The organism is Pseudomonas sp. 14P_8.1_Bac3 (genome assembly GCF_025466085.1).
In the GTDB taxonomy this organism is placed as follows: Bacteria; Pseudomonadota; Gammaproteobacteria; order Pseudomonadales; family Pseudomonadaceae; genus Aquipseudomonas.
Genome location: NZ_JANLOD010000069.1, coordinates 1 through 57671 on the forward strand (window position 1 = coordinate 1; position 57671 = coordinate 57671).

The 57671-nt window shown below is 61.0% G+C and carries 48 protein-coding genes and 1 pseudogene (1 of these 49 running past the window's edge); 26 read left to right on the plus strand and 23 right to left on the minus strand.

Annotation, left to right across the window (positions count from 1 at the left end):
- Positions 1 to 31: 31 nt before the first annotated feature.
- The 4 genes from NTD84_RS24005 (at position 32) to NTD84_RS24020 (ending at position 4611) form a co-directional block, all read left to right on the plus strand.
- Positions 32 to 1036 (plus strand): asparaginase, encoded by a 1005-nt coding sequence (locus NTD84_RS24005; RefSeq protein ID WP_262170778.1) that lies wholly within the window; start codon positions 32 to 34, stop codon positions 1034 to 1036.
- 169 nt (positions 1037 to 1205) lie between these two features.
- A complete protein-coding gene (locus NTD84_RS24010; protein ID WP_262170780.1) occupies positions 1206 to 2201 on the plus strand; it encodes an AraC family transcriptional regulator in 996 nt (331 codons plus the stop codon).
- Positions 2202 to 2465: 264 nt separating this feature from the next.
- Positions 2466 to 3497, plus strand: a complete 1032-nt coding sequence (locus NTD84_RS24015; RefSeq protein ID WP_262170782.1) for a histone deacetylase family protein — start codon at positions 2466 to 2468, stop codon at positions 3495 to 3497.
- Between the two features lie 13 nt (positions 3498 to 3510).
- Positions 3511 to 4611, plus strand: a complete 1101-nt coding sequence (locus tag NTD84_RS24020; RefSeq protein ID WP_262170784.1) for a polyamine ABC transporter substrate-binding protein — start codon at positions 3511 to 3513, stop codon at positions 4609 to 4611.
- A 108-nt stretch (positions 4612 to 4719) separates the two neighbouring features.
- Here the strand turns inward: NTD84_RS24020 and NTD84_RS24025 are convergent, their stop codons facing one another.
- Positions 4720 to 6267, minus strand: coding sequence for a PLP-dependent aminotransferase family protein (locus NTD84_RS24025; RefSeq protein ID WP_262170786.1), 1548 nt, complete (start codon positions 6265 to 6267; stop codon positions 4720 to 4722).
- Between the two features lie 90 nt (positions 6268 to 6357).
- Between NTD84_RS24025 and NTD84_RS24030 the strand changes: the two genes are divergently transcribed.
- From NTD84_RS24030 to NTD84_RS24040, 3 genes are read left to right on the plus strand one after another with little or no spacing between them, the layout of a single operon-like run.
- A complete protein-coding gene (locus NTD84_RS24030) occupies positions 6358 to 6981 on the plus strand; it encodes an FMN-binding negative transcriptional regulator (RefSeq protein ID WP_262170787.1) in 624 nt (207 codons plus the stop codon).
- 9 nt (positions 6982 to 6990) lie between these two features.
- Positions 6991 to 7437 carry a GNAT family N-acetyltransferase gene (locus tag NTD84_RS24035; protein ID WP_262170789.1) on the plus strand — a complete coding sequence of 149 codons (447 nt, stop codon included), beginning with the start codon at positions 6991 to 6993 and terminating at the stop codon, positions 7435 to 7437.
- 18 nt (positions 7438 to 7455) lie between these two features.
- Positions 7456 to 8127: a GNAT family N-acetyltransferase gene (locus NTD84_RS24040; protein ID WP_262170791.1), complete on the plus strand. Its 672-nt coding sequence runs from the start codon at positions 7456 to 7458 to the stop codon at positions 8125 to 8127.
- Between the two features lie 123 nt (positions 8128 to 8250).
- On the opposite strand, the gene NTD84_RS24045 is transcribed toward NTD84_RS24040, so the two are convergent.
- On the minus strand, positions 8251 to 8493 hold the full coding sequence (locus NTD84_RS24045; protein WP_262170793.1) for a transcriptional regulator: 243 nt from the start codon (positions 8491 to 8493) through the stop codon (positions 8251 to 8253).
- A 2-nt stretch (positions 8494 to 8495) separates the two neighbouring features.
- On the opposite strand from NTD84_RS24045, the pseudogene NTD84_RS24050 reads away from it, so the two are divergent.
- A pseudogene (locus NTD84_RS24050) lies at positions 8496 to 11348 on the plus strand (autotransporter domain-containing protein); the annotation flags it as partial.
- 201 nt (positions 11349 to 11549) lie between these two features.
- Positions 11550 to 13751: an autotransporter domain-containing protein gene (locus NTD84_RS24055; RefSeq protein ID WP_262170795.1), complete on the plus strand. Its 2202-nt coding sequence runs from the start codon at positions 11550 to 11552 to the stop codon at positions 13749 to 13751.
- A gap of 213 nt (positions 13752 to 13964) precedes the next feature.
- Here NTD84_RS24055 and oadA read toward each other — a convergent pair whose 3' ends face one another.
- Positions 13965 to 15773: a sodium-extruding oxaloacetate decarboxylase subunit alpha gene (gene oadA / locus NTD84_RS24060; protein ID WP_262170796.1), complete on the minus strand. Its 1809-nt coding sequence runs from the start codon at positions 15771 to 15773 to the stop codon at positions 13965 to 13967.
- Between the two features lie 11 nt (positions 15774 to 15784).
- Complete coding sequence (locus tag NTD84_RS24065) at positions 15785 to 17200, minus strand: acetyl-CoA carboxylase biotin carboxylase subunit (RefSeq protein WP_262170797.1); 1416 nt, start codon at positions 17198 to 17200, stop codon at positions 15785 to 15787.
- A gap of 190 nt (positions 17201 to 17390) precedes the next feature.
- Here NTD84_RS24065 and NTD84_RS24070 point away from each other — a divergent pair, with 190 nt between their 5' ends.
- Positions 17391 to 18353 (plus strand): LysR family transcriptional regulator, encoded by a 963-nt coding sequence (locus tag NTD84_RS24070; protein ID WP_262170799.1) that lies wholly within the window; start codon positions 17391 to 17393, stop codon positions 18351 to 18353.
- Here NTD84_RS24070 and NTD84_RS24075 read toward each other — a convergent pair.
- Positions 18295 to 18504 (minus strand): PA3496 family putative envelope integrity protein, encoded by a 210-nt coding sequence (locus tag NTD84_RS24075; protein WP_262170801.1) that lies wholly within the window; start codon positions 18502 to 18504, stop codon positions 18295 to 18297. The two genes, NTD84_RS24070 and NTD84_RS24075, sit on opposite strands and share 59 nt — an antisense overlap.
- A 210-nt stretch (positions 18505 to 18714) precedes the next feature.
- Entirely contained in the window at positions 18715 to 19581 is an 867-nt protein-coding gene (gene hexR / locus NTD84_RS24080; protein ID WP_008027445.1) for a transcriptional regulator HexR, read from the minus strand.
- A 329-nt stretch (positions 19582 to 19910) separates the two neighbouring features.
- Here hexR and NTD84_RS24085 point away from each other — a divergent pair, with 329 nt between their 5' ends.
- Entirely contained in the window at positions 19911 to 20225 is a 315-nt protein-coding gene (locus NTD84_RS24085) for a hypothetical protein (protein ID WP_262170803.1), read from the plus strand.
- Positions 20226 to 20287: 62 nt separating this feature from the next.
- Here NTD84_RS24085 and NTD84_RS24090 read toward each other — a convergent pair whose 3' ends face one another.
- Complete coding sequence (locus NTD84_RS24090) at positions 20288 to 23149, minus strand: EAL domain-containing protein (RefSeq protein ID WP_262170805.1); 2862 nt, start codon at positions 23147 to 23149, stop codon at positions 20288 to 20290.
- 258 nt (positions 23150 to 23407) lie between these two features.
- Between NTD84_RS24090 and uvrD the strand changes: the two genes are divergently transcribed.
- From uvrD to NTD84_RS24110, 4 genes are all read left to right on the plus strand, one after another.
- Complete coding sequence (gene uvrD / locus NTD84_RS24095) at positions 23408 to 25591, plus strand: DNA helicase II (RefSeq protein WP_262170807.1); 2184 nt, start codon at positions 23408 to 23410, stop codon at positions 25589 to 25591.
- Between the two features lie 83 nt (positions 25592 to 25674).
- A complete protein-coding gene (locus NTD84_RS24100; RefSeq protein ID WP_262170809.1) occupies positions 25675 to 26115 on the plus strand; it encodes an EamA family transporter in 441 nt (146 codons plus the stop codon).
- Positions 26116 to 26293: 178 nt separating this feature from the next.
- Positions 26294 to 27166 (plus strand): Tim44 domain-containing protein, encoded by an 873-nt coding sequence (locus NTD84_RS24105; RefSeq protein ID WP_262170811.1) that lies wholly within the window; start codon positions 26294 to 26296, stop codon positions 27164 to 27166.
- Between the two features lie 148 nt (positions 27167 to 27314).
- Positions 27315 to 27722: an SMI1/KNR4 family protein gene (locus NTD84_RS24110; protein WP_007943369.1), complete on the plus strand. Its 408-nt coding sequence runs from the start codon at positions 27315 to 27317 to the stop codon at positions 27720 to 27722.
- Positions 27723 to 27744: 22 nt separating this feature from the next.
- Here the strand turns inward: NTD84_RS24110 and NTD84_RS24115 are convergent, their stop codons facing one another.
- Positions 27745 to 29508 (minus strand): cation:proton antiporter, encoded by a 1764-nt coding sequence (locus NTD84_RS24115; protein WP_262170813.1) that lies wholly within the window; start codon positions 29506 to 29508, stop codon positions 27745 to 27747.
- A gap of 283 nt (positions 29509 to 29791) precedes the next feature.
- On the opposite strand from NTD84_RS24115, the gene NTD84_RS24120 reads away from it, so the two are divergent.
- Entirely contained in the window at positions 29792 to 30274 is a 483-nt protein-coding gene (locus NTD84_RS24120) for an acyl-CoA thioesterase (protein WP_262170816.1), read from the plus strand.
- 95 nt (positions 30275 to 30369) lie between these two features.
- Here NTD84_RS24120 and pdxY read toward each other — a convergent pair whose 3' ends face one another.
- Positions 30370 to 31242, minus strand: a complete 873-nt coding sequence (gene pdxY, locus NTD84_RS24125; RefSeq protein ID WP_262170818.1) for a pyridoxal kinase PdxY — start codon at positions 31240 to 31242, stop codon at positions 30370 to 30372.
- A gap of 118 nt (positions 31243 to 31360) precedes the next feature.
- Between pdxY and NTD84_RS24130 the strand changes: the two genes are divergently transcribed.
- A complete protein-coding gene (locus tag NTD84_RS24130; RefSeq protein WP_262170820.1) occupies positions 31361 to 31774 on the plus strand; it encodes a DUF3301 domain-containing protein in 414 nt (137 codons plus the stop codon).
- Here the strand turns inward: NTD84_RS24130 and NTD84_RS24135 are convergent.
- The gene (locus NTD84_RS24135; RefSeq protein WP_262170821.1) at positions 31771 to 32736 is read right to left on the minus strand and encodes a CobW family GTP-binding protein; all 966 of its coding nucleotides are present in this window, start codon (positions 32734 to 32736) and stop codon (positions 31771 to 31773) included. The two genes, NTD84_RS24130 and NTD84_RS24135, sit on opposite strands and share 4 nt — an antisense overlap.
- 27 nt (positions 32737 to 32763) lie before the next feature.
- Here NTD84_RS24135 and NTD84_RS24140 point away from each other — a divergent pair, with 27 nt between their 5' ends.
- Positions 32764 to 33120, plus strand: a complete 357-nt coding sequence (locus tag NTD84_RS24140; protein WP_262170822.1) for an NADH:ubiquinone oxidoreductase — start codon at positions 32764 to 32766, stop codon at positions 33118 to 33120.
- 4 nt (positions 33121 to 33124) lie between these two features.
- Here the strand turns inward: NTD84_RS24140 and NTD84_RS24145 are convergent, their stop codons facing one another.
- On the minus strand, positions 33125 to 33775 hold the full coding sequence (locus NTD84_RS24145; RefSeq protein WP_262170824.1) for a DUF1826 domain-containing protein: 651 nt from the start codon (positions 33773 to 33775) through the stop codon (positions 33125 to 33127).
- On the minus strand, positions 33775 to 34983 hold the full coding sequence (gene zigA / locus NTD84_RS24150; protein ID WP_262170827.1) for a zinc metallochaperone GTPase ZigA: 1209 nt from the start codon (positions 34981 to 34983) through the stop codon (positions 33775 to 33777). The genes NTD84_RS24145 and zigA overlap by 1 nt, the downstream gene beginning before the upstream one ends.
- 155 nt (positions 34984 to 35138) lie before the next feature.
- Between zigA and folE2 the strand changes: the two genes are divergently transcribed.
- The 5 genes from folE2 to NTD84_RS24175 all read left to right on the plus strand — a co-directional run bounded on the left by folE2 (position 35139) and on the right by NTD84_RS24175 (position 39494).
- Positions 35139 to 36035, plus strand: a complete 897-nt coding sequence (gene folE2 / locus NTD84_RS24155) for a GTP cyclohydrolase FolE2 (protein WP_262170830.1) — start codon at positions 35139 to 35141, stop codon at positions 36033 to 36035.
- On the plus strand, positions 36032 to 36700 hold the full coding sequence (locus NTD84_RS24160; protein WP_262170833.1) for a metal ABC transporter ATP-binding protein: 669 nt from the start codon (positions 36032 to 36034) through the stop codon (positions 36698 to 36700). The genes folE2 and NTD84_RS24160 overlap by 4 nt, the downstream gene beginning before the upstream one ends.
- Positions 36700 to 37566 (plus strand): metal ABC transporter permease, encoded by an 867-nt coding sequence (locus tag NTD84_RS24165; RefSeq protein WP_262170836.1) that lies wholly within the window; start codon positions 36700 to 36702, stop codon positions 37564 to 37566. The genes NTD84_RS24160 and NTD84_RS24165 overlap by 1 nt, the downstream gene beginning before the upstream one ends.
- Before the next feature lie 11 nt (positions 37567 to 37577).
- Positions 37578 to 38453, plus strand: a complete 876-nt coding sequence (locus NTD84_RS24170; protein ID WP_262170837.1) for a metal ABC transporter substrate-binding protein — start codon at positions 37578 to 37580, stop codon at positions 38451 to 38453.
- A gap of 135 nt (positions 38454 to 38588) precedes the next feature.
- On the plus strand, positions 38589 to 39494 hold the full coding sequence (locus NTD84_RS24175; protein WP_262170840.1) for a His/Gly/Thr/Pro-type tRNA ligase C-terminal domain-containing protein: 906 nt from the start codon (positions 38589 to 38591) through the stop codon (positions 39492 to 39494).
- Positions 39495 to 39560: 66 nt separating this feature from the next.
- Here NTD84_RS24175 and NTD84_RS24180 read toward each other — a convergent pair whose 3' ends face one another.
- The gene (locus NTD84_RS24180) at positions 39561 to 40082 is read right to left on the minus strand and encodes a DUF3617 domain-containing protein (RefSeq protein WP_262170843.1); all 522 of its coding nucleotides are present in this window, start codon (positions 40080 to 40082) and stop codon (positions 39561 to 39563) included.
- Positions 40083 to 40213: 131 nt separating this feature from the next.
- Between NTD84_RS24180 and cls the strand changes: the two genes are divergently transcribed.
- Positions 40214 to 41653, plus strand: coding sequence for a cardiolipin synthase (gene cls / locus NTD84_RS24185; protein WP_262170846.1), 1440 nt, complete (start codon positions 40214 to 40216; stop codon positions 41651 to 41653).
- Here cls and cfaB read toward each other — a convergent pair.
- From cfaB to hflK (NTD84_RS24210), 5 genes are all read right to left on the minus strand, one after another.
- Positions 41650 to 42837 (minus strand): C17 cyclopropane fatty acid synthase CfaB, encoded by a 1188-nt coding sequence (cfaB, locus tag NTD84_RS24190; protein ID WP_262170849.1) that lies wholly within the window; start codon positions 42835 to 42837, stop codon positions 41650 to 41652. The genes cls and cfaB overlap by 4 nt on opposite strands.
- Positions 42838 to 43026: 189 nt before the next feature.
- A complete protein-coding gene (locus NTD84_RS24195) occupies positions 43027 to 44937 on the minus strand; it encodes a heavy metal translocating P-type ATPase (protein ID WP_262170852.1) in 1911 nt (636 codons plus the stop codon).
- Complete coding sequence (gene hflK, locus NTD84_RS24200; RefSeq protein WP_262170855.1) at positions 44934 to 45992, minus strand: protease modulator HflK; 1059 nt, start codon at positions 45990 to 45992, stop codon at positions 44934 to 44936. Before hflK (NTD84_RS24200) ends, NTD84_RS24195 begins: the two co-directional genes overlap by 4 nt.
- A complete protein-coding gene (hflC, locus tag NTD84_RS24205; protein ID WP_262170857.1) occupies positions 45989 to 47020 on the minus strand; it encodes a protease modulator HflC in 1032 nt (343 codons plus the stop codon). Before hflC ends, hflK (NTD84_RS24200) begins: the two co-directional genes overlap by 4 nt.
- Positions 47017 to 48975, minus strand: a complete 1959-nt coding sequence (hflK, locus tag NTD84_RS24210; RefSeq protein ID WP_262170860.1) for a protease modulator HflK — start codon at positions 48973 to 48975, stop codon at positions 47017 to 47019. Before hflK (NTD84_RS24210) ends, hflC begins: the two co-directional genes overlap by 4 nt.
- A gap of 216 nt (positions 48976 to 49191) precedes the next feature.
- Between hflK (NTD84_RS24210) and lpdA the strand changes: the two genes are divergently transcribed.
- Positions 49192 to 50592, plus strand: coding sequence for a dihydrolipoyl dehydrogenase (gene lpdA, locus NTD84_RS24215; RefSeq protein ID WP_262170861.1), 1401 nt, complete (start codon positions 49192 to 49194; stop codon positions 50590 to 50592).
- An 86-nt stretch (positions 50593 to 50678) separates the two neighbouring features.
- Here lpdA and NTD84_RS24220 read toward each other — a convergent pair whose 3' ends face one another.
- Complete coding sequence (locus NTD84_RS24220; RefSeq protein ID WP_262170864.1) at positions 50679 to 51152, minus strand: Lrp/AsnC family transcriptional regulator; 474 nt, start codon at positions 51150 to 51152, stop codon at positions 50679 to 50681.
- Positions 51153 to 51295: 143 nt separating this feature from the next.
- On the opposite strand from NTD84_RS24220, the gene NTD84_RS24225 reads away from it, so the two are divergent.
- On the plus strand, positions 51296 to 51925 hold the full coding sequence (locus tag NTD84_RS24225) for a LysE family translocator (protein ID WP_262170866.1): 630 nt from the start codon (positions 51296 to 51298) through the stop codon (positions 51923 to 51925).
- Here NTD84_RS24225 and NTD84_RS24230 read toward each other — a convergent pair whose 3' ends face one another.
- The 4 genes from NTD84_RS24230 to NTD84_RS24245 all read right to left on the minus strand — a co-directional run.
- Positions 51926 to 54049: a hypothetical protein gene (locus tag NTD84_RS24230; RefSeq protein WP_262170867.1), complete on the minus strand. Its 2124-nt coding sequence runs from the start codon at positions 54047 to 54049 to the stop codon at positions 51926 to 51928.
- Positions 54036 to 55232, minus strand: a complete 1197-nt coding sequence (locus NTD84_RS24235) for a DUF3142 domain-containing protein (RefSeq protein ID WP_262170870.1) — start codon at positions 55230 to 55232, stop codon at positions 54036 to 54038. Before NTD84_RS24235 ends, NTD84_RS24230 begins: the two co-directional genes overlap by 14 nt.
- Before the next feature lie 42 nt (positions 55233 to 55274).
- Entirely contained in the window at positions 55275 to 57308 is a 2034-nt protein-coding gene (locus tag NTD84_RS24240; RefSeq protein ID WP_262170873.1) for a pyridoxamine 5'-phosphate oxidase family protein, read from the minus strand.
- Positions 57309 to 57369: 61 nt separating this feature from the next.
- Positions 57370 to 57671, minus strand: the 3' portion of a protein-coding gene (locus NTD84_RS24245; protein ID WP_262170876.1) for a glutathione S-transferase family protein. It continues 325 nt past the right edge of the window; 302 of the gene's 627 nt are visible here — the last part of the coding sequence; the start codon falls outside the window, past its right edge — the gene reads right to left on this strand; its stop codon occupies positions 57370 to 57372.

Genomic DNA, 57671 nt, shown 5'->3' on the forward strand with positions numbered 1-57671 from the left:
CACGGGAACCCATCGTTCTCGGAGCAGCTCCATGAATTCCTCGACCTACCCTGCCGCCCAGCACGTCATGGTGCTCTACACCGGCGGCACCATCGGCATGCAAGCCAGCGCCAACGGCCTGGCTCCGGCATCCGGTTTCGAAGCGCGGATGCGCGATTACCTGCACAGCCAGCCTGAGCTGCTGGTGCCGCAGTGGCGCTTTCGCGAGATGTCGCCGCTGATCGACAGCGCCAACATGTCCCCGGCGTATTGGCAGCAATTGCGCGAGGCGGTGGTCGACGCGGTGGACGTGCAGGGCTGCGACAGCGTGCTGATCCTCCACGGCACCGACACCCTGGCTTACAGCGCCGCGGCCATGAGTTTTCAATTGCTCGGCCTGCAGGCCCGCGTGTGCTTTACCGGTTCGATGCTACCGGCCGGCGTGACCGACAGCGATGCCTGGGAGAACCTCGGCGGTGCGTTGGTCGCGTTGGGCCAAGGCCTGGCACCGGGGGTTCATCTGTACTTCCACGGCGAGCTGCTGGACCCGACCCATTGCGCGAAGGTGCGCAGTTTCGGTCGCCACCCGTTCAAGCGTCTGGAACGCCAGGGCGGTGGTGCGAAGGCGCCTTCGCTGCCGGCCGCGTTGAACTACAACCAGCGCAAGCAACTGGCGAACGTCGCCGTGTTGCCGTTGTTCCCCGGCATTGGCGCCGAGCAGCTCGATGGCGTACTGAACAGCGGCATTCAGGGCCTGGTGCTGGAATGCTACGGCAGCGGCACCGGACCTGGCGACAACCCCGAGTTCCTCGCCGCGCTGGCGCGGGCACGGGACAACGGCGTGGTGGTGGTTGCGGTGACACAGTGCCATGAAGGTGGCGTCGAGCTGGATGTGTACGAAGCTGGCAGCCGGTTGCGCGGGGTTGGCGTGCTCTCCGGTGGCGGCATGACCCGGGAAGCGGCGTTCGGCAAGTTGCATGGCTTGCTGGGAGCGGGGCTCGATACGGCTGAAGTGCGGCGCCTCGTCGAACTCGACCTCTGCGGCGAACTCATCTGATACCACACAAAACACCTGTGGGAGCGAGCCTGCTCGCGATGGACGAAAGTTCGCGGCGGGGGTCAGGCTGCCAGCGTTATCGTTCGCGACCATCGCCAGCAAGCTGGCTCCTACAAGTGACCGGCACACAATTTGCTGTCTCCAGCCATCCCAAGGCTGGAAGCCACTCATGCTCCACTCCCACCTCACCACCCTCAATGCCGTTTCTCTGGTACTCGATGCCTTCAAGGCCGAAGGCTTGTCCAGCGACGCGTTACTCGCGGGCAGCGGCATCAGTGCGGCGGACCTGAGCCGGGCCGACACGCGCATCACCACCAATCAGGAGATGCAGGTCTGCGCCAACGCGGTCGCGCTCAAGCGTGATATCGGCCTGGAGCTGGGTCGGCGGATGCACGTTTCTTCCTACGGCATGCTCGGTTATGCGCTGCTCACCAGTGCCACCTTCGGTGACGCTTTGCGTCTGGCGATGCGCTATCCGGCGCTATTGGGAACAGTTTTCGAGCTGAGCCTGGAAGAAGACGGCGAGCGCGTGTGGTTCGTGGCCGCCGATTACCGGGAGACCCCGGCACTCGCGGTGTTCAACGCCGAATTCTGCCTGGTGTCATTGAAAGTCATCTGCGACGACCTGCTCGGTCATTCGTTGCCGCTGCTGGCGGCCCGCTTCGAACACGCTGCCCCCGACTACAAAGCGGCCTATGCCGAACCCTTCAATTGCCCGCTGACGTTCGCCTCTCGGGACAATGCCTTTGCCTTTGACAAACGCTGGCTCGACCAACCCCTGCCGCTCGCCGACGTCATCACCCACCAGGCGATGGCCGAGCGCTGCCGCAAACAGAACACCGAGTTCACCGGACGGCAGGCGTGGCTAGGGCGAATTCGCCAGCTGCTCAGCGCGCAACTCAATGCCGCACCCGGGCTCGAAGGCCTGGCCGAACAGATGAATTGTTCGGCGCGGACGTTGCGTCGGCACCTCAAGGATCTGGGGTGTAGCTATCAGGAGCTGCTGGATGAGCTGCGCTTCGAACAGGCCAAACACATGCTGTGTGAAGACCAGATGCCGATCTACCGGATCGCCGAGGTGCTGGGGTTCAGCGAGACCGCGAGTTTCCGCCATGCGTTTGTGCGCTGGAGCGGTGTGGCGCCGAGTCAGTTCAGGCCCCACTGACAATCCCTGTGGGAGCGGGCTTGCTCGCGAAAGCGGAGTGTCAGTCACTGCATCTTTGACTGAGAGAGCGACTTCGCGAGCAAGCCCGCTCCCACAGTGTCCGTATTCCATGCCAAACGCTGGCGCATCGTCGCGCCAACAAGGGGCGAATTTCGGTCAATTATTTTGGCCACATAAATCCCCTTTTGGCCTTTCCTGCCGTTCTCCGAATCGTCGTGCGCCGCAAGACTGTAGCCAACCGAATCAGCCTGCGGAGAACAAGAAATGCTGACGATCTACTCGGATGATCACCACCTGCACCACGGCCGTTGTGAATTGATCGATGGGCAACTCAAGCCCTGCTTCGAAATGCCTTCACGTGCCGACCACGTGTTGGCCAGGGTGCAAAAGCAGAACCTCGGCCCGGTTGAAGTGCCGCAGGATTTCGGCCTCGACCCGATCGCGCGAATCCACAGCCGCGACTACCTCGACTTCTTCAAAGGCGCCTGGGCGCGCTGGACCGAATTCAATACCGACGGCGACTTGCTGCCCTACACCTGGCCGGCCCGCACCTTGCGCCGCATCAAGCCGACCAGCCTGCACGGCGAGCTGGGTTACTACAGCTTCGACGGTGGCGCCCCGATTACCGCCGGCACCTGGCAAGCAGCCTACAGCGCGGCGCAAGTCGCGTTGACCGCTCAGGCCGAAATCCAGCGCGGCGCGCGCAGTGCTTTCGCCCTGTGCCGTCCACCGGGACATCACGCCGCCAGCGATTTGATGGGCGGTTATTGCTACCTCAACAACGCCGCCATCGCCGCCCAGGCCTTCCTCGACCAGGGCCACAAAAAAGTCGCGATCCTCGACGTCGATTACCACCACGGCAACGGCACGCAATCGATTTTCTACGAGCGCAGCGACGTGCTCTTCACCTCGATCCACGGCCACCCGGAAGCCGAGTTTCCATTTTTCCTCGGTTACGACGATGAGCTGGGCGAAGGCGCGGGCGAAGGCTTCAACTTCAACTACCCATTGCCCGCCGGCAGCGCTTGGGACACCTGGAGCGCGGCGCTGGAACAGGCCTGCAAAGAGATCGAGAAATACGGCGCCGATGTCGTGGTGGTATCCCTGGGCGTCGACACGTTCAAGGACGATCCGATCTCCCAATTCAAGCTCGACAGCCCGGACTACCTGGCGATGGGCGAACGCATCGCCAGGCTCGGCGTGCCGACGCTGTTCGTGATGGAAGGCGGTTACGCGGTCGAGGAAATCGGCATCAACGCCGTGAACGTGCTTGAAGGTTTTGAAAGCGCTCAATGAGGAAACAATAATAATGAACAGACTCAAGCGGTTTATCGCACCCGCCCTGTGCGCCTCGGTGCTCAGCGTTGCTGCCCACGCTGAAGAGCGAACGTTGCGCGTCTACAACTGGTTCGACTACATCACCCCCAAAGCGCTGGAAGACTTCAAGGCGCAAAACACCCAGACCAAACTGGTCTACGACATCTTCGACACCAATGAAGCACTGGAAGCCAAGTTGCTGACCGGCAACTCCGGCTACGACGTGGTGGTGCCGTCCAACGTGTTCCTCGCCAAGCAGATCGAGGCCGGGGTTTTCCAGCCGCTGGATCGCAGCAAACTGCCGAACTGGAACCACCTCGATCCCAAGCTGATGAAGCTGATCGAGGCCAACGATCCGGGCAACAAGTTTGCCGTGCCGTACATGTACGGCACCATCCTGATCGGCTTCAACCCGGCCAAGATCAAGGCCGCGCTGGGTGACAACGCACCGGTGGACAGCTGGGACCTGATTTTCAAGGAAGAGAACATCAGCAAGCTCAAGCAGTGCGGCGTCGCCCTGCTCGACTCGCCATCGGAGATCCTGCCGCTGGCCCTGCAACACCTTGGCCTCGACCCCAACAGCAAGAAGCCGGCGGACTACGACAAGGCTGAAGCGCTGCTGATGAAGATCCGGCCTTACGTCACCTACTTCCATTCTTCGAAGTACATGGCCGACATTGCCAACGGCGACATCTGTGTCGCGGTCGGTTATTCCGGCAGCTTCTCCCAGGCCGCCAACCGCGCCAAGGAAGCCAAGAACGGCGTGATCGTCGACATGCGCCTGCCGAAAGAAGGTGCGCCTATCTGGTTCGACATGCTCGCCATTCCGAAGGGCGCGAAGAACACGGAAGACGCCTACACCTTCATCAACTACTTGCTGCAGCCGCAGGTGATCGCGCCGGTCAGTGACTTTGTCGGCTACCCGAACCCGAACAAGGACGCCACGGAACTGGTCGACCCGGCCATCCGCAACAACCCGAACCTGTACCCGACCGAAGCGGCGATGGGCACGCTCTACACCCTGCAACCGTTGCCGCGTGATGCCGAACGTGCGCGGACGCGGGCCTGGACCAAGATCAAGTCCGGGACCTGATCACCGCCTGCCTCTGTAGGAGCGAGCTTGCTCGCGATGGTCGTTAACGATAACGGTGTTTCCCGGTTAAACGCTTCGTTCTCGAGTCCATCGCGAGCAGGCTCGCTCCTACAGGAAGGCATTACGCAGGCGGACCAGCGCCGCCTTGATATCCGCCTCCGGCACAGCGGCAAATCCCAGCACCAATCCGGCACGCTCATCCACCGGCCGGGTCGAATCCGGCAGCCAATAGCTGCTCAGGGCATTGATCTCGACACCTGCCGCCTCGGCCTGGGCCACCAACTCACGTTCGCGGGCCACACTCTCGACTGAAACCGTCAAATGCAGCCCCGCGGCGACACCGGGCAGGCTGCCGACGCCGGGAATACCTTTAGGCCAGTGGGCCAGCAGGGTATTGCGCCGACTCAAGGCGGCCCGACGCATGCGCCGTATGTGCCGCTGGAAATGCCCCGCAGCGATGAACTCGGCCATCACCGCCTGGGTGCTGACTTCGGAATGCCGCACATCCACCGCCCGCCGACGGGAGAATGCATTCACCAGCGCAGGCGGCAATACCAGGTAACCCAGGCGCAGCGCCGGGAACGCGACCTTGCCGAAGGTTCCGACGTATAACACCCGCCCCTGCCGATCGAGCGCGGCCAACGGTGCCAAAGGCGCGCCGCTGTAGCGGTACTCGCCGTCGTAATCGTCCTCGACGATCCAGCCTTGGGTCCGCTCGGCCCAGGCCAGCAACTCGAGGCGTCGCGCCAGGCTCATGATCACGCCGGTCGGGTACTGATGCGACGGGGTGACGTACGCCAGCCGGCAATCGCTCAGCGTCTCCATTTCCGCGCAATTGATCCCTTCGCTGTCCACCGATACGCCGTGCAATCGCCCCCCCGCCACCGCGAACGCATGCGCCGCAGCCCGATACCCAGGATTCTCGATCGCAACGCCATCCCCAGGCTCCACCAGCAGCTGTGCACAAAGGCTGATTCCCTGCTGCGCGCCACTGGTGATCACTATTTGTTCAGCGGTGCACTGCATTCCCCGCGAACTGCGCAAGTAAGCGGCAATCAGGCCGCGCAGTCGGGCGTCGCCCGCCGGATCGCCGTAACACAGCTGCTGCAAATCCGGTTTTCGCCAGAAAGCCGCATTCAGCTTGGCCCACACCTCGAACGGGAACAGATCGAACGCCGGAACGCCCACCCGAAATGCCCGTGGCGGGCCACTGGGTGGCAGGGCCAAATGGTTGTTTTCTACCCGCGCCAGCGCCCCGCTGTGGATAACTTTACTGGATGAAACCACAGGTAAATCCAGCCAATTTGTGGATAAAGCTGTGGGTAAGCTTGTTGAAAACCCTGTGGATACTTTTGTGGATAGTTTTTTTACCGGCAGCGCCGTTTCAGGCAACTGGGCGACATAGGTGCCATCGCCCACCCGCCCTTCGATGAATCCCTCGGCATACAGCTGATCGTAGGCTCGGACCACGCTGTTGCGGGAAATCGCCAACGCAGCGGCCAGGTCCCGGCTGGCCGGCAATCGCGTGCCGCTGGCCAGTCGACCGTCGAGCACCCGCACGCGCAACGCCTGGTAGAGCTGACGGCTCAGGCCCTGACGGCGATCGAGCTCGATGCCCGCGGGGTTGAACGATAAGGAAAGCGGCGCATCGGTCATGGCAATGGACCTATGAAATTGGTCAGTAATGGCTCTTACAACAGACCAATAGCCTGCCTACGATGCAGGCATTCGCCAAGGAAAATCTCCATGTACCTGCCACGCCATTTTGCCATCGACGATTTGCCTGAACTGCAGCAGCAGATACTCGACACCCGCCTCGCCATGATCGTGACCCACGGCGAGCAAGGCTTGCAGGCCAGTCATCTGCCGCTGCTGCTGCGTCCGGAAGAAGGCCCGAACGGCACTCTCTACGGCCACTTCGCCCGCGCCAATCCACAATGGAAAGAGCTGCAGAATGGCGCCGAAGCGCTGGTGATCTTTGCCGGAGCCGACGCGTACGTCAGCCCGGGCTTTTATCCGAGCAAAGCCGAGCACGGCAAAGTCGTGCCGACCTGGAACTACGTCGCCGTGCACGCCTACGGCACGGCCGAGGTGTTCACCGATGCCGAGCGCCTGCTCGACCTGGTCAGCGGGCTGACCGATCGCCACGAAGCCGGCCGCGCGCAGCCGTGGAAAGTCGCCGACGCACCCGCCGACTACATCGACGGCATGCTCAAGGCCATCGTCGGTTTTGCCTTGCCGATCCAGCGTCTGGAAGGCAAACGCAAACTCAGCCAGAACCGCAACACCGCAGACATCGCCGGCGTGCGTGAAGGGCTTGCCGCCAGCCCGGATGTGCAGGACCAGGCCATCGCCCACTTGATGCGTTAAGGAACGAACATGAGCCAGATTGAAATCCGTCAGGTCACCGCCGACGACCGCGCCGCATGGCTGCCGTTGTGGCAAACCTACCTGCGTTTCTACAAGACCGAATTGCCCGAGGCCGTCACCGACAGCTCATGGCAGCGCATGCTCGACCCGAACGAACCGACCCACGCCGCACTGGCCTGGGCCGATGGCAAGGCGGTGGGCATGGTGCATTTCATCTACCATCGCTCCAACTGGGCGATCGAAAATTCCTGCTACCTGCAAGACTTGCTGGTGGCGCCCGAGACCCGCGGCACCGGCGTCGGGCGCAAGCTGATCGAATTCGTCTACGCCACCGCCAAAGCTGACGGTTGCAACAAGGTCCACTGGCTGACTCACGAAACCAACGCCACCGCGATCCAGCTCTACGAGCGCATCGCCGAACGCCCCGGTTTCATCCAGTTTCGCAAAGCCCTTTAAGGTTCAAGGAGAACAAGCATGTCGACTTCACTCGCGGACTGGAAAGGCGTCCCGGCCCCTACCGTGCAAATCATCGAAGGACGCTTCATTCGTCTGGAGAAACTCGACCCGGCGCGCCATGGCGACGATTTGTGGAAAGCCCTGCAAGGCCCCGGCGCCGACCCGAAACTCTGGGACTATCTGCCTTACGGTCCTCTTCCGGAACGCAGCGCGTTCAACGATTGGCTGAACAATCACGCCGCCAACAGCGACCCGTATTTCTTCAGCGTGATCGATCGCGCCAGCGGTGAAGTGCAAGGCATCCTCAGCCTAATGTCGATTGTCCCGTCCCAAGGTCGCATCGAAATCGGCCACGTCACTTTCGGCGCGCCCATGCAACGCTCACCGAAGAGCACCGAAGCGGTTTACCTGCTGGCCAAGGAATCGTTCGCGCTGGGCTATCGCCGTCTGGAGTGGAAGTGCAACAACGGCAACGCCCGCTCCAAGTACGCGGCAGAGCGGTTGGGCTTCAGTTTTGAAGGGGTGTTCCGTCAGCACATGGTGGTGAAGGGGCAGAATCGGGATACGGCGTGGTACTCGATTCTGGATTCGGAGTGGCCGTCGGTAGGAGCCGGGTTTGAGAAGTGGCTCAGCGATGAAAACCAGACGGATTCCGGCCAGCTGAAAACATTGGTGGAGTGCCGCGGGTAAACCAGCGGCGAACGTACCGACGCCTTTTTTCGCGGGCAAGCCTCGCTCCTGCAGACCTCACGGTATCTGTGGGAGCGTGGCTTGCCCGCGATGCTGTTTGATCCATCGCCAGCGCTTCGCCGCCTAACTGATGTCCCGCCGAATCCGCACCACGCCCATCTTCAACCCAAACGGTCTGAACACGGCATTCAACGATTTAAGCGTCTGGTTACCTTCGCCATGCTCGATATGCACCAGCGTGCGCACCAAACCGGTGACTTCCACCCGCAAGCGTCGGACCGCTTCACCGATTTCAAGCGTGCCTTGGGCCAGCCCCTCTTGAATGCTTTCGATCAACAGCGCTCGGGCGTCAATGGTGATGGTCATTTCAAACCTTGAGTGGTGCCGATACGCTGACGATCTCCGCGCCGGGCAGCATTACCAATGCCGGCAAGACCGTCAGCCTCAAGGACAGCACGACCGGCGCCGGTGTGGTGATTGATAACTCCGGGCAGATCGTTTCTACCGGAGGCCGGGCGATCGACAGCAGTGGCGACCTGACCCAGGCGCGTCAATACAGCATCTACAACCGTGCCGGCGGGCAGATTCTGGGGTTCAACGATGCGTTGCGCATCGACAGCAATTTCGTCAGTGGCAGTCTGTTGATCGACAACAGCGGCATCATCCGCTCCACCACCGGCCAGGGCCTGGACCTGGATGCGTTGCGCAGCGCCGGGGTCACGACCACCATCATCAACCGCGCGGGCGGGCTGATTCGTGGGGACGCCAGTGATGGCATGAAGACCGGCGCTAACGCGACCATCACCAACTACGGTGAGATTTCCACCGGCGATTCGCACAATGCCGACGAGAAATTCGACGGTGTCGATATCGACTCGGCCACCGGCGTGACGGTAACCAACTACGGGACCATCACGGGCGGACGCCACGGCATCACCACCGACCTCGGTGCGACGCTGACCAACTACGGGCAAATCACCGGGCGTAACGGCTCCGGTTTCGGCTCCGATGGCAATGGCACCGTGATCAACCACGGCACCATCACCGGTGCCTATTCCGGATTGCAACCCAATGGCGACGGGGATGGCGTGGACATCGACCAACTCGCGCATATCGAAAACTACGGCACCATTCAGGGCGTCGGTGCCGGTGGCGAGGACAAAAATGGCTTCGCCAATGGCAGTGAAGGGATTGCGCTGGGTGGCGGCTACATTTTCAACGCCAGGGGTGCGCTGATCAGCGGCGCCAACAGTGCGATTTTGGTGGACGACGGCAGCGGCGGTTCCGGCATGGCGGCGACCACACTGGAAAACTTTGGCACCATTCAGGGCCTCGATGGTTTCGGGGTGAAATTTGTCGGCGAGTTCGCTGACAGTGTCGTCAACGGCGGCACCATCAGCGGCAGCGATGGCCTCGCGCTGGACCTCGGCGGTGGCAACGACAGCCTGACCTTGCGCGATGGCAGCCGCTTCGTCGGCGTCGTCGATGGAGGAACCGGTCGTGACCAGGTGGTGATGGACGACGCGGCGGGTGGCAGTTTCGGCGCCAGTCGCAATTTCGAGTGGCTGGAGGTCAAGCAAGGGGCTTGGACGCTGACCGGCAGCGGCGATTTCAGTGATGGCGGCGCGGTGCGCAGTGGCGCGACGCTGATCAATCAGGGCGGCATTGCCGGTGGCCTGACGGTCGACGCGGGCGGGGTGTATGCCGGCGGTGGTTCAGTGGGCAGTCTTCTGGTCAATGGCACGTTGCGCACCAACACCCAGCTCGGTACCGCGACCATCGGCCGCGATCTGACCTTCGGCAGCGGCGGCACGCTCGCCTATGGCGTCAATGCCGATGGCAGCAGCGCCCCGGTGATCGTCGGCGGCAGCGCCAACCTGAATGGCGCCACCCTCGCGGTGAACCCCGGCAGCGGCACCTACCCGTGGCAAAGCCATTACACGGTGCTGCAAGCCGCGAGCATCAACGGCACGTTTGGCAAGGTCACCAGCGACTACGCTTTCATCACACCGACCCTCGCCTACACCCCGACCCAGGTCGATCTGACCTATACCCGCAACGACATCGCCTTCAACGAATTCGCCACCACCGGCAACGGTGCCAGTGCGGCCAACAGCCTCGCCTCAATGGGCAAAAACAACGCGCTCTACAACGCGCTGCTCAACACCACTAACGCCACCGCCAGCGAGGCCATTGAACAACTGTCCGGCGCGAGCAACGCCAACCTGACCAGCGCGACCCTCGGCGCCAGCAGCCAGGTCAGCGCCAGCATGCTCTCGGCGATGCAGCAGATGGGCGGTGGTTCAGGCTTGCTGGCAGGCCTTGATCAGCGGGACACACCCCTCCTGGCATCCAACGGCGTACCCACCGAAGCGCGCAACCTCAACGACCCGAACGCGCGCGGCCGCCTCTGGCTGCAGGCCATTGGTGGCTACGGCAAAATCGACGGCGAACAGGGCAGCAGCGGTCTGGAACAACGCACCAAGGGCAGTGTGCTCGGCGCCGACTGGGCGCTCAATCCGCAATGGCGCCTGGGCGTGCTCGGCGGTTACTCGAAGACCGATCTGGATGCCACCGGGGTCGATGGCAATGTCGAGAGCTGGCATGCCGGCGTCTACGCCCTGCGCCAAAGCGGTCCGTTCGCGTTGCGCCTGGGCGCGGCCTACAGTGGCCATCAAGGTGAAAGCAAACGCACCATCGCCTTCAACGGGTTCAACGACCGACCAAAAGGCGATTACGACGCCGACAGCCAGCAAGCTTTCGCCGAACTGGGTTATGCCATGGGCAGCGGCCGCCTGAGCGCCGAACCCTTCGCCAACCTTGGCTACCAGCGCTACCACCGCGACAGCTACCAGGAAAAAGGCGGCGCTGCCGCGTTGCAGGTCGATGACCAAACCCAGGACAACTTCAGCAGCACCTTCGGCCTGCGTTTGGCGCACCTGGGGACATTGGACAACGGCATGACCCTGACCCCGCGCATGACCGCAGGCTGGAAACACACCTATGGCGATGTCAGCAGCACCACCCGCCAGGCCTTCGTGGTGGGCGGCACCGCCTTCAGCGTCGATGGCAGTTCGCTGGACCGGGACAGCCTGGTGCTGGAGGCCGGGCTGGACTTGGGCCTTTCAACGCGTCATTCGGTGGGGCTTGGCTACAGTGGCGAGATCGGCAATAACAGCCGCAACCATGGGTTGATCGGGCAGTGGCAGATGAGTTTTTGATTGTGGGAAATGTGCCAGCTTCCTGATCGGCTGTAGGCAAAATTCGCACGGTGACCTCGGCAGAAACCATCGTTGTCGTGCGGCGGGCCTTTTTTCAACAGAACGAGTCGACGATAGCCGCGCTGACCCCGGAAGCGGCTGACATCCGCGGAATTAGTGGTCTTTTAGAGTTTGGCCTCCTTTCAACGGAGGCCAAATTTGATGCCTGTTCAACCTACGTATCGTCCCCACCACCTCGCCTTGGCGATTGCCCTCGCACTCGGTTGCGTCGGACCTTCCCACGCCGAAGATCAAGCCACTACCCCCCCTGTCGAAATCGACGGGCAGCCAAAAGTTGAGCTGAAGGGCGACCCGCTTCATCGGCTTCTCACCTTTATTGGCGCGTCCGACACTGCCCTTCATGTGATCGACTCGCCGCAAAGCGTTGTAAAAGGAGGAAAAGGTAACGACCTCTTTATCGTGAAAAACGGTGGCAGCTTCAACGGTCGGGCTGAAGGCGGTGGCGGAACCAACGTCATTCATCTGGATGCCTCCGACGGCGGCACACTGGGAGACACACGCAACTTCGCCGGCCTTTACCAATCCCAGGGCGCTTGGACGCTGGCCAGTAAAAATGACTTCAAGGAAGGCGTGGTGGTACTGAATGAAGGGGTCCTGACCAACGAGGGTAAAATTTTGGGCGACGCGATCACGCTCGGCCAGCTCTTCAATAAAGGCGAAATCAGGGGTCACGTCGAGGTTGAAGAAGGCGGCACTTTCGCGGGAGCGGGCACCATCGGCAGCCTGAATGTGCGCGGTAATCTCGAGGTCAGTAGCTTGCACGGCGCGCCCAAGGTCAGAGGTAACTTGAGCCTTTCCGATTCAGCGGTATTGGCTTATGGCGTCGCTCCAGATGGCAGTGCGGGAACGATCAGGGTCGGTGGCACTGCCAGCTTGGGTGACGCGACGCTGAAAATCGTTGCGGTACCGGGTGATTATTCGCAAACCGGTCAGCACACCGTCATTGAGGCAAAAAAGGTCGAGGGACAATTTGGCAAGGTCCTTCATGATCTGGCTTTCATGGAGCCTGTCGTGCAGTACGATCAAAGGAAGGTTGGTCTGACGTACGCTCGTAACGAAGTGTCCATCGCAGATATCGCCACGACCGAAAGCGGAAAGGCGATTGGCGCGAGCATCATCGAGCCGCCAACCATTCCCCACATTCAAACACCCACTGAAGGGGCGCCGGGCGCCATCGGTGAAAAGGTGACTGACGCCTCCGCCGCAGCACCGGAACCAACTGACGCGACAACTCCCACCGCCGCGCTACCACCAACATCCAACGCGACAAGCACTGCCGCCGCTACTCAACAAACGACTACCACAACAAACACCGCCGTTAATGCCCTGCTCACTTCTGATAAAGCGACCGCCGCCTATGCCCTCGAGATTCTGGCCGGCGACAGCAACGCCCATCTTGCCAGAGCGACTTTGAACAGTGATGCCCCCATCACCGCGACGCTGCTCTCGGCCATGCGCCAGTTAGACACAGCCGGTTTTTTTGACAATCCGAATCGGGCGCCCCGTTTTGCTGCGGGAAATGGCGACAATGGCAGGGTCTGGCTGCAAGCGCTGGGACACAGCGGGAAACTGGATCGCGATTATGATCCCCTGCAACACTCGACCCAAGGTCTGGTGCTGGGCGCTGATTGGCGAATCGACGAGCACTGGCGACTGGGTGTGATGGGCGGGCAGTCCCGCACACGGCAGAAAAGCAGGGAACTGGAGGGTGATCTGGACAGCTGGCACGTCGGGGCCTATGCCTTGCGGCAAGACGGACCGATGTCCATACGCCTCGGCGCGACGCACAACAGCCACGACGGAAGCAGCGCGCGCCGGGTCGAATTCCATGGTTTCAAGGATCGTCCCAAGGGCCGCTACGATGCGAGCACCCAACAAGCCTTCGCGGAAGTCGGCTACAACCTGGGCCGCGCGAGCTTTAGCGTCGAACCGTTTGCGAGCGTTGGTTATCAACGTTATCAGCGCGACGGTTTCTCGGAAAAAGGTGGGGACGCAGCACTGAAGGTGCACGGACAATCCGAGGAAAACTTCAGCAGCACATTCGGCCTGCGCCTGGCGAAGCTCAGCACTTTTGATAACGGCATGCAGCTGGTGCCGCGCGTCAGTGCTGGATGGAAACACGCGTACGGCGAGGTCTACACCGAAACCCGGCAACGTCTTGTCAAAGGCGGAAATGACTACAGCGTCTACAGCGCGCCACTGGATCGGAACACTTTGATGGTCGATGCGGGCATGGACCTGAAGCTTTCCAAACGCAATACGCTCGGCATCGCCCTCACCGGTGAAATGGGCAGTGATAGCCGTAGCCATGGCGTAACGGGGCAATGGCGCATGAGCTTCTAACCACAGGGACACCTGTAGGAGCCAGCTTGCTGGCGGTGGGCTTCAGGACGCCGCGTTGATTCAGGCAGTACGCGTTATCGTTCACGACCATCGCGAGCATGCTCGCTCCTACAGGTTCCATGTCGTGCGGTAGAGCGGGGATATTTACGGAAAATAAAAAAAGGGGAGCACATGCCCCCCCGAGGTTTAAAGCGTTGTATCGAGGCTGTTAATTCAGCCTTCGATCTCGATCAGGATTTCGCCCGGGTTCACCCGGTCACCCTTGGCCACGTGAATGGCGGTGACCTTGCCGGCGATGGCAGCCTGGACTTCGGTTTCCATCTTCATGGCTTCGGTGATCAGCACGGACTGGCCGGCTTTTACAACGTCGCCTTCCTTGACCAGCACGTCGACGATGTTGCCCGGCATGGTGGTGCTGACGTGCCCCGGCGCAGTGGCCTGCTTGCGCTTGCTGCTGCCGCCGCCGACGAATTCGTTAAGCGGTTCGAACACGACTTCTTCCGGCATGCCGTCGATGGACAGGTAGAAGTGACGCTTGCCTTCGGCCTTGACGCCGACACCGGTGATGTCAACGCGGTAGGTTTCGCCGTGGACGTCGATCACGAACTCGGTCGGCACGCCTTCACCGCCAGCAGAGGCGACGCCGCCCGCTTCCGGAATGGGCAACAGCACTTCAGGCGTCAGGGTGCCGGCAGCACGTTCCTCAAGGAATTTGCGGCCAATGTCCGGGAACATGGCGTAGGTCAACACGTCTTCTTCGGACTTGGCCAACGCGCCGATTTCGGCACGCAGCTTGGTCATTTCCGGCTTGAGCAGGTCCGCCGGGCGGACGTCGATCACTTCTTCACTGCCGATCGCCTGGCGACGCAGTTTTTCGTTCACGGTGCCCGGCGCCTTGCCGTAGCCACCTTGCAGGTAGAGCTTCACTTCGTTGGTGATGGTCTTGTAGCGCTCGCCGGCCAGCACGTTGAAGAACGCCTGGGTGCCGACGATTTGCGAGGTCGGGGTCACCAGCGGCGGGAAGCCGAGGTCTTCGCGAACCCGCGGGATCTCCGCCAGCACCTCGCCCATGCGGTTCAGCGCGCCCTGCTCTTTCAGCTGGTTAGCCAGGTTGGAAATCATCCCGCCCGGGACCTGGTTGACTTGCACACGGGTGTCAACGGCGGTGAATTCGCTTTCGAACTGGTGGTACTTCTTGCGCACGGCGTAGAAGTACAAGCCGATCTCTTGCAGCAGTTCCAGGCTCAGGCCAGTGTCGAATTCGCTGCCCTTAAGGGCGGCGACCATCGACTCGGTGCCGGGATGGCTGGTGCCCGAGGCGAAGCTCGAAATCGCCGTGTCGATATGATCGGCACCGTTTTCGATGGCCTTGAGCTGGCACATGGCGGCCAGGCCGGCGGTGTCGTGGGAGTGAATAAAGACCGGCAGCGACTGCTCGGACTTCAGCGCCTTGACCAGCTCACCCGTGGCGTACGGCGTCAGTAGGCCAGCCATGTCTTTGATCGCCACCGAGTCGCAACCCATGGCTTCCATTTGCCTGGCTTGCGCCACGAACGCGTCGATGGTGTGCACCGGGCTGGTGGTGTAGGCGATGGTGCCCTGGGCGTGTTTGCCAGCAGCTTTCACTGCTTCAATGGCCACGCGCAGGTTACGCACATCGTTCATCGCGTCGAAGATACGGAACACGTCGATGCCGTTGACCGCGGCCTTGGCAACGAACGCTTTGACCACATCGTCGCTGTAGTGGCGGTAGCCCAGCAGGTTCTGGCCACGCAGGAGCATCTGCAGACGCGTATTAGGCAACGCCGCGCGCAGTTGGCGCAGACGCTCCCACGGGTCTTCCTTGAGGAAGCGTACGCAGGCGTCGAAGGTCGCGCCGCCCCAGCATTCCAGCGACCAGTAGCCGACTTTGTCGAGCTTGTCGCAGATCGGCAGCATGTCTTCGGTGCGCATGCGGGTGGCGAGCAGCGATTGGTGGGCGTCGCGCAGGATGGTGTCGGTTACATGAATCTTCTTGGACATTGTTTTATTCCTCACAGGCCTGCGTGGGCGGCGATGGCGGCGGCGATGGCCAGGGCCAGCTCTTCGGGTTTGCGCTTGATCGAGTAGTTGGTCAGTTCAGGGTGGCTTTCAACGAAGCTGGTGTTGAACTGGCCGCTACGGAATTCCGGGTTGCGCAGGATTTCCTGGTAGTACGCGGCGGTGGTCTTGACCCCTTGCAGACGCATGTCGTCGAGGGCACGCAAGCCACGGTCCATTGCCTCTTCCCAGGTCAGCGCCCAGACCACCAGTTTCAGGCACATGGAATCGTAGAACGGTGGAATGGTGTAGCCGGTGTAGATCGCCGTGTCGGTGCGCACGCCGGGACCGCCGGGCGCGTAGTAACGGGTGATCTTGCCGAAGCTGGGCAGGAAGTTGTTTTTCGGGTCTTCAGCGTTGATCCGGAACTGCAGCGCAAAACCACGGTGCTGGATGTCTTCCTGTTTCACCGAAAGCGGCAGGCCGGACGCGATGCGGATCTGCTCGCGAACGATGTCGATGCCGGTGATTTCTTCGGTGATGGTGTGTTCCACCTGCACCCGGGTGTTCATCTCCATGAAGTACACCTCGCCCTCGGCGAGCAGGAACTCCACGGTGCCGGCGTTCTCGTACCCCACGGCCTTGGCTGCACGCACCGACAGGTCGCCGATGTAGGCGCGCTGTTCCGGGGTCAGTTGCGGGCTTGGGGCGATCTCGATGAGCTTCTGGTTGCGCCGCTGGATCGAGCAGTCACGCTCGAACAGGTGCACCACGTTGCCGAAGCTGTCGCCGAGGATCTGCGCTTCGATGTGCTTTGGATTGACGATGCATTTTTCCAGGAACACTTCCGCTGAACCGAAGGCCTTGGTGGCTTCGGAAATCACACGGGGGAAAGCCTGTTCGAGCTCTTCGCGACTGTTGCAGCGACGGATACCGCGACCGCCACCACCGGAGGTGGCCTTGAGCATTACCGGGTAACCGATACGGTCGCCTTCGATCAGGGCTTCTTCGATGCCAGCGACATTACCCTCGGTACCCGGCGTGACCGGCACGCCGGCCTTGATCATGCTGCGGCGAGCTTCGGTCTTGTCGCCCATGCGGCGAATCACTTCGGCCGATGGACCGATGAATTTGATACCACGCTCGGCGCAAATCTCGGCCAGCTCGGCGTTTTCCGAGAGGAAACCGTAGCCCGGGTGCAAGGCATCGCAACCGGTTTCCACGGCCAGGTTCACCAGCTTGCGCGGGTTCAGGTAACCGGCCAGCGGGTCGGCACCGATGCTGTGGGCTTCGTCCGCACGTTTCACGTGCAAGGCATGACGGTCGGCGTCGGAATAGACCGCGACCGAGCGAATGCCCATCTCGGCGCAAGCGCGCACGATTCGTACGGCAATCTCACCACGGTTGGCGATCAGGATCTTTGTTATCACTTGGAGTTTCCCTTGAGCCGGTGATACCCACGACCTGCTAGACCAGGTCGACGCGTGACCAAATGTTTCAATTCAGTCGCAGCCCCACACTAGCCCCCACAAGGGATTAACAAAAATGATTAATAATTGGGTCAGGCATAAGTAAAGACTTATAGTTGCGGCATCAGCCTGCGGCGGGAGCTTTTAGATAATGCGTAAGTCATTGATGCGTATGACATTGCGTCAATTGCAGATTTTCAATGAAGTCTGCGATTTGCGGTCGTACAGCCGCGCGGCGGATGAAATGTCGCTTACGCAACCGGCCGTGAGCTTGCAGATTCGGCAACTTGAAGAGCTGATTGGTCAGCCGTTGTTCGATTACGTTGGCAAAAAACTCTACATGACCGAGGCCGCGGAAGCGCTTCAGCGGGCCAGCCGTGACATTTTCGGCCGCCTGGAAAACCTCGACATGCAACTGTCGGACATGCAGGGATCGTTGCAGGGCCAGCTGAAACTGGCCGTGGAGTCCAGCGCCAAGTATTTCGTGCCGCACCTGTTTGCCGCGTTCAAGCGCCAGCATCCAGAGGTGAACCTGCAACTGACGGTGGTCAACCGCGGGCAGGTGATCCGGCGCCTCTCCGACAACCGTGATGACCTGGTGATCATGTCCATGGTGCCGCAGGACATGGGCCTGGAGTTTCTGCCGTTTCTCAACAACCCGATCGTCGCCGTGGCGCCGCCGGATCATCCGCTGTGTCACATGGGCCCGCTGCGCTTGCAGGACCTTGAGCCCTACACCCTGCTGCTGCGCGAGTCCGGCTCGGGTACGCGGCTGGCGTGCGAAGAGTATTTCAAGGAAAAGCGCGTGCACTTCAACCAGACCCAGGAGGTCTCCTCGGCCGAAGCCCAGCGCGAATGTGTGCTGGCGGGTCTGGGCGTGGCGCTGTTGACACGCCACGCCCTGAACCTTGAGTTGGCGACCGGTGGCCTGATCGAGTTACCGATCGAGGAACTGCCGCTGTTTCGCAGTTGGTGCCTGGTGCAGGCCAAGGCCAAACGGCTATCACCGGTGGCCCACGCGTTCCTTGCGTTTATCCGCAGCGAGCGGGTGCAGATCAGCGCCCTGGTTGAGCGTTTCGACGGGAAGTTGCGGGAGCTGCCTGCCAGTAGTTGAGTTCGAGTTCGGGAAAATCGCTGACCTCGGCCAGCAACTGGCGGCGCTCGCAGCGATCTTCGATAGCGCGGCGGAATTCCATGCGGCGCTGGTCTTCTTGCTGACGACGGGTTTTGACGGCGCTGTTGCGTTCTTCGTAGGGCTGGGCCATTTCGAGTCTCCCAAGGCGATTACGGGAGTTACAGGATGGGCGCGGGGGATGACGGTTTGGCGGCGGGGGGATGACAGTGCGATGAATGCTGCGACGAGGCGTTGCAACCGCCTGACGCCATCGCGCGCAGGCTCATTCCCACAATCGACCGAGGCTCCCTGTGGGAGCGAGCCTGCTCGCGATTAAGGTCGGAACGACTTCACGACGACGTCAGTCGTCCAGCGCCTTCACCGACTTGGGCGACAACCGCAAGCTGCGAAGGCTGCGCTTGACGCTCTTGAGGTGGTTGACCAGGCTCGGACCGCGCGCCATGGCCACGCCCATCGCCAGCACGTCGATCACCACCAGGTGGGCGATTCGTGAGGTCAGCGGCGTATAGATCTCGGTGTCTTCGTGCACATCAATCGCCAGGTTGACGGTCGACAACTCGGCGAGCGGCGTCTGGCTCGGGCACAGGGTGATCAGCGAGGCGCCGCTTTCGCGCACCAGGTTCGCGGTGATCAACAGATCCTTGGAGCGCCCGGACTGGGAAATACAGATCGCCACGTCAGTCGGCTTCAACGTCACCGCCGACATCGCCTGCATGTGCGGATCGGAATAGGCTGCGGCCGTCAGCAACAACCGGAAGAACTTGTGCTGGGCATCCGCCGCCACCGCACCCGAGGCCCCGAAGCCGTAGAACTCGACACGCTGAGCCTGGGACATCAGCGACACCGCCCGTTGCAACTCCACCGGATCGAGCTTCTCGCGAACCTCCATTAGGGTGTGCAATGTCGTGTCGAAAATTTTCAGGCTGTAGTCGGCGACCGAATCGTCTTCATGGATCGCAAACTGACCGAAGCTCGCACCGGCCGCCAGGCTCTGCGCCAGCTTCAGCTTCAGATCCTGAAACCCGGAACAACCGATGGCACGGCAGAACCGCACGATGGTCGGCTCGCTGATGCCCACGCTGTGGGCCAGGTCGGCCATGGAACTGTGCATCACCGCCGCTGGGTCAAGCAGCACGTGGTCGGCGACCTTGAGCTCCGACTTGCGTAACAGGTGACGTGACTGGGCGATGTGTTGCAGCAGATTCAAGGGGCTGGACTCTTGTTATTGGCAGATGCCGGGGATGTAGCAAGCTTGTAGTTATACTACATGAATCGGCTTTTTGCCTGCTCAATGCGTAACCGAATCCCTCGCTTTCAGGCGTGCGTGTCCCATGTAGCACTCATCCGCGAAGCTTCAGCGCGACTGAATATATCTTGAAGATTAACGACCGGCATTTAAAGTAGCGGATGTTAGTTAACCAGAGCACAACACCGAAAGTTACAACTCAAACCAACTTATCCCTCTACAAAAACAACTTAAGCTAGTTATATTGTTTGCGCAGGACGCCATTAACTTAATTACAGGAGTTACACACCATGAGTATTAAAACCAAAAACTGGACCGCACAAATCGACCGTATGCCAGGCGCCGCTTCCTTCCGCACCTTCGGCACCGTAACCGTCGCACACACGGGCCTCACGCCAAAACTGGTGATGACACCGATTCAAGATAAGTCCTTCGATCTGCGACTGGAGTTGAAACTTGAGAGGACCAGCGAAATATCACTGCAAGTCGAAACAGACAAGTTTGTCGAATATAAAGTAATGGGAAATTCCAACGTCACCGGCGTCAGCATTTTCTATGAAGGCAAACTTCTGCACCATATTGATGATGTTCTGATTACCCAGTAATAAGTCATCAACGAGTTCGGAGCTTCCTGTCAGTCACGCTGTGCCTGACGGGAAGCTCCTTCTCAGCCCTGGGCGCGTAGTAGCGCCGCCAGTCCATCCGCTGCTATCGGCCGACTGATCAGGTAGCCCTGCACTTCATCGCAGTGCTCAGCCTGCAGGAACTCAAGCTGCTCCGCCCGCTCGACCCCTTCAGCCACAACCTTCAATGACAACCCGTGAGCCATCGCAATGATCGCCCGGGTGATCGACGCATCCACACTGCCCTCCCCCAGACCGCGAATAAAGGCTTGATCGATCTTCACGTAATCCACCGGGATGCGCTTGAGGTAACTGAGGGACGAATAGCCGGTGCCGAAATCGTCGATGGCCAGTTTCACTCCCAGATCACGCAACTGCTGGAACGTGGCGATGATGTGTTCGACGCTGTCCAGCAACTGGCTTTCGGTGAGCTCCAGTTCGAGGTAGTGCGGCGCCAGGCCGGTTTCTTCCAGGACCTGACGCACCAGGCTGACCAGCTTGCCCTGGCGCAACTGATGCACTGACAAATTCACCGACACACGAATCGGTTCCAGTCCCTGGCGTTGCCATTCGCAGGCCTGCCAGCAGGCCTGGCGCAACACGAACTCGCCGATCGCGCCGATCAGTCCGGTTTCTTCGGCCAGGCCGATGAAGTCGCCTGGCGGGACGCTGCCCATCGTCGGGTGATCCCAACGCACCAAGGCCTCGGCGGCATTCAGCCGGCCGCTGGCGAGGCACAGCTTTGGCTGGTAAAAAACCTTCAGCTGCTTTTCTTCGATGGCTTTGCGCAGCTGGTTTTCCAACTGCAAACGTTCAAGGGTGCTGGCTTGCAGGCTCTCGGTGTAGAACTGGAAATTGTTGCCGCCCAAATGTTTGGCATGCTGCATGGCGATGTTCGACTGGCTCACCAGCGCGGAAATTTCCCGCGCGTTGTCCGGCAACATGCTGATGCCCATGGACGCGCTGACCACCAACTCGTGCCCTTCGACCGTCACCGGTACCCGCAATTTGGTCGACAGACGCGTCGCCACCCGCGCCAGGCTCGAGAGGCTGCCATAAGCGTCGAACAGCACCGCGAACTCATCGCCGGACAATCGCGCGATGGTGTCCGCCTCCGGCAGCGCATTGACCAGGCGTCGGGCGATTTTCTGCAACAACTGGTCGGCGATTTCATGACCGAGGCTGTCATTGAGCAATTTGAAACGGTCGAGATTGATGTGCAGCAACGCCAGACTGCGACCGCCCTGACGCACGCGCTGATGCGCCTCACGCAATCGCTCGCGGAACAGCGAACGGTTGGCCAGCCCGGTGAGTTCGTCATAGTGAGTCAGGTAGCGCATGCGCTCTTCGGATTCGCGCCGCGCCGAGAGGTCGGCGAAGAAGCCGACGATATGGCTGACATTGCCCCGGGTGTCGCGCACGGCATTCAGTTGCAGCCATTGCGGATACAGCTCGCCATTCTTGCGGGTTTCCACCAGCTCGCCCTGCCAGCTGCCGTGTTGCTCCAACGCCTGATGAATCGCGCCATAGTGCCGACGGGCATCGCGGCTGCACGGTAACTCCACGACATTGCGCCCGAGCATGTCTTCGATGTCGTAACCGGTTAAGCGGCTGAACGCTTGGTTGACCGCGATGAGTGCGTAATTCGGGTCAAAAATCATGATGCCTTCGCTGGCCGCCTCGAACACCGTCGCCGCCAGTTGCTGCTGTGCTTCCATGCTTTTGCTGGCGGTGATGTCGCGGCGGGTGCCGACCATGCGGATCACCCGGCCATTTTCGGCACGCTCCACCGCTCGCCCACGGTCCTCGATCCAGACCCAATGGCCATCGCCATGACGCACGCGGTATTCAATCTGATAGTCCTCGCTGCGGCCCTTCAAATGCTCGACCAGCGCACGCTTGAGCGACGGCAAATCCTCGGGGTGCAGGCGCGGCTTGAGATGACGCAGCATGGCCGTGACGAACTCCGGCTCCAGGCCGAACAATTCCTGAATCTGCGTGTGGTGGACTTCATCGGTTTGCAGGTTCCAGTCCCACAGCCCCAGCTCGCTGGCCTTCAAGGCCAGCCCCAGACGCGCCTCGCTTTTGCTCAAAGCCTGGTTGGCGGCGTCCAGCTCCAGGCTGCGCTGGACGACGCGACTTTCCAGGCCGGTCTGGATTTCGCGTAACTCGTCTTCGGCACGGCGGCGTTGGTCGATCTCCCTGGCCAGCTCGTGATTCAACAGATCGCTGCGGCTTTGGGCCTGCTGCAAATGCTCGATCAGCGCCTGATTCTGGAAGCGTCGCAGTAACCCGCGATCGATGAGCCGATTGACCTGCCAGGCGACGACACTCAGCGCCCCCAGCAAAATCAGGCCAAACCAGCCCCAGCCCTGCGCCTGCTCGTCGCCACCCCAGAACAGGTAGGCAATGGCCGGCAACAGACAAGGCAAGGTAAAGGACAGGAAGGCTGGCAGGCTGACCGCGTAGGCAACGCTGGCCGAAAGCGCTGCCGCGCCGATCAGGCCGAACACCCAGGCTTGCTGGATGAAATTGTCGGCGGGCACCAGGGCGATGCCGGCGCCGGCCAGCGTCAGGCCGGTCATCGCCGAGCCGAGCAAAAACATGCGGCGCCAGATCGGATGGGCCTGGCGGTTGGGAATCGCCGAGTCGAACGCCGCGACCTGAATCACTCGCAACGCCACCAGCGACAGCAACCACACCAGCCAGACGCTGACCACGAAATAGCGCTGCGGGCTCCAGAGCAATCCCGCGCACACCAGGCCGTTGATCAGCATGAACAGCGTCGGCAACAACGAGCCCTGATAAAGCAGGCGCGTGCGCTCGACCGCCATTTCCATGACGTACTGTTTGCGGATAACCCGCGGCTCCACAGCGGGGCCCGACAGGTCGAAGCTGAGGGTCATAGGCAAAATTCTTGTTCTTATAATAATGAGCATGAGCCCGAAACGTGGACGGAGCATACACAAGCCAATGCCCTTACCAAACTGCCCCCGATCATAAATTCATCAAAAGCACAGAGCCCTTTTGCCCCTCGCAAACCCTGCAAGCGAGCCCCGCCAATGCTTGCAGCCGGTGACCGACCGGTCGTCCTGCGCATGAGTTTCATCGGCTAAAGCAAAGCGGGGTTTGCCCGGGGTGGCGCGGCCCCCTAGAATGCCCCGATGCGCGATGATCTCTCCCTTCTGCTGAATTCCCTCAACGATGCCCAACGCCAGGCCGTAGCTGCCTCCGTGGGTCGTCAGTTGGTCCTGGCCGGCGCCGGTTCCGGTAAAACCCGAGTGCTGGTGCACCGTATCGCCTGGTTGATCCAGGTCGAAAACGCCTCGCCCCACTCCATCCTGTCGGTGACCTTCACCAACAAGGCGGCTGCCGAGATGCGGCATCGCATCGAGCAGTTGATGGGGCTGAACCCGGCCGGCATGTGGGTCGGCACCTTCCACGGCCTGGCGCACCGCTTGTTGCGGGCGCACTGGCAGGAAGCCGGCCTGAGCCAGACTTTCCAGATTCTCGACAGCGACGACCAGCAACGCCTGGTCAAACGCGTCATCCGCGAGTTGGGCCTGGACGAGCAACGCTGGCCGGCCCGTCAGGCCCAGTGGTTCATCAACGGGCAGAAAGATGAAGGCCTGCGGCCGCAGCACATTCAAGCCAGCGGCGATCTGTTCCTGGCGACCATGCGCAGCATTTATGAAGCCTACGAGGCCGCGTGCCTGCGTGCCGGCGTCATCGACTTCTCCGAACTGCTGCTGCGCGCCCTCGACTTGTGGCGCGATCATCCGGGTTTGCTGGCGCATTATCAGAAGCGTTTCCGGCACATCCTGGTGGACGAGTTCCAGGACACCAACGCCGTGCAGTACGCCTGGCTGCGTCTGCTGGCCAAAGGCGGCGACAGCCTGATGGTGGTCGGTGACGACGACCAGTCGATCTACGGCTGGCGTGGCGCGAAAATCGAGAACATCTACCAGTATTCCGACGATTTCCCCGATGCCGAGATCATTCGCCTGGAGCAGAACTACCGCTCCACCGCCGGCATCCTCAAAGCCGCCAACGCCCTGATCGCCAACAACACCGGGCGCATGGGCAAAGAGCTGTGGACCGACGGCGGAGATGGCGAAGCGATCAACCTGTACGCCGCGTTCAACGAACACGACGAAGCACGCTACGTCGTGGAAACCATCGAAAGTGCGCTGAAAACCGGCCTGGCCCGCAGCGATATCGCGATTTTGTACCGCTCCAACGCCCAATCGCGGGTTTTGGAAGAAGCCTTGCTGCGCGAGCGCATTCCGTATCGCATCTATGGCGGCCAGCGCTTCTTCGAGCGGGCGGAAATCAAGAACGCCATGGCCTACCTGCGCTTGCTCGAAGGCCGCGGCAACGATGCGGCACTGGAGCGGGTGATCAACGTACCGGCGCGCGGCATCGGTGAGAAAACCGTTGAAGCGATTCGCGAACACGCGCGCCACAGCGATGTGTCGATGTGGGAAGCGATGCGCCTGCTGGTCGCCAATAAAGGCCTCACTGGCCGCGCTGCCGGCGCACTGGGCGCATTTATCGAACTGATCGAGAACCTCGCCGCCAAGTGTCTGGAGATGCCGCTGCACCTGATGACGCAAACGGTCATTGAGCAGTCCGGACTGATTGCCTACCACGAAGCGGAAAAAGGCGAGAAAGGCCAGGCCCGGGTAGAAAACCTTGAGGAACTGGTCAGCGCCGCACGCGCCTTTGAGAACTCGGAAGAGGAGGAAGACCTCACGCCACTGGCGGCGTTCCTCGGTCACGCGTCGCTGGAGGCCGGGGACACCCAGGCCGACGAGCACGAAGACAGCATTCAGTTGATGACCTTGCACAGCGCCAAAGGCCTGGAATTCCCTTACGTGTTCCTGGTGGGCATGGAAGAAGGCCTGTTCCCGCACAAGATGAGCCTGGAAGAACCCGGCCGCCTTGAGGAAGAGCGACGCCTGGCTTACGTCGGCATCACCCGCGCCATGCAGAACCTGGTGATGACCTATGCTGAAACCCGACGCCTGTACGGCAGCGAAACCTACAACAAGGTGTCGCGTTTCGTACGTGAAGTGCCGAAGGGCCTGATTCAGGAAGTGCGACTTTCCAACAGTGTCAGCCGTCCGTTCGGCGGAGGTCAGCAGCAGAGTTCCAGCAGCTTGTTCGGCGGCAGCGAAATCCCCGACACCGGCTTCAGCCTTGGCCAGGCCGTTCGGCACTCGGTGTTTGGCGATGGCGTGATCCTGAACTTCGAAGGCGCCGGCGCACAGGCACGGGTGCAGGTGAATTTCAGCGAAGGCAGCAAGTGGCTGATGCTGGGTTACGCGAAGCTGGAAGCGATTTAGGACTTATCCGCTTTCCTATGGGAGCGAGCCTGCTCGCTCCCACAGGAGTTCGTATTGGACGTTGATGCAGGGGTGCACGGATCATGGGCACAGGCTTCTTTTCTTCCTGGACATTCTGGGCCCTGATGTCGGCGGCTTTCGCGGCGATGACCGCGATCTTCGCCAAGGTCGGCATCGAAAACGTCAATTCCGACTTCGCCACTTTGCTCCGTACCGTGGTGGTTCTTATAAGCCTGGCCTTGATTTTGTGGGCCACGGACCAATATCAGTCCTTAGGATCGATCTCTGCGAAGAGCTACCTGTTCCTGCTGCTGTCGGGGCTGGCCACGGGCGCTTCGTGGATCTGCTATTTCCGCGCATTGAAGCTGGGGCCGGCTGCGCTGGTCGCTCCAGTGGACAAACTCAGCGTGGTGCTGGTGGCAGTGCTCGGCGTGATCCTGCTGGGCGAGAAACTCGACCTGCGCCAATGGGGCGGAATCGGCCTGATCACGGCCGGCGTGGTGATGTTGGCGCTGCGACGCTAGACATCCTCCTACAGAACTTATTCATTCCTCCTACAGACCAAAGTTAACAGGCCTTATTGCGCTGACTGAAGCTGAATGCAACCTGTCAGGCAAAAGCCCGAAACACTCTGCCGCTAGCCAGTAACACTTCAGCTGTGCAACATGGCGCGCGTGCCATCCACAAATGGGAATTCCCTTTATGAAACGTTTTCTTAGCATCGCCATGGCGTTGTGCATCGGCCTGACGATGAGCCTCGACGCCAACGCCAAGCGCTTTGGTGGCGGCAAGAGCTCCGGCGCCGCGCCGACTCACCAGACCAGCCAAATGGCTCCTTCTTCTGCTGCAGGTGGCGCTGCTGCCACTGCGGGCGCGGCCGGTGCCGCTGGCGCTGCCGCCAAGGCCGGCGGTGCTTCTCGCTGGCTCGGCCCTCTGGCCGGCATCGCGGCGGGTGGCCTGCTGGCCTCCATGTTCATGGGCGGCGGCTTCCAGGGCATGCAGATTTTCGACATCCTGATCATGGCGGTCATCGCTTTCCTGGTCTTCCGTTTCATCGCCGCCCGTCGTCGCAAGCAGCAGGAGCACATGGCTCCAGCCGGCGCGCCGATGCAGCGTGAAGTGTTCGAGCAGAAGCCAGCCGCCATGGGTTCGATCTTCGGCGGTTCGGCCGCACCGGTTGCCGCCCGTCCGGTGATCAACGCGCCGGCCTGGTTCAATGAAAGGAACTTCATTGAAGCGGCCCGTAACCACTTCCAGTCCCTGCAGCAACACTGGGACGCCAACGAAATGGACAAGATCGCCGAGTTCGTGACCCCGCAACTGCTTGAGTTCCTCAAGCGCGAACGTGCCGACCTGGGTGACGGTTTCCAGTCCACCTACATTGATAACCTCAATGTTCAACTGGATGGCGTGGATGATCGTGCCGACAAGACCATCGCCACCCTGACCTTCAGCGGCGTGTCGAAGACTTCGCGTTTCGACCAGGGCGAAGTGTTCAGCGAAAGCTGGAACATGGAACGTGCCCAGGGCGAGAACCAGCCTTGGCTGGTCGCCGGTATCCGCCAGAACGGCTGAACCGACCCGCGTTAATCCGGTCGCAATGCTGTCTCTATAAAAAACCCCGGCCTCGGCCGGGGTTTTCTATTTCGCGGTTGCATCTATAGCGAGCTACTGTATAAACCGCCCCAACCCAACCGCGCCACCCAGCAAGAGGATCCCGGACGTGGAAGAAATCATCGAACAACTGCGTGAAGCTAACGAACCGGTACCGGTCCCCTTGGAGCTGCCCGACGAAGATCAGATCGTGGAAATCGAAGAACAGCTGTTCATCGACATCCCGTTTGTTTTCAGAGAGTTTTTGCTGACCGTCAGCGACGTGGTCTACGGCAGCCTGGAGCCGGTGACCGTCACCGACCCGCAATCCCACACCTATCTGCCGGACGTAGCAGCTAACGCCTGGGATGCCGGTGTCGATCGCAGCATGATTCCGATCTGCCAGGACGGTGACGACTACTACCTGGTCGAAGAAGACGGCACCGTGGTGCTGTGGCAGGCCGAAGAAGAGCTGATCGCCGAAGAAACCTGGGAGTCGGTGTGGCACTGGGCGCGGGACGTCTGGCTGGAAAGCTGAAAACGTCTCACTGGTTGCGTGGTCAATGCCCGGATGATTCCTTGTGGTTGTCCAGGGTTTCCAGCAAGGCCACTTGCATCCGCGTGTGCACGCGGATGAACCAACGCCAGAGCAACGCCGCCACGGCGGCCGCGACCACGACAATCAGCACCAGCAGCTTGTTGGTGGGCAGGATACTGGCCGACAAGGCCGCCAGCAGCAGGAAGATCACCAGCAGCGAGAGAATCGGGATCACTTCAGCGATCACCCGACGCACTCGCTGCGTGTGGCGGCCGGCCATTTCCGGCTTCACCCCCATCTCTGCCAACAGCATCGACAGCGCCTTGAGCTTGCGATAGGCAGCGATCAGGAACGGCAGCGACAACAGCAACGCCCCGCCCCAGATCAACGCTTTCTGCCAGCTCGGGTCGGTGATCCAGTCTTGCAGGTAGGTGGACATGCGCTCCGCGAAGAAAGCGCCCGAGAAGAAGATCGCGATCACCAGCGCCAGATTGACCCCCACCTGTAACAGAATCCGCCGAATCATCGACGCCAGCAGCGCCCCTTCGCCCTGAGGCTGGATGCTGCGCAACCATTCGCCGTACATCCCCAACACGCGGCCCAACCGCTGCGGCATCACGGCGGCCAGCTTGATCGACAGCGGGTCGGCGGCGCGTATCAGGTACGGCGTCAGCAGCGTGGTAATCACCGATACCGCGACCGCCACCGGATAGAGGAAGTTGCTGGTCACCTGCAGGGTCATGCCCAGTGCCGCGATGATGAACGAAAATTCGCCAATCTGTGAAAGCCCCATCCCCACGCGCAGTGAGGTGCGTCCGTCGTTGCCGGCGATAAAGGCGCCGAGGCCGCAGGACAGCATCTTGCCAAGTACAACGGCCACGGTAATCACCGCGATCGGCCACGCGTATTGCAGCAAAATCATCGGGTCGAGCATCAAGCCGATGGCGACGAAGAAGATCGCACTGAACAGGTCGCGAACCGGCTCGATCAGACGCTCGATCTTCAGCAACTGCCGGGACTCGGCCATGATCGCGCCGATCAGGAAGGCCCCCAGCACCATGCTGTATTCAAGCTTGACCACCAGCAGACAGAAGCCGAAACACAAGCCCAGGACAGTGATCAGCAGCATCTCGTTGCTTTCGAATCTGGCCACGTACGCCAGCAGTCGTGGGACCAGCAGAATGCCGATGACCAGTGCAACAATCATGAACAGCGACAGCTTGCCGACCGTGGAAAACACTTCGCCGGAGCTGACCGTGCCACTGACCGCGATGCTCGACAACAAGGCAATGATCCCGATGCCGAGGATGTCCTCGACGATCAGCACGCCAAAGATCAGCTGCGCAAAGCGCTCGTTCTTCATCTTCAGGTCATTGAGGGCCTTGACGATGATGGTGGTCGAGGAGATTGCCAGGATCGCGCCGAGGAACAGCGAATCCATGGTGTTCCAGTCGAACCAGCGACCGATTTCGTAGCCGATCCAGATCATCAGCACGATTTCCAGGAACGCCGCGATGAACGCGGTGGCGCCGACCTTGAACAGCTTGCGCAGACTGAACTCAAGGCCGAGGCAGAACATCAGGAAAATCACCCCGAGTTCAGCAAGGGTCTTGATGGTTTCTTCATCGTGAATCAAACCGAACGGTGGGGTGTGCGGGCCGATGATGAAACCGGCGACGATGTAGCCCAGAACCACCGGTTGTTTGAGGCGATGAAACAGCACGGTCACCACACCCGCGACCAGCATGATCACTGCCAGGTCCTGAATAAAACTGATGGCATGCATGGTGTGGAGCTCCTTGGGTGACATCGCTTAACCGCCAGACGTGAGAATGGTCCGATCAAGCACAGTAAAAAATCTGCTTTCCGCGTAGGAATTGCCCTCAGGGCGAGCTTTTGAAGGGTAACACCGCGACTTCCGGCAGAAAGGCGGTGCAATATATGGAAACAGATCGATCCGGCGTGACGGCGACCACCCGCCCGGCGTCCCGATAACGGTGGTCTTGAAAACCGACCGGCACCCGCAGAGGTGCGCCCCTCCGAAACCTGCCTTGAACCGTGAGAACGCTATGGAACCCGGAAACGCCCAGCTGTCGATGACGGTATTGATGACCCCCGACATGGCCAACTTCTCTGGCAATGTCCACGGCGGCACCTTGCTCAAGTACCTCGACGAAGTCGCTTACGCCTGCGCCAGCCGCTATGCCGGCCGTTATGTGGTGACCCTGTCGGTGGATCAGGTGATTTTTCGCGAGCCGATTCATGTCGGCGAGCTGGTGACCTTCCTCGCTTCGGTCAATTACACCGGCAACACCTCCATGGAGGTCGGCATCAAAGTGGTGACCGAAAACATCCGCGAGCGCTCGGTGCGCCACACCAACAGCTGCTTCTTCACCATGGTGGCAGTGGATGACGACCGTAAGCCGGCGTCAGTGCCGCCGTTGCAGCCGCAGAACAGCGAAGACAAACGCCGTTTCATCCAGGCCCAGCAGCGTCGGCAAATTCGTCAGGAATTGGAAAAGCGGTATCAGGAAATCAAGGGCGAGGCCTGACTGGGTTCTGTTTGAAATCGCTTTCGCGGGCAGGCCTGGCCCTGCAGATCCGCGGTGATCTCACCCTCAACGCATACCTGTAGCCCGCGAAGCGTCTAAAGGCTGATCGCCGTCGCCTCGAACCGCACCCGCGGATGCGCAATCCGGTCCTGGGCGCGCACCAGTTCCAGCTCGTAACTGGAACACGCCTGGGTCTCGAGCAACACTTCGTGCACCGCCGAGGCCGCGAACTCAAAAGCCGCGACCAGACTGTCCCCCAACAGTACCCGCGCCAGAAACAGCCCTGAGGTCAGGTCGCCCACGCCCACCGGCTGCCGCGGAAACGCCAGCAACGGGCGGCGTAAATGCCAGCTCGCGTCAGCCGTCACCAGCAGCATCTCAAACACATCCGCCGGTTTGCCGGGGTAGGCCAGGTGCTTGATCAGCACCGCCTTCGGGCCACGCGCCAGCAGCGCTCGGGCCATCGCCAGGCAATCGAACAGCGACTGCGGCTTGCGCCCGGAGAAGGTATCCAGCTCCAACTGGTTGGGGCACATAAAGTCCGCCACGGCAGCCGCCTCTTCCAGCAGGAAATCGCTGACCTCGGCCGGCACACTGCAACCCTTCTCAGGATGGCCCATCACCGGATCGCACAGGTAAAGCGCCTTGGGGTTCATCGCCTTGATCCGCGCGACACCCGTCAGGATCGCCCGGCCCTGGGCCGCACTGCCCAAATAGCCGGACAACACGGCGTCGCAATTGCCCAGTTCGCCAATTGCCGCGATGCCTTCGACCAGCTCGGGAATCTGCTGCGGCGCCAGCACTTCACCGGCCCACTGGCCGTATTGTGTGTGATTGGAGAATTGCACGGTGTTGAGCGGCCAGACGTTCACCCCGACCCGCTGCATCGGAAAAACCGCGGCGCTGTTACCAGCGTGGCCGAACACCACGTGGGACTGAATGGCGAGTAGATGGGGCGTACGTTTCATGCGGTGAGTTCCGTAAAACGATTGAAATTCGAGCCGCGCAGTATGCGACTAAACGCAGCCTGTACGACAGACCGGCGACGCAGTTAAGCTGTTACCCTCATGTTGGAGCGCCTTGTTGATGCTGACCCTCGGAAATATCTTCGTGCTGATGTTGCTCGCCACCGGCGGCGCCTGGCTGTGGCACAACCATGGCTTGCGCGAACGAGCGCTGGAGCGGGTCAAGCAACATTGCGACAAGCTCGGGATCGAATTGCTGGATGGCAACGTGGCGTTGAAAAAAATCGCCTTCATCAAGGACGCCAACGGTCGGCGGCGTCTGGCCCGTGTGTACAACTTCGAATTCACGGTGACCGGTGAAACCCGCCACAACGGCACCATCACCCAGTTCGGTGCCCACAGCGCGCAAATCGAACTGGCCCCCTACCCGATGCCGTACGACGACACGCCGCCAGTGGTCGATGTGGCGAAACCGCGGGCAGAAGTCATTGAGCTTAGCCAATGGCGGCAAGAACACACCAAATGGCGTCCTTAACGTGACCGACAGTCGGCCAGCGCTCTCTGCAGCGCATCCAACGGCTGCGACTGACTGAAAATCAGCTCGATTCGCGAATCCTGGCGCCATTCGCTGGGCTGCCATTTCAGCGCCGAGTTATCCAGTGCATTCGCCGAAACCCAACCCTCATCGCTGTGAATAACCAGCTTCGCCCGTCGCCAGGCAAGACCTTGAAGCCAACGGCCAATGCGCGCTGAGTCGAACGTCTGGCTCGGATGCCAGCGCCAACCGACGCTCCAGCCGCTGTCCTGCACCTGACTCAGGCTAATCGGCTGTGCCGGATCAGTCCAGACCGCCGGCATCTGCGCCAGTCCTGTGGGCGCGATGAAGTTATCCACACCCGCCACCGCCTGAGCTCCAAGACCTGGTAATTCCCTGATCGGCAACTCAGCTTGTTGAGTCCAGTACAGACGTCGTGCCGGTAACTGCGCGACGATTCGCTGCCGATCAGCCTCGTCGAGATGTTCGGACTTGTTCAGCAGCAATAATCCGGCGCTGCTCAACGCCTCCTGCTGTGTCACAGGCAGCGGTTTGCCGGCAGCGAGCGCCTGTGCATCCAGCACCAGTATGCAAGGCTGTACAGCCAGTACGCCGACCCACGGCGACTCAGTCAATTGCCTGAGCAACTGCGCCGGATGACCGAGCCCGGACGGCTCGATAAACAACCGATCCGGCCGCGCTTTGCGCAGCAAGCGCCCGAGCCCGATCTGGAACGGCGCACCATTGACGCAACACAAACAGCCCCCGGCCACTTCGCCCAGTGCGATACCATCCTCGTCCCGCGTCAGCAACGCAGCGTCGATGCCGATCTGCCCGAATTCGTTGATCAGCACCGCCCAACGCTCGTTCGCCGGCCGCTGCGCCAGCAGGTGCTTGATCAGACTGGTCTTGCCTGCGCCCAATGGGCCAGCGATGACGTGCGTGGGAATGTTCTGCAACATGGTCGACATTTTCTGAGGAGGTCAAGGATGCGGTTGATTGGCTGGACGATGCTTCTGGCGCTCGTGTCTGGCGAGGTGCTGGCCCAGGCGTGTGTGGTACATAGCACGGCTGAGCGACTCGACGTGAAAGTCTGCCAGCAGAACCGCAACATCCCCGAGAAGCTGTTCGCCGACGGCTTCTGTCAGCCGAACCTGGCCGGGCAGAAAGTCGAGGTGCAGTACGTCGACCAGTGCCCCGGCGGCGCATTCGGTGTGTGCAGCAACGCGCAAGTCGCCAATATGCCTTACCGGCAGGATATTCACTATTACGGCGTGGCCACGGATGCGGCGTATCTGAAGCCGTTTTGTGAAGGCCAGAGCCAGGGCAACTGGCTCAAGCCTTGATCCGCTAGCTCAACCAATCGAGCGTCAGGATCAGACGGCGCTCATCGGGCTTCAGCGGCGGCGAACGATGGATCAGGCCAAAACCCTCATTGCCGTGCCATTTCTCGCCTTTGAGCAACGCCACGGCGCCGCTGCCGATTTGCTGGATCAGCGAATCGTCCGTGGGTTCTGCTGCGGGCAGGCTCAATCGACGGCGATCCATCGCTCCCTCCTTTAGCCACTGGCTGCCACCGCCGGCATACGTGGTAATCAGCCGTACCGGCACGTGATCGACGTGAAAACGCGGGCACATGGCTTTGTCCAGCACCCGCACACGCACGCCGATGCGCTTGGCCCCCAGCAAGCAGGCGAAGGCGCGGACCAACCAGGACACGTCGGCGATAAACCCTTCGTAGCCCTCTAGATCCCTGAAACCCGACGCCAGGCCGTAGAGGTTGGGCTCGCTGTCTTCATTGGCGATTTCCAACGACAACGACTCGGCCAGCGGCTCGTTCAGGGACAGCAACAAACGGCCGAAATCGGCGATATGCACCGGAAGCTGACGCTGCCAGATGGCGAGGTTGACGTCGTCGTCCAGAATGCGTGCGAGGGCTTGCGGCGTCTCGCCCTGGACCTGAAAAATCATCGGTTTGATGTTGAACGTGGGCGCCAGCATCACGCGGCTTCCTCTTGATGCCAAGGGCCAAACGGGTCCGGCAGCATTCGCCAGCCCTCGACTCCGAAGGCCATTTCGTCATCGGTCAGCAAGCACTCGTCGAGTTCCGCGGTGAGCAGGTCGAAGTCGATGTTCTGACCGATGAACACCAGTTCCTGACGGCAATCGCCCGTGGTGGTGCTCCAGTTTTCCATGATGGCGGCGGCGCTTTCTTCATCTTGCGGCCACTGGTTTTTCGGCACGAAACGCCACCAGCGTCCGGCAAAACCGTGGCGCATCAAACCGCCTGCCTGGGACCAGCTGCCGGCATCCATCGGCTTGCTCGCCAGCCAGAAAAACCCTTTGGAGCGCAGCAGCTTGCCATTCAGCCAAGGCCGGTCGATGAAGCTGAAAAACCGTTGTGGATGAAACGGCCTGCGGGCTCGATAAGCCGTGGAGGCGATACCGTACGCTTCGGTTTCAGGAACGTGTTCGCCGCGCAGCTCCTGCAGCCAGCCGGGTGCCTGCGCCGCTTTCTCGAAGTCGAAACGGCCGGTGTTGAGGATTTTCGCCAACGGGATTTCACCCATGACCATCGGGAAGATGTCCGCTTGCGGGTTTAATCGTTCGAGGATCGCGATCAACTCCTGGCGCTCGTCACGGCTGATCAAATCGATCTTGCTGATCAGAATCACGTCGGCGAATTCGACCTGCTCGATCAACAGGTCGGTGATGGAGCGTTCGTCCTCATCGCCCAGGGTTTCACCTCGGGAGGCGAGGCTTTCAGCGGCCTGGTAGTCGAGCAGGAAGTTCACCCCGTCGACCACGGTAACCAGGGTGTCGAGCAGCGCGATGTCAGCCAGGCTTTGCCCGTCCTCATCGCGGAATGTGAAAGTTTCGGCGACCGGGAGCGGTTCGGAGATGCCAGTGGACTCGATCAACAGATAGTCGAAGCGACCGTCCCTGGCGAGTTTGCTGACTTCTTCTAGCAGGTCTTCGCGCAAGGTGCAGCAGATGCAGCCGTTGCTCATTTCCACGAGCTTCTCTTCGGCGCGATTCAGGGTGACGTCACGCTGAACTTCGCTGCCATCGATGTTGATCTCGCTCATATCGTTGACGATAACCGCGACCCGGAGGTTTTCCCGGTTGCGCAGCACGTAGTTGAGCAGCGTGCTTTTGCCGGCGCCGAGAAAGCCGGACAGAACGGTGACGGGGAGTCGATTGGGCATCAGGTAATCCTCACAAGAGTGCCCGGTCGCAGGGTCGGGCTCCAGAAACGGTTTGAGCAACGGATGTTCATCGAGCGTTACTCGTAAAAAAACGTGGTCGATTTTAATGTAATAACATAACATAAATAAATCGACTCTCACGATGGGATCTGCTGATGAATGCCCTGAATCTGCCGGATATCGCCGTGCAGGCCTCACGCCAAGCCCTGCCGCTCGAATGGGTAGGCATGTGCGGTATTGCCCTCCCCGTTCTGTTTGACGGTCAGCCCGTGAGCGCGAAAGCCGACGCGGGCGTGAGCCTCGATGATGGAAACGCGCGGGGCATTCATATGTCGAGGCTCTACCTCGCGCTAGAAATGCTTGAGCAGGACAACCTGAAGCCCGCGTTATTACGGCGTGTCTTGCAGCGGTTCCTCGACTCGCACGAAGGTTTGTCCCACAGCGCTTATCTGAAAATCCACGCCGAATTAATGCTCAAAAGGCCGGCGTTGATCAGTCCCTTGTCCGGGTGGAAAACCTATCCCGTCAGCGTCGAAGCACGTTTGAAAAACGCAATGTTCCACGTGGAACTAAAAATCGATCTGCCTTATTCCTCTACCTGCCCGTGCTCAGCAGCCCTCGCGCGACAGTTAATCCAGCAGCAGTTTGTCGATGATTTCGCTAATCAGTCGCTGAACCATGCGGATGTTTTGGCGTGGCTCGGTTCCACGCAAGGCATCGTCGCGACACCCCATAGCCAACGCAGCAACGCGCAACTAAACATTCGCCTCCATGATTTCGTGGATGACTTACCGCTGCTCGCGGTGATCAACGAAGCGGAAGCCGCCCTCGGCACCGCTGTGCAGACCGCGGTGAAACGCGCCGATGAACAAGCCTTTGCCTTGGCCAATGGGCAAAACCTGATGTTCTGCGAAGACGCCGCTCGACGTTTGAATCTGGCATTAAAAGGCTCCCCTGGGATCAGCGCCTTCCAGATCCGCGTTGTTCATGCTGAAAGCCTCCACGCCCACGACGCTGTCGCCGAAAGTCGATGGAATTGGGAGGCTGCATGATTCGCTGCGAAGATTTGCGCTGGGGAGCGCACGGACACCCGCTCACGCCTGCGGCCAATTTCGAATTGCCCAAGGGCAGCTTGACTGCTGTGATCGGTGCCAACGGCTCGGGAAAAAGCAGTCTGCTGAAAGTAATCGCTGGTTTGCAGAAACCACTGAGCGGCAACGTCATGCTCGATGTTCCACGCAAAGGCTCGCTGTCATTCCTGCCGCAACAGCAACACCTCGACCGGCAATTCCCGATCAGTCTGCAAGAGTTGATCGCAGCCGGTCTTTGGGGCAGCAAACTATCGCCCGCACTCCGAAGCCAAAAGCTTGCAGCCGTGCTGGACGACTGGTGTCTCTCCGGTCTGGAGCAACGGCCGCTGATGGCCCTCTCCGGCGGCGAATTGCAACGTGCCCTGCTCGCTCGCTTGAGCCTGGCCGAAGCACCGTTGCTATTACTCGACGAACCCCACGCCGCACTCGATGAATTGGGGCAAGCGCTGCTCTGGAAACACCTCCACAACTGGCACGCCGAAGGCCGAACATTGCTGATCGTGTGCCATGACCTCGCCGCCGTCCGCCAGCACATCCCGCAAACCTTGCTGATCAAACGCAGCGGCTGCGTGCTCGGCCCAAGCACTGAACTGATCCACCAACAACCGCACGCGCAGGTGGCCTGATGCTAGCCGCCATCCCACTTTGGCAACCCTTCCACGAGTTCGTGTTCATGCGTCGAGCATTGCTCGGTGGATTGGTCTTGGCATGCAGCACCGCGCCTCTCGGTGTCTTTCTGATTCTGCGACGCATGAGCCTGATCGGTGACGCGGTGGCTCACGGCATTCTCCCCGGCGCGGCATTGGGCTTCTGGTTCGCAGGGTTGAGCCTACCCGCGCTGACCCTCGGCGGTCTCGGCGCCGGCCTGAGCATGGCCGGGCTCGCCGCGTGGATCACCCGCCGGACCGGCCTGCGAGAGGACGCAAGCCTGGCCGCGATCTACCCGATATCCCTCGCCAGTGGCGTGTTGATTCTCGGCATGGCCGGTAAACGCCTGGACCTGCTGCACCTGCTGTTTGGCTCAGCACTGGCGGTCGATGGGCCAACGCTAACAGGAATGTTGTGGGTCTCGGGCATCAGCCTGATCGCCATGGTGCTCATCTACAAACCGCTTTTGCTCGACACCCTCGACCCGCTGTTTCTGCAAACCGTCAGCCGTCTCGGTCCGTTGGCACATGGTGTGTTTCTGACGTTGGTGGTGCTCAACCTCGTGATCGGTTTCCAAGCCATCGGCGCGCTGATGGTCGTCGGCCTGATGATGTTGCCCGCCGCTGCCGCCCGCTTCTGGAGTCGCCGCCTGCCGGTATTGATCGGCGTTGCCGCCCTCCTCGGCTGCGTATCGGTATGGCTCGGTCTGTTGCTGTCGTTTTATTACTCGTTGCCCAGCGGACCAGCGATCGTCCTGGTGGCTGGCATAGCGTATCTGCTGTCCGTGGTGTTCGGTCCGGTGCACGGTTTGCTCCGCCGCCCGCCTTTGCTCACATCCCAATGAGGTGTTGCCCGATGCGCGCTTTACTCGTGCTGTTCAGTTTGATGCTATCGATGTCGCTGTCCGCGGCGGAAAAACTCCAGGTGGTGACCAGTTTCAGCATCCTTGCCGACATGACCCATCAGGTCGGGGGTGACCATATCCAGATCATCAACATGGTCGGGCCCGATGCCGATGCCCACACCTACGAGCCAACACCGGACGACGCCAAGGGGCTGATCAACGCCAGGGTGATCATCAAAAACGGCCTCGGTTTCGAACCCTGGCTGGACCGCCTGGTGACCAGCACCGAAACCAAAGCCCCGGTCATCAGCGCGAGCCACGGCGTCATTCCGCGCTCGCTGGATGAAGACGGCGAAACCGTTCCCGATCCTCACGCCTGGCACAACCTGGCGAACGCCGAGTTGTACATTGGCAACATCACCAAGGCACTGATCGCTGCCGATCCGGCGAACAAAGCCGATTACCAGCGCAACAGTCAGGCTTACCTGAAACAGATCCATGCACTGCTCGCCGACGCCAAAGCCAAGCTCGGCTCGCTGCCGCCGGGTAACCGCAAGATCGTGACGTCCCATGACGCCTTTGGGTATCTGGGCCAGGCCTACGGCATCGACTTCATGGCGCCACAGGGTCTCTCCACCGAGCGCGAACCTTCGGCGGCGGAAGTCGCCGCACTGATCACCCAGATTCGTCAGGCCAAGGTTAAAGCGGTGTTCATGGAAAACATCAAGGACGCGCGTCTGCTCAAGCAGATTGCCGATGAAAGCGGCGCGCACATCGGCGGCACCTTGTACTCCGATGCGCTCGCCGCGAGTGGCCCGGCGAGCACCTTCGCCGGCCTGTTCGAATACAACCTCAACACGCTATTCGAGGCGCTGAGCAAGCCATGATCGGAAGGCAGTTGCCGACGCACGTTTTGCCACCTCATCCCGCTCGTCTCCAATCGCATGGCGTGACAAATGTCTTAATGACAACTGCCAGGGTTTACCTCTACGGTTTATGCGCGAGTCCTTGAGAGCATCGACATGATTCACATCACCCTGAGCGATGGTTCATTGCGTGAATACGACCAGCCTTTGTCGGTGTACGAATTCGCCGCCAGCATCGGTCCCGGGTTGGCCAAAGCGGCCGTCGCGGGTCGGGTGAACGGGGTGCTGGTGGATTGTCAATTCATGCTCGAGACCGATGCCCGGGTCAGCATCGTCACCCCGCAAGAGCCCGATGGCCTGGAGATCCTGCGACGTTCCTGTGCATTGATGCTGGCCATGGCCGTGAAGCAGCTTTATCCGAAGGCGCAATTACAAAACGGCTCGGCGCTGGGTGACGGCTTCTTCTACGAGTTTGCATTTGAGCGCGCCTTGAACCTGGTCGACCTTGCTGGCGTCGAAGCGCGCATGAAGACACTGGCGGCGACCAACCATTCGATCCGCCACCGCGAGACATCATCCGGGCCGAGGCACCTGGAGACGGTGAGGTCCTACCTTGTCGGGGACTTCGAGTGTCCGTCGAAAGGTCCGCATGTGCCTGCCACCCGAGTGTTGCAGGCCTTCGCGCTGGACCACATCAGCGGCACGTCGCCTCAGCGGATCTACGGCACCTGCTGGTCGTGCCAAGAGGAGCTGGACAACTGGCGAGCGCCGCCGCACGTGATGATCGTCAGCATGGACGATCGTCAGGCGGATTATGCCCAGTCGGTGACCGAGGCCTTGCGCCGCAGCGGCGTACGCGCCCGTGCGGACCTGCGCAACGAGAAAGTCCGTCACAAGATTCGCGAGCACAGTCAGCAAGTGCCGTATCTGGTGGTGATCGGGGAGAAAGAAAAACAAGGCAGGTTCGTCAGTGTGCGCAGCCATACCGGAGAGGATTTCGGCAGGATGGCGGTGGATTCGGTGTGCGACTGGTTGAGATCAATCGGGATCGCGGATGCTTGAAATGACGCTGTCGCGGGCAAGTCAGAACGCCAAGCGATACGGCGTTACGACGTGCCCACCAAGCTTTTAAGCCCTCGGCTTCACCGTGCCGCAATCCTGCCCCAACCACACGGCGCGAGTATCGAGGCTGCCCTTCTGCTGGATCCCGGTGGCATTGAAAGTGCCATTCACCTTGGTGGTGAATTCGCGATCACTGAGGAACGTCGCCACACCCGCACCTTGCGCCTTCGGACAGCTGAAGCGGAATTTCCACTGGTTGCCGGTACGGTCGGTAATTTCCTGCTTGCAGCCCGATTGCGGATCGGTCAGCGGGATGTTGTCGCTCTTCACCTGCTCCGGCGTCAGGCAGGCTCGAATGCCTTTGCCGCCCATGGTGATGCCCTGCTTCTCCAGCTGCGCGCGCTGTTCAGGCGTCATCTGGCTCTGAATCTGGCCGAGGATCAACTGCAGATCCGGCAAGTTCTGGTCATCGACCTTCATGTTGCTTGAGGTCAGCTCCCACAAACCAGGCTGCAGCATCTGCGCCTGAGCGGCCACAGGAAGCGCCAAACCGAAAGCTACGGCCAAACCCAGCAGACGAACGTTCATCGTGAAACTCCTGATCAGTAGTGGCCGTTAGACGTCAGCCACAGGCTTCGGTTCATGGGCCAATTAAATAGCGACATTCTGCACGGAACATGGTCTGTTAAGCATTGAATCTTCAGGAGCAAGGCTGCCCCATGGATTATTTTGGACCGCATGTTTTCGGTTATCTGATTGCGCTGTTGCACTCGCTAGGGCTGATTGCCGCCATCCATGCCGTATTGACCGTTCGAACCGCCCAAGGCTCGATCGCCTGGGCCCTGTCGTTGCTGTTCATTCCCTACCTCACGCTCATTCCGTATCTGGTCTTCGGCCGCAGCACGTTCGATGGTTACATCAAGGCTCGGCGGCAGGCCAACGAGGAAATGCGCAAGGCCATCTCCGAGCTGAACTGGCGCCCTTGGGTAGAAGAGGCGCTGGCGGCGCGTGCTTCATCAGCCTACGCATCATTGCGCGCCATGCCGAAGCTGGGACGCATGCCCTGCCTGGCGAACAATGAAGTCAGCCTGCTGATCAACGGCCCAGCGACATTCGAAGCGATTTTCGAAGCCATCAGCCACGCCAAAGAGGCCGTGCTGATCCAGTTTTTCATCATTCACGACGATCGCCTCGGCCGGCGCCTGCATGCTTTGCTGCTGAAAAAAGCCGCCGAAGGCGTCGCGGTGCATCTGTTGTACGACCGCATTGGCAGCCATTCCCTGCCCCACAGTTACGTGCAGCCCTTGCGCGATGCCGGTATCGAGGTCAAAGCCTTTGCGACGCGCAGCGGCTGGCTCAATCGCTTTCAGGTCAACTTCCGCAATCATCGCAAGATCGTGGTGGTCGATGGCGTGCTGGGCTTCGTTGGCGGGCACAATGTCGGCGACGAATACATGGGCGAAAAACCGCCCCTGGCGCCGTGGCGCGATACCCACGTGCGGGTACGCGGGCCGGTGGTGGCCTGCATGCAGGAATCCTTCGCCGAAGACTGGTTCTGGGCCGCGCGATCGTTGCCGCCATTGATCCTGCCGGACGTCTACCCGGACGACGGCGTGCTCTGCCAATTGCTTGCCAGCGGCCCGGCGGATTCCTATGAAACCTGTTCGCTGTTCTTCGTCGAAGCGATCCACGCCGCGACAGAAAGGGTATGGATCACCAGCCCCTATTTCATCCCTGACGAAGCGGTGTTCGCGGCATTACGCCTGGCCGTGCTGCGCGGTGTCGATGTGCGGATCCTGCTCCCCTCGCGGCCCGACCACCGGATCGTCTACGCGGCTTCCAGCTTGTATGCCTTCGAAGCGGTTCGCGCCGGCGTGCGGGTATTCCGTTACGAACCCGGTTTCCTGCATCAGAAAGTGGTGTTGATCGACAGCGAGATCAGCGCCATTGGCAGCGCCAATATGGATAACCGCTCGTTCCGGCTGAATTTCGAAGTGATGTTGCTGACAGTCGACAGTGTGTTTGCCGCGGAGGTGGAACACATGCTCAACGACGACTTCGCCCAGGCCCATGAGGTCGCCAAAGAAGAAAGCCGGGAGACCCACCGCCTGCAACAGGTCGGCATGCGGATCGCCCGGCTTATTTCTCCGATACTTTAAGGGGTATAGATGTCGTCGCGGGTCCAGGGCAGCTCATGGCTGCCATCGGGGTGGGCCTTAACCGCGAGGATCTGGTGCAAGTTGATCCAGCCCTTGGCGAATGCATAGGCGCATCCCGCCAGGTACAGCCGCCAGATACGCAACGCCTGCTCGGGAACAAGCTTGCCGGCGGCTTCCAGGTTGTCTTCCAGGCGCTCACTCCAGTGGTCCAGGGTGCGCGCATAGTGCAGGCGTAGACTCTCGACATCGACGATCTCCAGTCCCGCTTCGCTGATTTCGGCAGAAATCATCGCGAGGTGCGGCAGCTCGCCGTTGGGGAACACGTATTTCTCGATGAAATCACCGGCACCGCGCCCCACGGGACGGCCGTCGGTGTGCTTGGCGGTGATGCCGTGGTTCATCACCAGACCGCCCTCCTTCACCGCGCCGAACAAGGTTTTGCAGTATTCAGCCAGATTGGCGTGGCCGACGTGTTCGAACATGCCGACACTGACGACCTTGTCGAAACGCCCGTCCTGAGGCAGGTCACGGTAGTCGAGCAGTTGCAGTTCCACCTGGTCGTCCAGGCCTTCCTCGGTCACCCGTTCGCGGGCCAGCGCCAATTGCTCTTTGCTGAGCGTGATGCCGAACACCTTCACGCCGAACTCCCGGGCCGCATAACGCGCCAGTCCGCCCCAACCGCAGCCGACGTCCAGCAAGTATTCGCCAGGTTGCAGGCGCAACTTGCGACACAAGTGACGAAATTTGGCTTGCTGCGCTTGCTCCAGCGTCTCGCTGCCGGTCTCGAAATAGGCGCAGGAATACGCCATATCGCTATCGAGCCACAGCTGATAGAACGCGTTAGACAGGTCGTAGTGATAGGAAATCGCCTTGGCGTCGGTCTCCTTGTCGTGAACGGTTCGGACAGGCTGGCTGTCTTCGTCCTCACCGATCAGCGCCTGGCTCCATTCATCACAGACGCGGATCACTTCGCTGATGGAACCTTCCAGCTCCAGTTTGCCCTCGACAAACGCCGCTCCGAGCGCGTCCAGGCTTGGATGAGTGAACTGGGTAACCATTTGTGGGTCCTTGACCACAATCGTGACGCTGGGCGTCGGCCCCAGATTGAATTCGTGGCCGTCCCAGAGTCGCAGGCGTAACGGTAGGTGCAGATTCTGTAAGGCCGGTGGAAGTTGCGCGAGCATGGAATATCCCCCCTTGTTTCAGACGTCTGGGTGTGAGGTTAGACCATCCTTGAAAAATAGCAGGCTATCGAATTGATAGCCCTTTTCTATGATCGACAGCGTTCGATCAAGCGTCGCAAATTCACAGAATTGATTACCCTCAACTAGATGACTACGAATAAAGAGGACAGTTCTGAAAAGTTGCGCCGCTCACACATCGTCATTCACCTTGAGCAACGGCTCATGAAAGCGCAGTAGCCGGCCAGCGTTACCCAGCACCAGCAGAGTGCTGAGATTGTGCAGCAACGCCGCGATCATTGCCCCTGCCGCGCCCAGCCAGCCGAACGCCGCGAACGCGACAATCGCCAGCGTCCAGCCCAGGCCAATAATCACATTGATCTGTAAGGTGTTACGGCACTGGCGACTCAAACGCACGCAGGTGCCGAGCCGGCGCAGGTCGCTGCCAATCAGCACGATATCGGCCGACGCCAAAGCGATATCGGCGCCACCCGCGCCCATGGCGACGCCGACCACCCCGGCCTTCAGTGCCAGGGAATCATTGATGCCATCTCCGACCACCATCGGCCGGAACCCACTGGCGATTTCCTTGAGCACCCGATTGAGTTTGTCTTCAGGCAAGGCCTGGGCTTCGACGTCGCCAATCCCGACATCCCGGGCCAACGTATCCGCGACGCTCTGGCGATCACCGGTGAGCAACAACTGCCGGCCCATGCCCAGTTCACGCAATTCATCCAAGGCAAACCGCGCTTCGGGTTTGACGCTGTCCGCCAACAACAGCCAGGCGAGGAATTCACCCTTCAGCGCAAGCCCGGCAATCGGGCCGTCATGTTCAGGAACAGTCGAAGTGGGAATGCCCAATTGTGCAAACAACTCGGGGCGTCCGAGCGCTGCTTCGCCCTGCTCCGTCATGGCCACCACACCCAGGCCCTGGCGTTCGTGAATGTCCGAGAGCAGCAGAAAATGCTCTTGAGCGACCAGGCCGGCAAGCGCACGACTGACCGGATGGCTGCTGGCGGAGCCGAGGCTGGCGGCGAGTTTCAACAGGTGCCCGTGCTCTTCCAGCGGGCTGTCGATGGACTGCAGGCGCAAAGTGCCGAAGGTCAGCGTGCCGGTCTTGTCGACCACCAGCGACGTCAGGTCGGCCAGTTCTTCAAGAAACGCCGAGCTACGAATCAGGATCCCGTGCCGTGCAGCAACGGCCACCCCGGCGATGGCAGTGGCTGGCGCCGATAACACCAATGCACATGGACAGGCTGCCACCAGCACCGCAAGCATCGCCTGCGCATCATTCGTAATAAACCAGGTGACGGCGGCCAGCAGCAACACCAATACCATGTAACTGCCGGCGTAGCGTTCGAGCAAACGGGTGATCGGCGGTTTCGAGCGCTCCGCGCTTTGCATCAACGCGATGACTTTACCGAGGGTCGATTCGCTGCCCGTGCGCGTCACTTCGATGCGTAGCAGGCCGTCGAGGTTGATCGCCCCGCCGAACACCGACATGCCCACGCCCGCCTCTACCGGCACCGATTCGCCGGTGATCGAAGCGGTGTCGAGACTGGCCTGCCCGGACAGCACGCGGCCATCCGCCGGCACGCGATCACCGGCGCGAACTTCAACGCGATCCCCGGAACTCAACGTACCGTTGTCCACTTCGATGATGGAGCCGTCCACCTGAACCTTGCGCGCATGGCTGCGCGTAAGCTTGCCGAGGGCGTTGATGGCCTCTTGGGAACCGATCACGCTGCGCTCTTCCAGCACATGACCGAAGATCATGATGATCGGCAATAACGCAGCGGTGAGCAGGTCGCCTGTCGCCCAGGCACCCAGCATCGCCAGGGCAATCAATTGGTCGGTGATCCCGTGCAGACTTGGATAACGCAAGCTGTACCAGGCCGAGCGCATCACCGGCACCGCGACCAGCAGCGAGGCACCGCCCAATAGCAATTGACTGACACCGTTCTGCTCCGGCGACACCCAGCGCCAGATCAAACCGAGCGCCAGCAATCCCAAGGCAAGCATGGCCAACGTCAGTTGACGGGCAGCGCTACGTTGTTCGGCCGAGGACAGCAGGCTCGGTGCGGCGGCGTTTTGCGCGGTCATTGTGCAGCTCCCTGAATGATCAGGCGGGAATCGTCTTTTGGATCGACTGTGGTGACCGAACCGGCCTGGCCGAGAATCTTCGGCATGCGCTCGCGGTAAATTCGCAGCAGCATTTGCGGGTCGGTACCTTGCTGTTGCGCCTTGCTCAGGCTCAGCACCGTGGCCGTGTCGGCGGACGCCTTGGCCAGTCGTTCACTCGCTTGAGCATGAGCAACCTGCAGAGCGCGGTCGGCTTGTTCATTGGCAGCCTGAGTGAGTTTTTCCGCGTCAGTGCGTGCGTTGGCCACCGCCTTATCGGCTTGCTGACTCGCCGTCAGGACCGCGTTAAAAGCGTTGACCGCCGGCCCCGGAAGACTCGATTGCACATCAACCCGCGCCACTTCGATGCCCAGGCCCTGTCCGGTCGCCGTCAGTTCAGCGAGACGCTGATTGATGCTGCGTACCAGATCGCCGCGCAGGCGCTCGCGTCGTTCCGCCGCCTGGTTGTCCGCACCGATCAATTCCGGCCGCGCCACCAGGATGGTGTCAAGATCGCGCGCCGCCGTCAGCGCCACGGCACTGCGCGTCACCAGGCGATCCAGCGCCGGCAGCACATGCTCACCTTGCAGCACATACGAATACGGCTCAGTGACTTTGTAAAACACTCGCACATCCAGCTGCACGACACCGGCATCACCGGTCAGCAAATAGCCGGAGCCGGCGAGCGCATCACTGAGCGGCGTGGCGAACGTCGCCACCCTGTCAGCCTGCAAAGCGGTATCGCTGCGCAGCAATCCCTCCACCCTGCGTTCGATCACCCGGTCGGCTGCCGGTAACAAAATCACCTGCTCGAACGGTCGCGGCCACGCTAGCAGCAGACCGGCATTCTGAATACGATCCAGCGCGCCAAAATGCAAAACCACTGCCCGATTCTGCGGATCGATTTGCCGCACGTTGGAGAAAGCCCACGCCAGTGCGGCCAGAACCGTCACCGCATACAGCGCGAGAAAAGCCATTCGCCCCGCCTGAATCCAGGGGCTGCTTAACTCATTTGTTCCACGTGGAACCAAACTCATGGCTGCGACCCGGACTTGATGTCGAGCGTAGGCGGACCGTCAACCAACACCCGGAACGGTGCCGCGTCAGTGCGAAGGATCAGTTTGGTTCCAGGATTTACCAGGGTTCCCAGGGTGTCGAGGGAGCGGAGCAAGTTGTACAGCTGCGGCGAACCGGCGTAGGCGCGTCCGTATATCTGCGCCGCTTCGACCCGGGATTGGGCTTCGATGTCGGCCGCTTTGACCGTGGCGTCGGCCTGGAGGATTCGTGCATCCCGTTCAGCCGCAGAGCGAATTTGCGCGGCCTCACGCTTGCCGATCGCTGTGCGTTCGGTGGCGATTGTTTCACGCTCGGCGCGCATGCGATCGACCGTGGCGGTCAACGTAACCGAGGGCAAGGTCAACCGCTCGATGCCGACTTGCAACACGCGAATACCGTACGTGGTCAGCAACTGCTGATCGATTTGCTGGCGCAACTGCGCCTCGAATTCGGCGATGTGCACCTGGCTGGCATCGGTGTTCACCAGGTTCGCCAGATCAAAACTGCTTGCCGTGGTTTCCAGGGCCGAGCCGACGAAAGTGCGAATCTGCCTCGCCGCTTCATCCGGCTGATTCTGCACTGCGCGCATGAAGCGCTGCACATTGTCCGGGTCACCTTGAACCTGCCACGCCACGTAGGCCTGAACGATGATGCGCAGACCATCACGCGTACCCACATCCTGCAAGCCACTGGAGGTGGTTCGCAGACGCAGATCGACGGGGATCGCCGATTCAAACGGAGCCGGCCAGCGCCAACCCAGCCCCGGCTCCAGCAACACCCGCGCCGGATTGCCGAAGCGAGTGATCACCGTGGCCTCGCCGGAACGCACTTGCACCAGGCTCGCGGCGGCGATGGCAAATGCCACCAGCAAGGCGGCCCAACCCATGCGCCGCCACGGAAAGGGGCCGGCATCTTGTGGGTCACCGTGGTGATGATGGTGATGCCCATGGCTATGCCCACCATGGCCATGATCGTGGCCGGCGTGATCGTGAGTGTGCGACTGGCTCAATTGGCAGCTCCTGGCTGAGCGGTTTTACGCGGCGGCGCGGGGTCAGCCGGCAGCGTGAACGTACGGAGGTCGATGGTCGGGGCGTTGCCACTGCCACCCAATCGATGATCGAGCACCAGCAATTTGGCGTTGGCCAGGCCTTGGGCAAGCTGGCTGAAATACTGCTCCAGCACGAACGCCTGGCCGGCATTGGCGTAGGCTTTTTGCTCGGCGGCGAATTTAAGGTCCGCGGCTAGTGCAGCCGCATTGATTTCATGCGCGCTGGCCGATGCTTGATCGCGGGCGATGCTGGCCTGCAACTGCGCTTGATTGGTTGCCTCGGCTGCCGCGCCGCGTTCACGCGAGATCAATGCCTGAGCACCGATCTGTGCCGCTTGCACGCCGTGGTAGGCGTTGGCCGCACCGGCCGGCGGATGGATCGCCTCGACCACGGTGGCGAGGATTTCCACGCCACTGTCGAGTGCTTGCAGGTCCGCTTGCACGGCCCGACCAATCTCCTCGGCAAGCCCGACCCTGTCCTCACCGAGCAAACCGTCGAGGGTCCGCGAGGCAAAATCGTGAACCAGAATACGGCTCGCGGTGCTGCGGATCAGCGTCGGCACATCAGCGCTGTTGTAAGTCGCAGCCAATGCCGCCTGATCCGTCAGGCCGATGCGGTAGACGAACCGTACGTCCATGTTGACGATCTGGAAGCTTTGTTTGTCGGCACGGCTGCTGGCGATGACTTGGGATTTGTCATTCACATGACTGGCGTCCCACAACCGATTGGCGATGGCGGGCGCGGGACCTTCGGCCGACTCCATCACAACGGGTGCAGCCGCTTCGCCGACACTGGTGGCCAACTCGTGGACCACGCCGTTTTCGACACTTCTCACCCGGCCAAGCGGCCACGGCAAACCCGCGTGTAGACCAGGGCCGAACACCTCCACCGGCTTGCCGAAGCGCTCATAGATGCCCCGCCCTTGTAGCGATATCTCGTGGATGCCGGTCAACGACCAACCGATCAGGGCGATCACCGCCATCACCGGCATGAACGCGCGACGCATATAGGTGAACGCCCAGATCTGCCGCAGATCGATGCCGAAGCGGTTATGCAATTCGTGCTGCAAGGCCAACAGCGGTTGCGGTGGCCAGCGCAGCATATCGGCGATGAAGCTTTTGGCGAGCAGCGCAGGCTCCAGTTGTTCGCGGCGAGGGCTGAACAAAGAAAGCACCGCCCGCAACAGCAGTTCGACCGCGACGAGCCCCGGCAGCAGCCCGATCAATACAGCCAGTCGCACGGGCCAGACCGACGCCTCGCCACCAAACAGCAAACACAAAGCGCCCAACACGAGACCGACGATGGCCACCCGAGTCAATTGGGCCAATGGCCCCGCTTCAGGCCATTGCGCTACGTTCTCCTGGGCGAAGTGCCGCTCCAGCACCAACAAGCCGAAAGCCAACAGCAACGAAACTGCCGCACCGACATTGGCGGAAAAACCCAGTGCAGCAGGCGGTAACGCCAGATTCCAGATCTGGTTGATGCTGAACAGCACCAGCAGTGCCCAACCAGCAAGCCACAGCGTCGGGGCACCGATGTGCATCAGCATTGAAAGCCAGCGTTCGCTGAGCCGATCCAGCAATCGCTCGTACCAGCCTGCGGGGGCATCAGCGACGACAGTCTGCGCAGGCGGCTCCACGGGTTGCATCAGCTTCGCGCGCCACTGCGTCACGCACCCTGCCGATTGCAACCCGGCAACCAGTACCAGGACACCGGCGCATTGATTGACCAGCACGGCTTGCCACAGCGTCTGCGGTGCAAACAACCCAATGAAAAACGCCAGCACCAACCCGGTCGTTGCCAGCGCGCCAAGGCCGATGGTCCATAGCCGCAGGCGCCGCCCGTGGAAGACGGCTTGCTGAAAGCGCGGCAGCCCGGCGACGTCGGCGCCCTCAACCTCAAGATCGACTTGCATACCACCCCAGTGCGTTCATTGCTCAAGTCATATTTCGTTACGATATAACGAAATCCGTGAAATTTTCGTATTGAAACGCTCCATCTAAAGACGCTGAACCTGTCGCTTGGCTGAAGCCTTGACCAAAAGGTCCGGAAACGCACATATTACGTCCGTAATTTTATTCAGGAACTACGGTTAACCCGCCCGATCCCCTTTCAATTCAGGAGTAAAGCCATGAGCAGTTACGACGTCGTGATTCTGGGCGGAGGCCCCGGTGGTTATAACGCAGCGATCCGCGCCGGGCAGCTGGGCCTGAAAGCCGCTTGCGTCGAAGGCCGTGCCACCCTCGGCGGTACCTGCCTGAACGTCGGTTGCATGCCATCCAAGGCATTGCTGCATGCGTCTGAACTGTACGACGCGGCCATGGGTACGGAATTCGCCAACCTGGGGATCGAGGTCAAACCCACGCTCAATCTCGCGCAAATGATGAAGCAGAAGGACGAAAGCGTTAGCGGACTGACCAAGGGCATCGAGTTTCTCTTCCGCAAGAACAAGGTCGACTGGATCAAGGGTTGGGGGCATATCGACGGGCCGGGCAAAGTCACGGTAACGGATAGCGAAGGTGGCAAAACAGAGCTGAGCGCCAAGGACATCATCATCGCCACCGGCTCCGAACCCACTCCCCTGCCCGGCGTCGATATCGATAACGTGCGCATCCTCGACTCTACGGGCGCGCTGTCGCTCAGCGAAGTGCCCAAGCATCTGGTGGTGATTGGCGCGGGTGTCATCGGCCTGGAATTGGGTTCGGTGTGGCGGCGCCTGGGGGCACAGGTGACCGTCGTCGAATTTCTCGACCGCATCTGTCCCGGTGTGGACGGCGAAGCGGGGAAAACCCTGCAGCGCTCGTTGAGCAAGCAAGGCATCAGTTTCAAGTTGAGTTCGAAAGTCACCAGCGCCACCACCTCGGCAAATGGCGTCCAACTCAGCGTTGAGCCGGCGGCCGGTGGCACCGCCGAGTTACTGGAAGCCGATTACGTGCTGGTGGCCATCGGGCGCCGGCCTTACACCCAGGGTCTGGGCCTGGAGAGTGTCGGCCTCGCCACGGACAAACGCGGCATGCTCGCCAACAAAGGCCACCGCACCGAAGCGGCGGGCGTGTGGGTGATTGGTGATGTCACGTCCGGGCCGATGCTCGCGCACAAGGCTGAAGATGAGGCCATGGCCTGCGTCGAGCAGATCGTGGGCAAGGCGGGCGAGGTCAACTACGACCTGATTCCCAATGTCATCTACACCCGACCGGAGCTGGCCAGCGTCGGCAAGACCGAAGAGCAGCTCAAGGCTGCAGGTCGCGCCTACAAGGTCGGTAAATTCCCGTTCACCGCCAACAGTCGGGCGAAGATCAACCACGAGACGGAAGGCTTCGCCAAGGTGCTCGCCGATGAACGCACCGACGAAATTCTCGGCGTGCATTTGGTCGGCCCGAGCGTCAGTGAAATGATTGGTGAGTATTGCGTGGCCATGGAATTCAGCGCCTCTGCTGAAGACATCGCCCTGACCTGTCATCCGCACCCGACTCGTTCCGAGGCGTTGCGTCAGGCGGCGATGAATGTGGAGGGGATGGCGACGCAGATGTGAGTGTTGCGGTAGCGGGTCGGCTCGCTCCCACATTGATTCTGCGTACACCTCAGATTCAATGTGGGAGGGAGGCGAGCCCGACCTGTCTATAACGGCAGATGCTCCAACGGCAACGCCCCCGGCGTCTTCACCGTGTTTATCGCAAAATTGCTGCGGATGTCGCTCACACCGGGCAACTTCAGCAGCCGCCCGGTGAGAAAACGGTCATAGGCCCGCAGATCCGGCACCACGACCTGCAGCAGAAAATCAGATTCCCCTGACACCAGAAACGCCGAAATCACTTCCGGCAACGCCGTCACGGCCAGGCGAAAGGCTTCGGCTTGCTCGTCGTTGTGACGCTCGACCTTGACCCCGACAAACACCGTCAGTCCCAGCCCGACCTCATCCCGATCCAGATTGGCCTGGTAACCGCGAATCACCCCGGCTTCTTCAAGCATCCGCACCCGGCGCAGACAAGGCGACGCGGAAAGACCGATCTCGTCGGCGAGTTGCACGTTGCTCAGGCGGCCGTCCCGTTGCAGGGCTGCGAGAATTCTGCGGTCGTAGGCATCCAGTTTCATGGTTGGCAGATTCCAATAGTTTTAGCGCAATCAAGTAGCAGGTTATGCCAATCGAGAATGCTTTAGAAGCAAACTACGCAACCACCTGCCCTGCCGTCCAGCCATAGACTGGCGTTACCAGATCGACCACGCAGAGGTGCAACATGGCGGGACTGTGGCTTTTTTTCATGGCGTTGACGGTGGTTTACCTGTTGCCGGGCCCGGACATGATCCTGTTGCTGCAGACCGGCGCACGTCAGGGCAAAAGCGCGGCACTGGCAACGGCAGTGGGCCTGGGCATTGCCCGTGGCTGTCACGTGGCATTGGCGGCGCTGGGGCTGGCCGCGTTGTTCAAGGCAGCGCCCTGGACCTTCGATGCGGTGCGCCTGGCGGGGGCCGCGTATCTGTTGTGGATCGGTATCCAGTGTTTGCGAACCACGATGCTGCCAGATCTGAAGGGCGCCGACGCAGCCAGCGGAAAATCCCGTTTGCGCACGGCGATCCAGCGCGGCTTGCTGACCAATTTGCTGAATCCAAAAGCACTGCTGTTCTGCTCAGTGCTGTTGCCGCAGTTCATCGATCCTCACACAGGAGCAGTGCTCCCGCAGTTCGCCGTCCTGGGCGTGATGCTGGTCGGTGTGGGTCTGATGTTCGACAGTGCCTACGCATTGACCGGTGCCGCGCTGGGCCGCTGGCTGCAACGCAGTCCTTCGGCCCAGCGCTTCCAGCAATGGCTGTTCGGCAGTTTGCTGATCGGCTTCGCGGTGCGGCTGACGTTTGTGCAACAGGCCTGATTATGCCCGCGCGTTGCGCTTGCGACGATTGATCAGCACCAGCGCAACGGCTGTGAACGCCACCACACCCCCGACTTCAAGCCACTTCTTGTAAGGACGCAACGTCGCCCGGACCGGACTCAAGGCCTGGGTGACATAGCGCTTATCGGCGTTCTGGAAATCCGGATAAGGGCATTGCTCGCCGAAGAAAACCGCCCAGTCGACGTAGGGGCCTTCTTTGACGTAGCGTTGATAAAAGGCACTTTTTTCTTCCTGGTCCGTGTTCCACCCCGTCGCCGCGCACAGCACCGCCGCGAAGGCCTGGCTGGTGTGCGGCAGATGATCGGCGGCGCGACTGGCCAAGGCATTGGCAACGTAACGGTAGTGATAACGCCGATCGGGTTGCGCGGCGCTGGCCTGCTGACGCTTGACCTCATCTTCCGCCACCAGCGGCCCAACCTTGAGTTCGCTGCTTTCAAGGCTGTAATTGCCACCGAACGTGGCGTAATCCGGGGCCATCTCGTACCCCAGCAACTCCATCCCGTCGGAACGGGCCAGTGTCGCGGCGTTGAAGTAGGCGAAGGCGCGTTTGCTCGGCCACCATTTCGATTCGGCGTCGTGGCGCATTTCCCCGTACCACCTGGCCTTGTGTTGCAATGTTTCGCTGTCGAAGTACGCCGTCGCTTCGTCGTAACGTTCCTCACGCAGCAGCCGGCGTCCGAGTAGGTTGCGCAACTTCGCCGCCACCGGCAGTGGCACGTAGTTGTCGCGGTCCTGCTGAGTCAGCGCGGGTGGGGCCGGCACTTGCGTGTCGACGTACTGCTTGAGCTCATCGACGGTCAGCACACGCTCGGCCACGGTCGCAGCGTCGAGCCAGTAAATATCGTTGCTGCGATAGAGCTGATCGAACGCCTGCAGGTAATCGCCGCGTTGCAGCGCCAGGATTGCGCTCTCGCCTTCGACTCGGCATTTGGGCTGCAGCGATTCGAAGGCCCAGTCCGGCGTGCGCCGCTCACCCCAGGATTCATCCTGCGGGAAGGCCTGGGCGGCTTTGGCATAAGCTGCGGCGGCAGCGGCTTTGTCGCCCTCGCGCATCGCCAGTTTGGCCCGCAGCCACCATGCGAGGCCGCCGTCGCCAGCGTGTTCGAGAAAAACCTTGGCGCTCGCGTAATCGCCCTGTTGATAGTTCATCGCGGCCAGTCGATCGGCGTTGTCCAGACTGCCGCGCGTGCTGGCTTGCAGCAACTTGATCAATTTTTGTTCATCAGGTGGTTGCTCACCAAATGACCAACCCAAGCGGCTGATCAGGGAAGCAGTCAGCAGTTGCTGCACCGCTTTGCCTTTGAGCAACACGGTCAGTTGCTCTTCGGGCATCGCCATCAGATCCGCCACCAACAGTTTCAGCGAGGTGTAACCCACCGTTGAACCGTGGCGATTCTGCGTGGCGTAGAGTTCGATCGCGCTGTCCCAGTCGCCCGCGGTGCGGGCCACGCGTGCTTCTTCACCGAGGCTGGCGACGCCCAATTCCAGCGGGTCGCTGAAACCGTCGATGCTCAACTGTCGGGCCTGTTCGAAGGCCTTGCGCGATTGCGCCAGCAGGTCAGGTGTCGCCTGCGCTTCGGCGCTCAACGCAAACAACGCCCGGCCCAGCGAATACGCGGCCCAGGTGCTGCGCAACGCGCGTTGATCGGCCGGCAAGGCGAGCACTTTGCGGAAGTAGTCGGCGGCCAAACCGTGGTCACCGGCACTGAACGCCGCAGCGCCCGCCAGGTAGAGCCTGAGTTCGGACGGCAGGCTCGCGCCCTGCGCCTCCACCTGGTGCGCATCGGTCAAACCGCGCAACTGTTTGACCAGCGCCTGCTGCTCAGCGGTCAAGCCGTCCTGCTCGGCGGAGTCCCGCTGTTCTGCGTAATCAGTCGCTTCCATGCCGCCGTAGACCACGGCGGTGACGCTCTTCAGACCCGCAATCCCATGCCCGAGCCGATTGATCTCGAAGCGGAAATTGCCTTCCGGCAGTTCCGCCAGCGACTGGCCCCGGTTATCGAGCAGGCGCATGGGGAAATCCGGCCCGCAGGCCAATGCCGAACCCAGCGGTAAAGCGAGGCTCAGGCAGAGCAAATGGCGGGGCCAGTTACGGGTGAACATTCGAACCTCCTTGATCAATATGTGTACAGCGCGCCCAACCGATGGCGCGCTGTCCGCCGGCTGGTATGCGTCCGTCGCGCAGGCGGGTGAAGGTAAGCAGATCCGGGCTTTGTTGCAATGCATAACCCGCCAGGGCATCGGCGCCATCACAGCCGCGCACCACGAGCGTCAAACGTCCGGGCCAAGCGCTGTCGAGGTTGCCTTGATTGCTGACGCTGATGTCATAGAGGCTGTCCTGCGCTGAGAGTGTCAGCGTCAGGCGACTGTCGAGGATATCGCCGCGAGCCACGGCGCCCAACGTGGCCAAGCTCCACGCCCGGCGATCATTGGCCAGTGGCAGGCGAAACCAGATCAGCCCGGCCAGATGAGCCGGTGGATCGTTGCGTAACTCCCTGGCCAAGGTGCGCAGCTGCTGCGGGTCGGCCAGCAGTTCCCGGCGCTCGCCGCCACGCTCGATGGGCCCCTCGCTCTCCACCCGTGGCGCGCCATCTGACTGCGGCAGCAATGCCACGCCGTAGGCCGGCAGCGCCAGGTAGAAAGGTTTCGACGAGATGCGGCTCCAGGCCTTCGCCCATTTTTCCGCCTGATTCGGGTCGAACAAGCCCTTGTGCGGGTCGCTTACCGCATGCACCTGCAGAACGCTGCTGTCGACTGTGGATAACAATGCGGGCAGTTCGGGACTGTCGAGCCAGGCGGGTAAGGCGGTAATACTCAACGGCAGGGAGGCCGGCAGCTCTGCGCGCAGGTCGGTGAGAAATTTCCGATACGCCGGTAGCCGTGCAACACCGGCGTCGTGGTCGATTTCCACACCGGCGAGGGTCAACCCCTGCCCTTGCCAAGCGGCGAGCATCTGCTGGATCTGCGCGTTCACTTCGCCCTGATCCAGTGATTTGAGCTGGCCATCGAGGCGAATCACTGCGATCAACGGACGGCCATCTTGCTTGAGCAGCGTCGCGTCAATTCGTGCCCGGCTCCATCCCGCCTGGGGGAATGCCTGCAAGGCCAGTACCCGCAAGGTCGAGAAATCCGCGCGACTGCCTTTTAGCGCGGCTTCGTGGGCCGGCGTCCATTGCCGTTGCCAGATGTAGAGCTGCTGATCGAGCGGTGGCGCGTCCTGCCGTTCGCAACCCGTCAGCAGCGCCATCACCGTCAACAGGAACGACAGCCGAGCGAGAAAAACCATAAAGCATCCTTTAGGGCTGCTGGAGGCAGCGTCTGTCAGATGCTACAGGTCGAGCACCAAAGGCTGCGAGCCCTGGGCTGGAATCGCACAACAAATCAGGACATGCCCGTCATCCGGCATCTCCGCAGGAGGCTGTGGATAATTTACCTGGCCGCTGACCAGGCGCGTCTTGCAGGTTCCACAAGAACCCCCGCGACAGCTGAACTCCGGCTGCAGGCCACGGCTTTCCGCCAGCTCCAGCAAACTGCCGCCGTCGGGTTGCCAGCGAGCTTCCTTGGCCGAGCGCTGGAACACTACCGGCACCGACGTGCTGGCGGCGGGTGGTTGATCGATGACCACGGCGTCGGGGTCCGGCTGGCGGCGTAACGTCGAAGGACCAAAGGTTTCGGCATGAATCCGCGCATCGCGGATGTCCAGCTCCCGCAGGCTGTCGTACAAGCCTTGAGTAAAACCGCCCGGACCGCAAAGGACAAAATCCAGCTGATCGTAATCCTCCACCTCTTCAAGCGAAGTCCTGAGCAGCGCGGTGTCGATTCGGCCGGTCAGGTCAAAGTCTTCGCCCTCAAGAGCGTCCGATTCCGGCTGACTGAGCAGACGCAGCACACGCACCGCGTCACCGGCGTCCTCGAGCAAACGATCCAGCTCGCGGCGAAACGGTTGCTCCGCCAGCGTGCGTGAACTCTGGAAAAACCACGTAGGACGAATGTGCCGCGTGCGCAGGCCTTGATACACCACCTCCCGCAGCATCGACAGCACCGGCGTAATCCCGACCCCGGCCGCCAATAACACCAGCGGCCGGCGTTCATGCGGCGCCACCGTGAAGTGCCCTTGCGGCGCGCGGGCCTCCAGCAGATCACCCAACCGAATCTGTTCATGCAGGTGCGACGACACCCGCCCATCACGCTTCACGCTGATGCGGAAAAAGTCATCGGACGGCGCACTCGACAGGCTGTAAGTGCGGATGTGCACCTCACCGCCAATGTGGAAGCGCAGTGGCAAATGCTGCCCTGCCTGGAACACCGGCAAGCCGATGCCGTCGGCCGGTTCCAGATAAATGGAGCGGATGTTCTGGCTCTCCGCTTCGATCCGTACCACCCGCAGTGGCCGCCAGCGATCACCCAGCGCCTGGGCTTGCAGCCGCGCATTGGCTTGCGTCCAGGTGCCGGTCAGCAAACTGGTGGGCGAGACGCCGTCAAAGCGCCAGCGCAGCGCCAACGCTGCAGGCCGGCGCACCACCCGCTCGACTTCAAATGTCCACAGCCGCTCCGCCCCTTGGAACGCTTCGATTTGCGGGCCTTCAAGAATGACTTCGGTGCGACCGCTGAGGTGCAGCAGATCGCCCGAGTTGAAATCGATAAACAGCAAACCCGCCCGTGGATTGAGCAGAAGATTGCCCAAGGTATTGAAGAACAGGTTGCCGGCGAAGTCCGGAATGGTCAGGCGATTGCCCTCCACCTGTACGAAACCGGATTGACCACCGCGGTGCGAAACGTCCACCGAACGCTTGCCGTCGACATCCGCATAACTGGCGACGAAAAACGTGTCGGCTGCAGTGATCACGGCTTTGGCCGCGTCGTCCAGGCGGTTGAGGTGTTGCGCGATACGCGTGGCAGGATCCGCCAAAGGCACTGAGCGAAACTGCCGCAACTGAATGTATTGCGGGCAGTTGCCGAAGGATTGCTCGACTGTCACCTCAAAACCCTTTTCGGTCAGGGCTCCGACACGACCATTGAGCCGGTTGCGGCGCCGCGTGTGCAGTTCAATTCCCAGCAATCCGATCGCTGCGCCATCGCTCAGTTGTGCGGGGTCATCTGCTCCCGGCAGGCTATTGAACTGCAGCGCCGTCGGCTCGGGCGAAGCAACGAAACCCGGTGCGCCTTCGAGCACACTGGCCCACGGATGACCCTCGGCATCCACCGCGCCGTACAGCATGAACGGCAGTTGCCTATAGAACGCGCGGTGCTGGTCCGGCATCTCGCTGCGAATCACCCTACGGCCGAGCGTCTCCATTCGCTCGCCAACGCCGACGTGTGCCTGCAACTGTTTCTCGCCTGCATGCCAAGGTGAACGGTCCATAACGGCTTCTCCCCGCGCCATCGCGCAGTGTAAAGGGCCCGAGCGTGTCGGGCCGCGAGCATCAGGCAGTGGTTTGCAGGCCGGCGACAGTGCGCGGCATGCCGACAAACCCTGGCAAGGCTTCGATCCGCGCCAGCCAGGCGCGCACGTTGGCGTAATCGTCGAGCGAGACATTGCCTTCAGGCGCGTGGGCGATGTAGCTGTAGGCGGCAACGTCGGCGATGGTCGGTTCGCTGCCGGCCAGATAAGCCGATTCGGTCAGTTCCTGATCGATCAGTTTGAGCCAGGTGTGAGCGTAAGCGATCGTCTCTTCGGCGTTGTAAGGTGCGCCGAAGACAGTGATCAGCCTTGCCCGGCCAGGAC

Excerpts from the sequence above, each read along its gene's own strand:
- NTD84_RS24005 (WP_262170778.1), top strand. The coding sequence starts at position 32 with ATGAATTCCTCGACCTACCCTGCCGCCCAGCACGTCATGGTGCTCTAC.
- NTD84_RS24010 (WP_262170780.1), top strand. The coding sequence starts at position 1,206 with ATGCTCCACTCCCACCTCACCACCCTCAATGCCGTTTCTCTGGTACTC.
- NTD84_RS24015 (WP_262170782.1), top strand. The coding sequence starts at position 2,466 with ATGCTGACGATCTACTCGGATGATCACCACCTGCACCACGGCCGTTGT.
- NTD84_RS24020 (WP_262170784.1), top strand. The coding sequence starts at position 3,511 with ATGAACAGACTCAAGCGGTTTATCGCACCCGCCCTGTGCGCCTCGGTG.
- NTD84_RS24025 (WP_262170786.1), bottom strand. The coding sequence starts at position 6,267 with ATGACCGATGCGCCGCTTTCCTTATCGTTCAACCCCGCGGGCATCGAG.
- NTD84_RS24030 (WP_262170787.1), top strand. The coding sequence starts at position 6,358 with ATGTACCTGCCACGCCATTTTGCCATCGACGATTTGCCTGAACTGCAG.
- NTD84_RS24035 (WP_262170789.1), top strand. The coding sequence starts at position 6,991 with ATGAGCCAGATTGAAATCCGTCAGGTCACCGCCGACGACCGCGCCGCA.
- NTD84_RS24040 (WP_262170791.1), top strand. The coding sequence starts at position 7,456 with ATGTCGACTTCACTCGCGGACTGGAAAGGCGTCCCGGCCCCTACCGTG.
- NTD84_RS24045 (WP_262170793.1), bottom strand. The coding sequence starts at position 8,493 with ATGACCATCACCATTGACGCCCGAGCGCTGTTGATCGAAAGCATTCAA.
- NTD84_RS24055 (WP_262170795.1), top strand. The coding sequence starts at position 11,550 with ATGCCTGTTCAACCTACGTATCGTCCCCACCACCTCGCCTTGGCGATT.
- oadA (WP_262170796.1), bottom strand. The coding sequence starts at position 15,773 with ATGTCCAAGAAGATTCATGTAACCGACACCATCCTGCGCGACGCCCAC.
- NTD84_RS24070 (WP_262170799.1), top strand. The coding sequence starts at position 17,391 with ATGCGTAAGTCATTGATGCGTATGACATTGCGTCAATTGCAGATTTTC.
- NTD84_RS24075 (WP_262170801.1), bottom strand. The coding sequence starts at position 18,504 with ATGGCCCAGCCCTACGAAGAACGCAACAGCGCCGTCAAAACCCGTCGT.
- NTD84_RS24085 (WP_262170803.1), top strand. The coding sequence starts at position 19,911 with ATGAGTATTAAAACCAAAAACTGGACCGCACAAATCGACCGTATGCCA.
- NTD84_RS24090 (WP_262170805.1), bottom strand. The coding sequence starts at position 23,149 with ATGACCCTCAGCTTCGACCTGTCGGGCCCCGCTGTGGAGCCGCGGGTT.
- uvrD (WP_262170807.1), top strand. The coding sequence starts at position 23,408 with ATGCGCGATGATCTCTCCCTTCTGCTGAATTCCCTCAACGATGCCCAA.
- NTD84_RS24100 (WP_262170809.1), top strand. The coding sequence starts at position 25,675 with ATGGGCACAGGCTTCTTTTCTTCCTGGACATTCTGGGCCCTGATGTCG.
- NTD84_RS24105 (WP_262170811.1), top strand. The coding sequence starts at position 26,294 with ATGAAACGTTTTCTTAGCATCGCCATGGCGTTGTGCATCGGCCTGACG.
- NTD84_RS24115 (WP_262170813.1), bottom strand. The coding sequence starts at position 29,508 with ATGCATGCCATCAGTTTTATTCAGGACCTGGCAGTGATCATGCTGGTC.
- NTD84_RS24120 (WP_262170816.1), top strand. The coding sequence starts at position 29,792 with ATGGAACCCGGAAACGCCCAGCTGTCGATGACGGTATTGATGACCCCC.
- pdxY (WP_262170818.1), bottom strand. The coding sequence starts at position 31,242 with ATGAAACGTACGCCCCATCTACTCGCCATTCAGTCCCACGTGGTGTTC.
- NTD84_RS24130 (WP_262170820.1), top strand. The coding sequence starts at position 31,361 with ATGCTGACCCTCGGAAATATCTTCGTGCTGATGTTGCTCGCCACCGGC.
- NTD84_RS24135 (WP_262170821.1), bottom strand. The coding sequence starts at position 32,736 with ATGTTGCAGAACATTCCCACGCACGTCATCGCTGGCCCATTGGGCGCA.
- NTD84_RS24140 (WP_262170822.1), top strand. The coding sequence starts at position 32,764 with ATGCGGTTGATTGGCTGGACGATGCTTCTGGCGCTCGTGTCTGGCGAG.
- NTD84_RS24145 (WP_262170824.1), bottom strand. The coding sequence starts at position 33,775 with ATGCTGGCGCCCACGTTCAACATCAAACCGATGATTTTTCAGGTCCAG.
- zigA (WP_262170827.1), bottom strand. The coding sequence starts at position 34,983 with ATGCCCAATCGACTCCCCGTCACCGTTCTGTCCGGCTTTCTCGGCGCC.
- folE2 (WP_262170830.1), top strand. The coding sequence starts at position 35,139 with ATGAATGCCCTGAATCTGCCGGATATCGCCGTGCAGGCCTCACGCCAA.
- NTD84_RS24160 (WP_262170833.1), top strand. The coding sequence starts at position 36,032 with ATGATTCGCTGCGAAGATTTGCGCTGGGGAGCGCACGGACACCCGCTC.
- NTD84_RS24165 (WP_262170836.1), top strand. The coding sequence starts at position 36,700 with ATGCTAGCCGCCATCCCACTTTGGCAACCCTTCCACGAGTTCGTGTTC.
- NTD84_RS24170 (WP_262170837.1), top strand. The coding sequence starts at position 37,578 with ATGCGCGCTTTACTCGTGCTGTTCAGTTTGATGCTATCGATGTCGCTG.
- NTD84_RS24175 (WP_262170840.1), top strand. The coding sequence starts at position 38,589 with ATGATTCACATCACCCTGAGCGATGGTTCATTGCGTGAATACGACCAG.
- NTD84_RS24180 (WP_262170843.1), bottom strand. The coding sequence starts at position 40,082 with ATGAACGTTCGTCTGCTGGGTTTGGCCGTAGCTTTCGGTTTGGCGCTT.
- cls (WP_262170846.1), top strand. The coding sequence starts at position 40,214 with ATGGATTATTTTGGACCGCATGTTTTCGGTTATCTGATTGCGCTGTTG.
- cfaB (WP_262170849.1), bottom strand. The coding sequence starts at position 42,837 with ATGCTCGCGCAACTTCCACCGGCCTTACAGAATCTGCACCTACCGTTA.
- NTD84_RS24195 (WP_262170852.1), bottom strand. The coding sequence starts at position 44,937 with ATGACCGCGCAAAACGCCGCCGCACCGAGCCTGCTGTCCTCGGCCGAA.
- hflK (WP_262170855.1), bottom strand. The coding sequence starts at position 45,992 with ATGAGTTTGGTTCCACGTGGAACAAATGAGTTAAGCAGCCCCTGGATT.
- hflK (WP_262170860.1), bottom strand. The coding sequence starts at position 48,975 with ATGCAAGTCGATCTTGAGGTTGAGGGCGCCGACGTCGCCGGGCTGCCG.
- lpdA (WP_262170861.1), top strand. The coding sequence starts at position 49,192 with ATGAGCAGTTACGACGTCGTGATTCTGGGCGGAGGCCCCGGTGGTTAT.
- NTD84_RS24220 (WP_262170864.1), bottom strand. The coding sequence starts at position 51,152 with ATGAAACTGGATGCCTACGACCGCAGAATTCTCGCAGCCCTGCAACGG.
- NTD84_RS24225 (WP_262170866.1), top strand. The coding sequence starts at position 51,296 with ATGGCGGGACTGTGGCTTTTTTTCATGGCGTTGACGGTGGTTTACCTG.
- NTD84_RS24230 (WP_262170867.1), bottom strand. The coding sequence starts at position 54,049 with ATGTTCACCCGTAACTGGCCCCGCCATTTGCTCTGCCTGAGCCTCGCT.
- NTD84_RS24235 (WP_262170870.1), bottom strand. The coding sequence starts at position 55,232 with ATGGTTTTTCTCGCTCGGCTGTCGTTCCTGTTGACGGTGATGGCGCTG.
- NTD84_RS24240 (WP_262170873.1), bottom strand. The coding sequence starts at position 57,308 with ATGGACCGTTCACCTTGGCATGCAGGCGAGAAACAGTTGCAGGCACAC.